This is a genomic window from Acidocella sp. MX-AZ02 (genome assembly GCF_000306035.1).
GTDB lineage: Bacteria > Pseudomonadota > Alphaproteobacteria > Acetobacterales > Acetobacteraceae > Acidocella > Acidocella facilis.
Map to the genome: position 1 here is coordinate 735,787 of NZ_JH976208.1, position 55,098 is coordinate 790,884.

Sequence of the window (55,098 nt, forward strand, 5' to 3'; positions counted from 1 at the left end):
GCTGTCATAGGCGGCGAGGCTGGCATCTGGCCGGTCAAGCACCACCATAGGCAGGTTGGGCCGGGTGGCGATGCGGGTGGAGCCTGGAATCCAGATGATGCCATCCGCCCGCTCCGCCAGCGCCGCCAGCGCCTCGCTCTCCGCCTCATGGTCGATGCCGGCACTGGCCAAAATCAAGGCATGGCCGCGCTGCCAGGCGGCCTGCGTCACCGCCTGCGCCAGCGCCGGGAAGAACGGGTTGATCAGATCCGGCAGCAGCAGCCCCACCGCATGGTGCCGCCCGGTGCGCAGTGCCCGCGCCGAGAGGCTGCGCCGGTAATTCAGCGCGCTGATCGCCTCCTCCACGCGCTGGCGGGTCTCCGCCGCCACCGGCTTGCTGTCATTCAGCACGAAGGACACGGTCGCGGTGGAAACCCCCGCGCGGCGGGCGACATCGTGCAGGGACGGGCCGGGGCGGCGGGCCATCGTGCTTAAGCGGCGCCGCCGGCGATGGCGGCGACCACCTGCGTGCGGTCGACCTCCTTGGTGCGCCACTGCGCGATGGTGCGGCCGCCGCGCATCACCCAGATGCTGTCGGAAATCCGCATCACCTGCTCCAGATCATGGCTGATGATCAGCTGCGCGATGCCCTCATGGCGCAGATTGCCGATCAGCGTTTCCACCGCCCCGCGCTCACGCAGGCCCAGCGCCGCCGTCGGCTCATCCATGATCACCAGCGCCGAGCCCCAGGAGGCGGCGCGGCCGATGGCGATGGATTGGCGCTGCCCGCCGGAGAGCCGGCGCACCTTGGCGCGCACCGGCGGCATGTTCACCAGCAGCCGTCCCAGCCGCGCCTGGGTTTCCTCGATCATCCGGCGCCGCTGCAGCCAGCGTAGCGGGCCGAAGCCGCCGGTCAGTTCCCGGTTCAGGAACATATTCTGCCAGACGGCGAGATCCTCGATCAAAGCGAGATCCTGATAGACCGTCTCGATGCCCCTGGCCCGGGCCTCGGTGGGGGCGCTAAAGCGCACTGCCTCGCCACGAAAGCTGATGCTGCCGCCATCGGGCGGATGCACGCCGGTGATGCAGCGGATCAGCGTGGATTTGCCCGCGCCATTATCGCCGACCAGCGCCGTCACTTCCCCGGCCGGGCAGCACAGCGCGGCGCCGCGCAGTGCCTCCACCGCGCCGAATTGCTTGCGCAGATCCTTCACCTCCAGAACCGGGCTCATCGTTGCAACCTGCTGAGAATGGCGGCGGCGATGACGACGATGCCGACCGCGATGGGTTGATAGAATTCCGAAATCTGCAACAGCGTGAAGCCGTTGAGCAAGGTCGTGAGCACCAGCGCCCCGGCCACGGTGCCCAAAATCGCCGCCCGCCCGCCAAACAGCGAGCTGCCACCCAGCACCACCGCGGCAATCGAGGTGAGCAGCTGCGAGGTTTGCAGCGACGGGTCCGAGCCGCCGGTGCGCGCCACCAGCAGGATGGCGGCCAGCCCGACCAGCGCGCCGTCGATCACATACACGGCGATGCGCATGCGGTTGACCGGAATGCCCATATTGCGCGCCGCCTCCCGGTTGCCGCCGGTGGCCAGCACATGCGTGCCGAAGGCGGTATGGGTGAAGAGCAGATGCGCGCCGGCGGCGATGAGCAGGGCGATTAGATAGAAATACCGCACCGGCCCGATCGAGCCCAGCGCGAGCGCCTGCAGGAACGGGCTGGTGACGCTGAAGGACTGGCCGGAACTGACGATCAGCGCCAGCCCGTTCATCACCCCCAGCATGCCCAACGTGGCGATGAAATCATTCACTTTCAGCTTGGCGATGACCAGGCCATTCACCAGCCCGACCAGCGTGCCCGCGACAATCGCGGCCAGCGCCGAGAGCGCGATGCCGAACCCGCCATTATAGGCGAGCCCGAAGATCACCGCCGCCCAGGGCAGATTGCCGGCGATGGAGAGGTCAATGCCGCCGGTGACGATGGCGAATTGCTGCGCCGTGGCCAGCACCAGCAGGATCGAGGCGGAGACCAGCAGATCGCTGATATTCGCCCAGGTGAGGAAATAAGGGGTGAGCACCGAAAAGGCCGCGCCGATCACGATCAGCCCGATCAGCGCGGCATTATCGCCCCAAAAACCGGGATCGCGCAGCTTCAGCGCGATCCCGCCCGGCCTGGCCACGGCTTCGCTCACGGCGCGCCGAAGGGGTCGGTGAAGCTGAAGAACGGCCGCGGGAAGGATTTCAGCGCGGCGTCGGCATTCTTCGGCGTGATCAGTTTAATCGGCGCGGTGATCTGGGCGGGCACGGCTTTGCCCTGGGAGAGCGCATCGCAAGCCTGCACCGCCATCTCGCCCTCGGCATAAGGATATTGCGAGACGGAGCCTGAAAGTTTGCCGGACTGCACGGCCTGCAGCGCTTCCTTCACCCCATCGATGGAGACGACCTTGATCTGCCCGGACTTGCCGGCATTGGCGATGGCCTGGGCGGCGCCCAGCCCCATCTCGTCATTGGCGGCGAAAATGCCGGCCAGCGTGGGGTGCACGCGCAGCATCGCCTCGGTCTCGGTCATTGCCCGGTCGCGCTCGTAATCCGCCGCCTCGGCCTGGACGATGTTCAGCTTGCCGGCAGTGGTTTTGCGAAACGCGCCCTCGCGCAGAATGCCGTTATGCTCGCCCGGAATGCCCTCCAAAATCGCGACATCGCCATGATCGCCGAGCAGCCCCAGCATATAATTGGCGGCGAGCTCGCCAGCATTGGTGTTGTCCGAGCCGATGAAGCTGGTGATCTTCAGCCCCGCCGCCTTCACCGCGTCAGGATCCAGCCCGGTATCGAGATTGATGATCGGGATGTTCTTCTGTGAAATCGGGATCAGCGGTGTGATGACATTGGTGCCATTCACCGGCACCACCCCGAAACAGCTGAAATTCTCATTCGCCATGGTCGAGATCTTGGCGTTCTCGCCGACCGCGTCGGTCTCGCTGGCGCCGGCCTGCACGCTCACCGGCACGCCCAGCTTCTTGCCCTCGGCTACGGCGCCATCGCGCAGCGCCCGCCAATAGGGATTGTTGAAATCGCGCACCACGATGGCGATCCGCGGCTTCGCGGTCTGGGCGTGGCTGAGTGCTGTGGTGGCGAAGGTGAGCGCGCAAATGGACGCGGCCCCCGCCAGAATATGGCGTATCGAACGGTTCATCATTTCCCCCTGCGGCATTTCGCGCCGCTTGTTTTGACGTATTGCTTCAACGTGGCTTGGCCGCCTGATCTTCGCAGGTTAAACGTTTAATATTGACAAGCCCGGCAGGTGTAAAGAGATTTTTTCAGCTTGTTTTTTGCTGCGCCGCGGAATTTTATCGGAGACCCGGTCATGTATAATGGCATCGAAGCGGAGGATGAGGGCGATGATGAGCAAACCGACACTCTATGGCATCAAAGCCTGCGACACGATGAAAAAGGCCAGGTCCTGGTTGGATTCGTATGGCATCGATTATGTGTTTCACGATTACAAGCAGGCGGGCATTGAGCCGACGCTACTGGCCATCTGGGCGGATAAAATCGGCTGGGAGCTGCTGCTCAACCGCGCCGGCACCACCTTTCGCAAACTCCCTGATGAAACGCGCGCGGATCTGACTCAAGCCAAGGCGCTGGCGCTGATGCAGGCGCAGCCTTCGATGATCAAGCGTCCCGTGCTTGTGCGTGAGAGCGAGATTATCGTCGGGTTCAAGCCGGAGCGTTATGCGGCGTTGTTTTCGGCATGAGATCCTGCGGGGGCGCTTAAGAGCCTGGACATCGCGCCGCCGATTGGCCAAACCGGGGCATGGTGAATCTCGATCCTCCCGCTCTGCCGCTCGTTGCCGCCCTGCCTTATCGCCTTGGCCGGCACGGGCTGGAGATCCTGCTGATCAACAGCCGGGCGACGCGCGGCTGGAGCATTCCCAAGGGGGCGCCCAGCGATGCGCGCCACCCGCACCGCACCGCTGAAATCGAGGCGTTTCAGCAGGCCGGGGTGCGGGGGGCGATGTCGCGCAAAGCGCTCGGCCCCTATGCCTCGGCCTGGCGCCTGCCGGAGGGAGGCGAGCAGAGTGCGGAGGTGGAGATCTTTCCGCTTTTGGTCTCCAACGAGGCCGCCACCTGGCCGGAAAAACCCCATTGCCGGCGGGTCTGGTTTCCCGCCCAGGAGGCCGCCGGTAAGGTGGAGGAGGACGCGCTGGCGCAGATCATCCGCGACTGGCTGGCCGAGCGCGTCGATAACGGGCGCGGCCTGACCAAACAGGCCCGTGGCCGTGGCGGCAGCCGCCACGGCTGAGCCGGGGCATCCACGCCACCGGGGTTTCTGCCGCCATGTTCATGACCCCCGCATTGCCGCGTTGTAGCACGTGGCAGACGCTTTCCTCTTGCGGGGCGGCAGCGGGCTGCCCAAGTGGTGGCGCGGAGCTATCTTTGAAAGGGCGGCGACGTTGCAACAAGCCACACCCCCGAGGCGCGAACTGGGCGACCAGATCGCAATCAATGCGGCGCACGCCAGGCATGAATTGGCATCTTGTCTATCCCGTCAAATTGCCACTCTGCCGCCGAAATATTTCTACGACACCCAGGGCTCGAAACTCTTCGAGGCGATTTGCGAACTCGATGAATATTACCTCACCCGCACCGAAGCGCGGATATTAAGCCAGAACCTCGCCGCCATCGCCCAGCGGGCCGGGGCGGATGTGGCGCTGATCGATCTCGGCGCCGGCAATTGCGCCAAGGCGTTCAAGCTGCTCGCCCGGCTGCGGGTGCGGCATTACGTGCCGGTGGATATTTCCACGGCGTTTTTGAGCGAGGCGGTGAAGACACTGGCGCAGGCCTATCCGGATCTGGAGATCCACCCGGTCGCGTTGGATTTTTCGGAGCGTTTCGCTTTGCCCGCCGCAGTGCAGGCGCTGCCCAACAAGCTGTTCTTCTATCCCGGCTCCTCGCTCGGCAATTTCTCGCCGGTGCAGGCGCGGCTGTTTCTGGAAACGTTGCGCGCCGCCGGCGGTGATCTGCTGATCGGGCTCGATCTGGTGAAGCCCGCCGCAATGCTGGAAGCGGCTTATGACGATGCGCTGGGGGTCACCGCCGCCTTCAACCGCAACGTGCTGCGCCAGACCAATCATCTGCTCGGCAGCGATTTCGATCTGGCTTCATGGCGCCACAAGGCCGTATTCAATGCTGACCATAGCCGCGTGGAAATGCATTTGCAGGCCGCCACCGCCTGCCATGTCAGCTGGCCCGGCGGTGGCCGGGATTTCGCCGCCGGCGAGACCATCCATACCGAAAATTGCTACAAATTCACCTGCACCGGGATCGAGGAGATGCTGCACAGCGCCGGCTTCAGCGACATCGCCTGCTGGAGCGACCCTGATGATGCCTATCTGGTCTGCCATGCGCGCGCGGGCTGAAGCGCCAAGCGCCAGCGCCCTGGCGGCGCGCTTCGCGGCGGTGCGCGCGCATAGCCGCACTTTGGCCGCGCCCTTGTCGGAAGAGGATTGCGCGGCGCAATCCATGCCCGATGCCAGCCCGGTGAAATGGCATCTCGCCCATACCAGCTGGTTCTTCGAAACCTTCATCCTGGAGGCGCATGAGCCGGGCTTCACCGCGTTCGATCCGGCCTTCAGGGTGCTGTTCAATTCTTACTATAACGGCGTCGGTGAGAAATTCGCGCGGGCGCAGCGCGGCCTGCTCACCCGGCCGGGCCTGGCACGGGTTCTGGCCTATCGGGCGAATGTGGAGGAGCGAATGTCCCGGCTGTTCGCGGCCGGGCTGGGGGCGGAAGCTGCCTCTCTGGTGGAGCTTGGCCTGCAGCATGAGCAGCAGCATCAGGAGCTGATCCTGACCGATTGCCTGCATCTGCTGGCGCAGAACCCACTCTACCCGGTCTATGACGACGAGGCGCCGCAGCCCGCTATGGCGCCCGGCGCGATGGAATGGGTGGCGTTCCCGGAAAGTCTGGTGCGGATCGGCCATCAGGAAGGCGGGTTCTGTTTCGATAACGAGCTGCCGCGCCATCGCGTCTTTCTGGAACCCTTCGCCTTGGCCGACCGGCTGGTGACCAATGGCGAATATCTGCGCTTCATCGAGGATGGCGGCTACACCCAGCCGGGGCTCTGGCTTTCCGCCGGTTGGGATTTTGTGCGGGCCAACGGGCTGAGCCATCCTTTCTACTGGCGCCCCGGCGCGGAAGGTTGGCGCGCCTTCGGCCTGCGCGGGTTGGAGGCTTTGCAACCTGATGCGCCCGTGCTGCATCTTTCCTATTTCGAGGCGGCTGCCTATGCGCAATGGGCCGGCGCCCGCTTGCCCACCGAAGCCGAATGGGAGACAGCGGCACGGCATCGGCCGGACCTGCCGCAGCTTTTCGGTGCCGCCTGGCAATGGACCAGCAGCGCCTACGCGCCCTATCCGGGCTTCCAGGCGGCGGCCGGGGCGGTGGGCGAGTATAATGGCAAGTTCATGGTCAACCAATATGTGCTGCGCGGCAGCTCGCTGGCCACGCCGCCGGGCCATGCCCGCGTCAGCTACCGGAATTTCTTCCCCACCGAGGCGCGCTGGCAATTCACCGGGCTGCGTCTGGCCAGATCGCTATAGGGCGGGCGATGCGTGGTCAAACCAGCTGCCGCCGGGCGCCGAGCGCATAGATCGCGGCGCTGGCAAGCGCAATGAGCGCCGCCAGCAGAAAGGCCGGGGTGAATGAGCCGGTGACCTGCACCACCAGCCCGGTCACCAGCGGTGCCAGCGCCCCACCCATCGAGGCGCCGACATTCTGCACCGCCTCCAACGTCGCCACCGCCTTGTTCGGCGCGATGATCGCCGCCAGGGCCCAGCCGCAGCTGGAGGCCAGATTGGCGCCGAACAGCCCCGCCGCGATCAGCGCGATCGCCGCCCCCAGCCCGGAGACCAACGCGGCGGCCAGCGTGCAGGCCCCGGCCAGCGCCATGCCGGCGATCACCGGCGCCAGGCAGGCCCAGGCCGGACTGCAGCCAAGCCGGCCGAGCCCGCGCGCCAGAAACCCCGCCAGCACCGCCCCGGCAAACCCCGCCAGCAACGGCAAGCTCGATAAAAACCCGGCCTGGCGGATGGAGAGATGCCGCGCCGTCTCCAGATAGCCGGGCAGCCAGGTGGCATAGAGCCAGGAGACATAGATGATCCCGAAGAACCCGAAAAACAGCGCCCAGCTGGTCGGCTGGCGCAGCACCCAGCCCAGCCCGGCGGCCTCGCTTGCATCCTCCGGCGCGATCTGCGCGAGATCATCCGGCGCCAGCCCCGCCTGGGCCGGATCGCGGTAATACAGCACCCAGCCCAGCGCCACCGCCAGGCCTGCAAGCCCGGCGACCACGAACATGCCGCGCCAGCCGCAGGCCAGCATCAGCAGCGTGAGCAGCGGCGGTGCCAGCGCCGGGGCAAAGGCGGAGGAGGCGTTGAACAGCGAAATCGGCAAGGCCCGCTCGCTCACCCGGTACCAATCCGCGCAGACCCGGGTGCCGCCAATATACATCGGCGATTCCCCCAGCCCCAACGCGACGCGCGCGGCCAGAAACGACCCCAGCCCGGTAACGAACCCCGCGCTGATCTGTGCCGCCGACCATAGGACGAGCCCGGCGCTGAGCACTTTGCGTGCCCCGAACCGGCCGATCGCCGCCCCGGCCGGCAGTTGCGCCAGCCCATAGGCCCAGGCGAAGACCGCCAGCAACAGCCCCATCTGGGCGTAGGAGAGATGCAGCTCCTGGCGGATCCGCGGATTGCCGATGGAAAGCGCCGAACGGTCCAGATAATTCACGCATCCGGCGAGGATCAGGATGGCGAGGGACAGCCCCCGCCTGTGTCGCGTGCGCGCCTGCATCCGCTCCCCCTCATGCTGCAGGTTTGAATGTGGCGCGGCCGGCGGCGAATGAAAGGGCGCTAGGTTTTGTTTGAGCGAGCAATCTCATGTGTTTATCTTGACGCTGGCGCGTCAAGATAAACACATATTGCTCTAGTCGCCCGGCGCGATCTCCAGCTCGTCATAGCGTTTGAACTTGTAGATCGCGACCGATGCCAGCCATGCCAGCAAAAACACCGCCACGATGCCGTAGCCGAGCAGCCCGAAGACAGCATCACCATTCAGCCAGGACACCTGGTCCCAGAACCGCCCGGTGAGCACGAAGGCGCCCTGGACCATCCCCAGCAGCTCGATCCCGCCGATCCCCACCGCCACCAGCACCGAGACCGCCGTGATGGTCATGTTGTAGAACAGCTTGCGCATCGGCTTCATGAAGGCCCAGCCATAGGCGCCCAGCATCAGGATGGAATCCGCCGTGTCGATCAGCGCCATGCCGGCGGTGAACAGCGCCGGGAAGATCATGATCGTCCAGATCGGCAGTCCCTTGCTGGCGGCGGCGGCGGAAATGCCAAGCAGCCCCACCTCGGTCGCGGTATCAAAGCCCAATCCGAACAGCAGGCCGATCGGATACATCTGCCAGCTCTGCGTGACCATGCCGAACAGGCCCCGGAACAGCCGGGCGAAAACCCCGCGCCGGGCCAGCAGCAGTTCCAGCTCCTCCTCCCGGTAGGCGCCCCCCTTGCGCACCCGCCGGAAGCTTTTGAACAACCCGCGCAGAATGCTGAGATTGAGTGCCGCCATGCCGAGCAGGAACAGGCCGGAGACCAGCGTGCCGAACAGACCGCCCCAGCTGGAGAGCGCGTGAAACCGCCCCTGGAGCGCCGCCGCGCTCAGCGCCACGGCGGCGGAAAGCGCGACGACGACGGTGGAATGGCCGAGCGAAAAGGCCAGCCCCACCCCAACCGGGCGCTGCCCCTGCTGCATCAACTTGCGGGTGACATTGTCGATGGCGGCGATATGGTCAGCGTCCACCGCATGGCGCAGCCCGAAGCCGTAGGCCAGCAGCGCGGTGCCCAGCAGCAACGGATAATGCCGCAACAGGCTGAGTGCCCCGCCCCAGAGCAGCGCATTGGCAAGCGCTAGACCCAGCAGCATCAGCACCCCGCGCCTGCCGGCGCCGCCCGCCATTGCTTGCCTCAACGCGCCCAGCATAAGCTCCGCCTCCATCGCCTGTCTCCTCAAGCGTATGAGGAAAATAAAATTCTGTCATACGCTTTTTGACGCAGATTGCACCGCTCCCGCATTCGCCGCACACTCCGCACATGGAACGGGTCACCATCACCATCGATGACGAGCTTCTCGCCCAGCTGGACGCGCTGGCGACGCTGCGCGGCTATGCCAGCCGCTCGGAGGCGGTGCGGGAGATGCTGCGCGAGGCGGCGCGCCAGGACCATCTGCGCGATGGCGCCACACCCTGCATCGCCACCCTGACCTATGTTTACGACCACACCCAGCGCGACCTGCCGCAACGCCTGGTGGAGGCGCAGCACCATCAGCATGATCTCAGCGTCGCCACCACCCATGTGCATTTCGGCCATGATGAGTGCCTGGAGGTGGCGATTTTGCGTGGCCCGGCGCGGGCGCTGCAGCGCCATGCCGATGCGCTGACCGCCCAGCGCGGGGTGCGCCACGCGCATCTACACCTCATCCCCGCCCCGGCGCATGAGCATGGCGCGCACAGCCACAGCCATACGCCGGGGCGCACTTCAAACTCTTAATCTTCCCGTCATTGGCCGCCGCCTCCCGCCGCCTACATGCAAGCTAGACCAAGGAGGTTTATGTGATGGACGAAAACGAAATCAAAGGTGCGGCGCGCGAGTTTGGTGGCCGGGTGCAGGATGCGCTGGGCGGCCTGACCGGCGATGCCAAGACCCAGGCCGAGGGCAAGTGGAACCAGGCCGCCGGGCAAGCCCAGCGCAGCTTCGGCGCCACGGTCGATGATGTGATCGAGAATGTGAAGGACAAGCCCCTGGCCGCACTGGCGGCTGTCGCCGGCGTCTCCTTCCTCGCCGGCTGGTTGATGCGCAAATAACCAAAAACGGGGCCGCGAGGCCCCGTTTTTTTGCCACCAAGCGGCGACCTGAGGAAACAGAGCATCAAGCTTGATGCACTGTTTTCTACAAACAATTTCAATTCATGATTTAACGCTGTCACGTCCACCGCAACAGATCATGCTTTAGCGCCGTCGATCCGCAGAAGCGAGATCGAGTGCGCCGCGCGATGTCAAACCCGCCGCAGCAGCGCCACCGGCAGCTTGGCCAGCAGTTCGCGCAACAGCAGCGTACCGGGGCTTTCATACGCGGTGCCGGTCAGCTCATCGCGCCAGCGCCCGGACGGCACCGCGAGGCTGGTGGTGCCCCAGACATAAGGCGGCAGCAGCGGAATCTGCACCATGAAGCCCCCCGCCAGCCGGGTGGCGAGGGTGAGCACCTCATGCTGCAAATCCGCCCGGCGGAAGGCGATGAGATGCCCCGCCATATCGCCGTCCGCCTCCAGCGCCTCGTAGCTGCCATGGGCGAACAGACCCTGCATCTCGCGGCGGGCGGCGAGGGCGCGGGCGATCAGGCTCTGCTTCACCCGCCCATCCCGCCAGGCGGTGAGATCCTCTGGCCCTTGCCGCAGTCCGGACATGCGCGCGGTGAAATCAACCGGCCGGCGATTATCCGGATCGACAAAACTTTGGTCCCAGAATTCCGTACCCTGATAGAGATCCGGCACCCCCGGCACGGTCAGGCGCAGCAGCGTCTGCGTCAGCCCGTTGATCGCCCCGGCGGCGGCGATGCGGTTGGCGAAGGCGATCAGCTCGTAGAGCATCGGCCGCCTGGCATCCAGGCAGGCCATCAGGAAGCGCTCGCAGGCCGCTTCATACTCCTCATTCGGCGCCGCCCATTCCGAATGCAGCTTGGCCTCGCGCAGGGATTTCTGCTGCCAGGCCGCCACCCGCGCGCCATAGGCCTCGATCCCGGCCTGATGCTGCGCCTCCAGCCCCAGCGGCCAGCCCGCCACCAGCATCTGGTAGAGCATCAGCTCATCGGCCGCATCCGGCCCCACCGGCTCACGGATCGCCGCGTTCAGCCGCATCCAGCGCGTCGCCGCCAGCTCCCATTCGCCGGGGATTTCGGAGAGCACGGCCAGGCGCGCGCGGGTATCCTCGCCGCGCTTATGGTCATGGGTGGCGGTGGCGAGCATCGCGCCGGGGGTGAAGGCGCCGCGCCAGGCCGCCTGGGCGTGGAAACTGGCCGGGCTGAGGCTGAACTGGCCAGGGCTGGAGCCGACTTCATTGCGTGAGAGCAGCCGCCCAAACCGGTAAAACGCCGTATCCTCCACCGCTTTCGCCGCGGTGGGGGAGGAGAGTTGCTGAAAGGCGATGCGCGTATGCAGCAGCAATGCGCGCGCCGGGCCGGCGGGCAGGGCGCAGGGCCGGGCCTCCAGCAGCCAGTGGCGCAGCAGGTCCAGCACCTGCCGGTCCGCGCGGCGGATGCGCTGCGCGGCCAGCGTCATCGCCGTGTCGAAAGCGCGGCTATCCTCCGCATCCGCCCCGGCCGGGCCGGCATAGATGCGATAGAGCGGAAAGGCGGCCAGCAGCTCCTGCAGCCCTTGCTTGATCACGTAGTAGGAGAAATCCGTGGTGGCGCGGTCCTGCCTTGCCAGCCGGGTGAGCAGCCCCGCCAGACGCGTCAGCTCTCCGGCCAGGCTGTCGCGCAAAATCTGCCGGCGCGCCTGGTCCTCGATTTGCATAAAATCCGCGCCGCGCCCGGTCAGGCTCCAGAGCGCTGTCAGCTCCGCCTCACCGGACGGGTCGTGCAGCACGGCACTGACCTGATCCATGAAGTCATAGCCGGTGGTGCCATCCGCCTGCCAGCGCGCCGGCATCGTCTCGCCCGCGGCCAGGATTTTCTCCACCACGATATAAGGCGCGCCCTGCGCGGCGCTTGCAGGGCGCTGTGCCCCCGCAGCCGCCATCGCCCGGCGCAGCTTGCGCAGATAGGTGCCCGGTGCTGCCAGCCCGTCCACATGGTCCACCCGCACCCCGTCGATCAGCCCGCGCGCATAAAGCTGCAGAATCAGCCCATGGGTGGCGTCAAACACCTCCGGGCGTTCCACCCGCAGCCCGGCCAGGCTGTTAATGTCGAAGAAACGGCGCCAGTTGATCTCGGCGGCGGCGGTGCGCCACCAGGCCAGCCGGTAATGCTGCCGGCGCAAGAGCTGGTGCAGCCGGCCGGGGCTGGAAAACCCCGCCAGATGCGGCGCCAGCGCTTCCTTCTGTGCCGTGGCGAAGTTCCGCAGCGCCTGTTTGGCCGCCGCACCGGCCTGGGCCGGATTTGCGGCCTGCGCCGCCTCGGCGAAATGCTGCGCCAGCGGGGCGGAAAGCCCGCGCAGCAATGGCGCGATGCTGGCCAGAGAGAGCGGCAATTCATGCTCATGATAGCGCAGCACCAGCCCGCCCGATTGGGCCAGAGCCAGCTTGATCTCTCCGGATTGCAGCGCCTCGCCATATTGCAAGCCAAGATACGGCGCCAGCACCCGCCTGTTCAGCAGCGGGTCCGGATTATCCCAGTCGATATCGAAGAAATTCGCGTAGGCGCTGCGTTGCCCATGCTCCAGCACATCCTGCCACCAGCGATTATCCGCCCCGCCCACTGCCATATGGTTGGGCACGATATCCAGCAGCAGCCCCATCTCATGTGCCCGCAGCGCCGCCACCAGCCGCTCCAACGCCTCCATGCCGCCCAGCTCCGGGTTGATCCGGGTCGGGTCGATCACGTCATAGCCATGCATCGAGCCGGCGCGGGCGGTCAGCAGCGGCGAGGCGTAGAGATGCGAAACGCCGAGGGCCGCATAGTACGCCACCAGCGCCACCGCGTCATCGAGGGTGAAATCCTTGTGGAATTGCAGCCGGGCGGTGGCGCGCGGCGTGGTGCGCAGGGTCATTTTGCCTCCTTGCGGGCCTGATCGAGGGCGGAAAGCCGGGCCTTCACATCCTCCCGGGCGAATAAGCTTGGCGCATCCGCGGGCAGGCGGCGGCGCCAGTTGGGGTGCTCATCGGTGGTGCCGGGCAAATTGGGTGCATCCGGGCTGCTCAGCGCATCCTCGATCGGCAGCAGCGCCAGCGCGCAGGCGGATTTGCCGAGATGCCGTGCCGCCGCCAACGTCACCGGCCCGGCCTCCTGCGGGCTAGGCTGCGCCGCGCGGGTGACGCCGGAGCGACGAAACGCCGCCCACAAGGCGGCGCGATATTCCCCCCGCGCCGCCTCATCCTCGCCGGCCCGCCCCAGGCGCTGCCGCCAGGCGATATCCTCGCTCTGCCACCAGCCGGCCACCGTTGGCAGGTCATGGGTGGTGGTCATCGCCACCGCCTCCGGCGACCAGCGGGACGGGGAAATGAAGCTCTTGCCACGCCGCTCGAACCAGAGCACCCGCATCCCGGCAATCCCGGCGCGCGCCAGATCCGCCCGCAGCCCCCGCGGCAGCGTGCCGAGATCCTCGCCCAGCACGATGGCGCGATGGCGGGTCGATTCCAGCACGGTCAGGCGCAGCAGATCTTGAAAGGGCATCGACAGATACGCGCCCTCGCGCGGCGAGCGCCCCAGCGGCACCACCCAGAGCCGCTTCAGCCCCATCACATGGTCGATGCGTACGCCGCCGGCATGGCGCAGCGCGTGGCGCAGCATGGCGAGATAGCCGGAAAACCCGCTGCGCCGCAGCCCCAGCGGCGAGAAACCGGTAATGCCCCAGCCCTGGCCCTCCTGGTTGAACAGGTCCGGCGGCGCGCCGATTTCCAACCCGTTCAGCATCTCGCTCTGCCGTCCCCAGGCCTGGGCGCCATCCGCACTGGTGCCCACCGCCAGATCGCTGATCAGCCCGATCCGCGCCCCGGCACCACGGCAGGCCTGCTGGGCCGCCTCCAGCCCCGCCTCCGCCTGCCATTGCACCCAGGCATGGAAGGCGATCTCCTTGGCATGGGTGGTAGAGAAATCCGCCAGCGCCGGATTGTCCGGATGCCGATACGCCTCCGGCCAACGCCGCCAGTCACAGCTGCCCAGATGCAGGCTGAGCGCCTCATACCGCGCATGCTGCTCCAGATCCGCCCCGGCCTGTGCCCGATAGGCGGCCAGTCCGGCCTCGTCGACGCCATGGTCGAAATCCTGCCGCAGCAAGGCGAGCTTGCGCGCGGCGGCGCGCGGCCAGTCGATCAGCTCATCCGGCGGGGCGATGGCATCGCGGGCGATATGCAGCACATTCAGCGCGATGCGGCTGGACGGCGCATAGGGCGCATAGCGCGTGACATCGCCCGCGAACAACGCATGCACCGGGCTGAGCGCGATCGCATCCGCCCCTTGCGCCGCCGCCTCGCGCCCATGCGCTGCCAGGGCCGCGAAATCGCCGATGCCGCCATCATCCGTCCGGCGCAGCGCATATAGCTGCAAGGCCAGCCCCCAGAGCCGCCCCTGCGTTGGGGCCAAGCCGTACGCGCGGCCCGGTGCGATCGCGATGTCATGCGTCCGCGCGCCGATCTCGATGCGATGATAGCCCGCCCGCTCCAGCCCCGGCAGCACGATACCGCCTGGCGCCTTCAGCGCTGTCAGCGCCTGGGTGCTGCCGTCCTCGTAAATCACCCGCGCTGCGCCTGGCCGCCCTGGCAGGCGGAGCGCCTGGCCAACCCAGGCGGTGTGAAGCGCCTGCGGCTGATCGGCCCGGCTTTCCCCCAGCGCCTCCAGCACCAGGCGCAGCGTCTCGTCGCTGACAATTTGCGTCTCACCCCCAGCATCCAGCCAGCGCCGGGCAATGCCGGCCTGGGCGGCGGCGCGGTGCAGCGCCGTCACGCGCCCCGCCACAGGCAGGTGGTGCAGGCGGGCAAGGCGTCGGTCACTGGCGGGCCGTAAAGCTGGCGGCCGGGCGCGGCTTGCAGGGCAACCGCATCATGCCCGAAATTCGCCGCCAGGGTGAGCAGGCTGCCATCGTCCATCCGCCAGCTTGCACGCACCGCATGCCGGCCCAGCGCCTGCGCCCCCAGGCTGCGGCAGCCTTGCAGACCCGGGGCGATCTCCCGCGCCCGCAGCGCCAGGCAGCTTTGATAGAGGGCGGTCCAGCTGGTCTCGGGAAAATGCGGACGGCTGGCTTCGAAGCTGGCGGGATCGTTCGGGTCAGGGATGGTCTCGCGCACCTCGGGATCGGAAAAGGCCGGGAATTTCGCGAATTCCTTGCGCCTGCCTTCGGTGACCGCCTGGCGCAGTTCATCGTGATGGTCGGTGAAGAACAGAAAGGGCGTGGTCTCGCCGCTCTCCTCGCCAAAGAATAGCATCGGGATCTGCGGGGTGAAGAGCAGCAACGCCACCGCGGCGCGCAGCGCATCCGGATGCGCCAGCGCGTGCAGCCGCTCGCCAAACGCCCGGTTGCCGACCTGGTCATGATTCTGCAGGCAGATCACGAAGGCGCTGGTGGGCAGGCTTGTGCTGTCACTGCCGCGCGGCGCCCCGCCAGCATGGGGCGAGGGCTCGCCCTGGTAGGCGAAGCCTTCCGCCAGGCAGCGCGCCAGCAGCCGCGCGGCATCCTGGAAATCCTCGTAATAGGCATCCTTTTCGCCGGTCAGCAGCACATGCAGGCAATGGTGAAAATCATCATCCCATTGCGCATCGAAGTTCTTCGGCCCGCCGCCGATCAGGCTGGCATCATTCTCCTCATTTTCCAGGATCAGATGCACATGCCGCCCTGGCGTGGCGCTGCGGATGGCGCCGGCTAGCTCATGCAGAAAGTCTTTATCGGCGATGGCGTGCACGGCATCGAAGCGCAGCCCGTCGAACCGGTAATCGCACACCCATTGCAGCGCATTGCCGATGAAGAAATCCCGCACCGCGCGGCGGCGGAAATCGATCGCATCGCCCCAGGGCGTAGAGCGGTCGGCGCGAAAGAAATCGCTGGCGTAGCCGTGCAGATAATTTCCGTCCGGGCCGAAATGATTATAGACGACATCGAGAAACGCCTGCAGCCCGTGCCCATGCGCCGCATCCACCAGCGCTTGCAGCTCAGCCGGGGTGCCGTAGGCCGCATCCGGCGCGTAGGGCAGCACGCCGTCATAGCCCCAGTTCCAGCGTCCGGGAAAATCCGCCACCGGCATCAGTTGAATGGCGGTGACGCCCAACGCGGCCAGACGTGGCAGATGTGCGATGACACCGGCAAACCCGCCCATCGCGCCGACATGCAGCTCATAGATCACAGTCTCGCTGAGCGACCGCCCGTGCCATTCCGGGTGCCGCCAGGCGTAGGTCAGATCCACCACCAGGCTCGGCCCAAGCACATCCTGCTGCTGGGCACGGGAGGCCGGGTCGGGCACCAGCGTCTCGCCATCGATCCGATATTGGTAGGCACTGCCGGCGGGGGCGTCGGCGTCGATGGTCCATAATCCGGTCTCCCCACGCTGCATGGTCTGCGCTGCGCCATCGCGCATCAGCTCGACCATGCGCGCCTGCGGTGCCCAGAGGGTGAAGCGGGTTTGCACTGTGCTGAGCGGGCGCGCGCCGAATTGGATCAGGCTCATGACGCCGCGTCAGCAACCAGCAGCAGCACCGCACGCGGCGCCACATGCACCTTGTCGCCCTCCACGCGCACCGGCTCCAGATCCGGCCGGGCGCTATCCAGCACCAATGTCCAGCCCATGGCCGGGCCGGGCAGGGTGTAGTCGCGTGCCTCGGCGGCGGCATTGAACATCGCCAGCGTGATATCGAGCTGCTCATCGCTTCTCACCGCGCGGCGCAGCGAGAACATCTGCGCCGACGCATCCGCCCAGGCCGCCTCATCCAGCATGTTGCCGGATTCATCGAACCAGCTCGCATCCTGAATACCGGGCAAAATCTCCTTGCGCCCATGCATGAAATGTCCTGGCAGTAGGCTCGGATGCGCCGTCCGCAGGGCGATCACCTTGCTCGCAAACGCGATCAGGCACTCATCCTTTTTTGACCAGTCGAGCCAGGAGATTTCATTATCCTGGCAATAGGCGTTGTTATTGCCCTGCTGGGTGCGGCCCATCTCATCGCCGGCCTGCAGCATCGGCGTGCCGTGGGAGAGAAACAGCGAGCCCAGCAAGGCGCGCTTGAGCGCAGCACGGGTATCATTGACTGCCTGATCCTCGGTCTCGCCCTCATGGCCGTAATTGGCGGAATAATTTTCGCCGTGCCCGTCCTTGTTATCCTCGCTATTCGCCTCGTTATGGCGCTCCGCGTAGGTGACGAGGTCATGCACGGTAAACCCGTCATGTGAGGCGATATAATTGATACTGGCCCAGCTTTTGCGGCGATGATGCTCGAAAATCTCACTCGATCCCATCAGCTTGCCGGCAAGCGCCCCGCGCTGCCCGGCATCGCCGCGCCAATAGCGGCGCAGCGTATCGCGATACTGGTCGTTCCACTCCGCAAAGCCCGGCGGATGATTGCCAAGCTGATAACCGCCAGGGCCGATATCCCAGGGTTCGGAAATCAGCTTCACCCTGGAGAGCACAGGGTCCTGCCGGATGGCGTCAAAGAAGCCGCCATGCGGATCAAAGCCATGGCTCTCGCGCCCCAGCGTCGAGCCGAGATCAAAGCGGAACCCGTCGACATGGTATTCCTCCACCCAATGGCGCAGCGAATCCAGCACCATTTGCAGCACCCGCGGATGCGCCACATTCAGCGTGTTGCCGCAGCCCGTGTCATTCACCAGATAGCGCGGCTTATCCGCCACTGGCTGGTAGTAGGAGAGATTATCCAGCCCGCGCCAGGAGAGGGTTGGCCCCATCTCGCTGCCTTCGCAGGTATGGTTATAAACGACGTCGAGAATGATCTCGATCCCGGCCTCATGCAGCTTGCGCACCGTCTCGCGAATTTCCCGGCTACCGGACTCTGGGTTGGCCACGTAGGCGGGCTCCGGCGCGAAGAAGGCGAGGGTGGAATAGCCCCAATAATTGCGCAGACCCTTCTGCTGCAAGAAATGATCCTGCAGATAGGCGTGCACCGGCAGCAGCTCGATGGCGGTGATGCCAAGTTTGACCAGATGCTCGATAACGCGCGGATTGCCCAACCCGGCGAAACTGCCACGCTCGCTCTCGGCCACGTCAGGATGGGTTTTGGTGAAGCCGCGCAGATGCGCTTCATAGATCACGCTCTCTTCCCAAGCCCGGTGAGGCGGCGCGTCACGACCCCAGGGAAAGGTCTCGTTGACCACCACGGCCTTGGGCATGAAATTCGCGGAATCGCGCCGGTCGAAGGAGAGGTCGCCGCGCGTCGAGCCAACATTATAACCAAACAGCGATTCTGAAAAAGTTAAAGTGCCAGAAAGACGTTTTGCGTAGGGATCGAGAAGAAGCTTGTTCGGGTTGAAGCGATGCCCCGCCTCCGGCTGGTAGGGGCCATGGGCGCGATAGCCATAAAGCAAACCTGGCCCCGCCTGCGGCAGGTAGCCATGAAAAATCTCATCCGTGCAGTCCGGCAGCTCGATCCGCCGAACCTCCCTGCGCCCGGCCGGGTTGAACAAGCATAATTCGATCCGCTGCGCATGCGCGGAAAACACCGCGAAATTTACCCCAAGCCCGTCCCAATGCGCGCCCAGAGGGTATGGTTTTCCAGGCAGCATTTTTTGCATCGTCCAAGGCATGGTCTAGAGCTCCCGCAGATAGAGTACGCCGAGTGGCGGCAGAGACAGGGACAAGGAGGCCGGTTGGCCATGAGAAGGATGCGGCTCGCTCTCGCGCACACCGCAATGGCCGACACCGGAGCCGCCAAATTCCATCGCATCGGAATTCAAAATCTCTTCCCACCGTCCTTCCGGTATACCGACGCGATAATTATGGCGCGGCAAGGGGGTGAAGTTGCTGAGCACCAGAACCCGTTTCCCGTCCGGCGCGCCCTGGCGCAGAAATGCATAGACGCTCTGCCCGGCATCATCCTCGATCACCCAGCGAAACCCGTCCGACGTGAAATCACGCTGATACAACGCCGGATTTTTCGCCAGCGTTGTATTGAGCCGCCGAACCAGCCCCTGCACTCCGGCATGCGGTGCATATTGCAGCAAGTGCCAGGGCAATTCGGCATTATGGTTCCATTCGGTAGGTTGGCCAAACTCGCAACCCATGAACAAAAGCGTCTTGCCTGGATGCGCCCACATGAAGGCAAGGTAGGCGCGCAGATTGGCGAAGCGCTGCCATTCATCGCCCGGCATTTTGCCAAGCAGCGAACCTTTGCCATGCACTACCTCATCATGCGAAATTGGCAGAACAAACCGCTCTGAGAACGCATACACCAAGCCGAAGGTCAGCTGCCCATGATGGTAGGCCCGATGGATCGGATTTTCCTGCACGTAATGCAGGCTGTCATGCATCCACCCCATATTCCATTTATGCGTAAAGCCTAGCCCACCTTCGGCCACCGGACGGCTGACTCCAGGCCAAGCGGTGGACTCCTCTGCAATCAGCAACGCACCGGGCACCCGCGCCGCGATCGTCTCTGATAGCTCCTTTAAAAATGACACAGCTTCGAGGTTTTCCCGGCCGCCATGGATGTTAGGCACCCATTGCCCTTCAGCGCGCGAATAATCACGATACAGCATGGAGGCGACAGCATCCACCCGCAGCCCGTCCACCCCATATTGTTCCAACCAAAATAACGCGCTGGCAATCAAGAATTGCTTCACCTCGGTGCGGCCAAGATTGTAAATCAGCGTATTCCAATCCTGATGGAAACCTTCCCGTGGGTCCTGATGCTCATAGAGGTGGGTGCCATCAAACATCGCCAGCCCGTGCTCGTCGGATGGAAAATGCGCCGGAACCCAGTCCAGGATCACACCCAAACCTGCCTCGTGACAGGCACCGACAAAGCGTGCAAATGCGTCCGGTGTACCCATGTTAGGCATCGGCGCGAATTGACTGAGAGGCTGATACCCCCAGGACCCACCAAACGGGTGGGCCATAACGGGCAAAAGTTCAATATGCGTAAAACCAAGATCTTTCGCGTAGGGTACAAGCCGCTCCGCCAACTCGTCCCAATCGTAACTCGCACCATTGTGATGACGCATCCAAGAGGGCGCGTGTACCTCATAGATGGAGAGTGGCGCATCATCGGGAAGAGGCGCGCGCCGCAGCACGGCCGGCAGTTGTGCCGCCACAACCGACGCCGTCGCCGGTGGCAATTCCGCTTGTCGAGCCACCGGATCGGCTTTTAAGGGCAGCAAGCCATGCGGCCCGAGAATTTCATATTTATACAAACTACCCGCCGGTAGGCACGGTATGAAAATTTCCCACACACCACCATCGCGCCGGCGCATGGCGTGGCGTCGCCCGTCCCAGCCATTGAAGCCGCCAACCACGGAAACGCGTCGCGCATTCGGCGCCCAAACCGAGAATCGCACGCCCGGGACTCCGTCAATTTCCAGTATCCGCGCGCCGAGGCAATCTGCCAGCAGATGCTGCCTCCCTTCGCTAAGCAAGAAAAGATCGAAGTCGGACAACAAAGTTCCAAAGCTGTAGGGATCCTCGAACTCCTCGCTAACCCCCCCCCAATCGACCCGTAGACGGTAGGCGGTTGGCGCATCAACCCGTGCCTCCCACACGCCCTGCTCAAGATGCTGTGCTTCGGCGAACGACACGCCGGTAGGTCCTATCAATTCCACGCGGCTGGCATACGGCAACAACATACGAACAATCGTTCCGTGAGGCCCAAGCAACGCAAACGGATCGCCATGCCGCCCTTCTGCCAAAGCTTGAAGCGCCGGATCAAGCATCATGTTCTTCCCGCACTAAAATCCGTGATGCAATAGCGGCGAGACCACGTATCGGAATTCCGGTCCAACTTGGTCGGTTAGCAGCCTCGTAGCAGATCTCATAAGCTGCCTTCTCGACCAAGAAAAGTTGAAGAAGTTCGTCCTGCCTTTGTTGCCTTGTTTCTGTGTATGCCCCGCTGAACTCAGCGCGCATCGTCTCACAGAAGCGATGTAGCGGAGCTTCGGCCTGGGCCTTTTCCAGGGTCTTCTGTCCTTGTTGAGCGACAGCAATGGCGTAATCGAAACTGCGTAGCAGCCCGGCCACATCGCGAGCCGGTGCGCTCTTCGCGCGCCGCTCTGCTAGAGGTTTTGACGGTTCGCCTTCAAAATCGATGATCCAGGCGTCACCCCTATTGACGAGCACTTGCCCTAAATGAAAATCGCCATGGACGCGCGTTGCCAATGTTCCTTCGCCCGTCAATGCAAGGCTTGGCAGCAATTTTTGTAGATCGCCCGAGCAGTCCCGTAGAAACCTTGCTGACCTCGCCGTCTGCTCATCAGAATATTCTTTCAGCTTCTCGATTGCTGCCAAAGCAGCCTCAAACTGTTTGAACGCAGCCTCGCCCCATTTCTTAGCCTCGTTACGCGACACGGTCACTGGATGGAAGGATTTGTCTGCGCACGGTCGGGCTAAGACCTCGTGTAGCTCTGCTAATCTAGTACCGAGGGCGCGGGCGAAGCTCGCGTAGGCATTCATGAGATCTGCTTCATCCTCGGAATTACGGCCGCCAATGCCTATCTGATCGATAAACCGATCAAGATAATTCAATGTATATTGCCAGGCATCACCTTGATTCTCTTGAAATGACTGTGCCACGACAATTGAATGCACCTCACCATCAGGTTTGGTCATCATAATTTCCCCTAACAGCGAAGGCGTATTGGCAAAGCCTTGTTTGGTCAAATGTCGCATCATTTCGACTTCAGGATTGATGCCAGAGTTCACTCGTCGTATCAATTTAACAACGATTTTCTGTGCGAGGGTCAATGAGCTGTTGGACTGTTCTGCGGAAAGGCGGCGGATTTCCGGCTCTGCGGGTAGCTCGATTGCGGCAAGCGGCGCCTCAGGGCGGGAAACGATAGTAGCTCCATCAGCGACCTGGACAGTCTGTCCAGCGCGGAGTGCGCGCACCATCAAGGCCGGAAAAGAATCTAACGCGAATGCATCCGTAAGATAGCCGAGCCGGCGCCCCTGGCGCACGCGCGCCAATGCCAATTGTGAAGGCAATGGTGCATTTGTCTCCCCGTCCCAAGAAATTCCTAACGGCAGATTGAACCGTTGCAAATGGCCCCGCACTTCCACTTCGACTTCAGTGAGCAAAACGTCTTGCAAATGCTCGGAAATGAGCTGCATTCGTGTTAAGCGTACTTCGGAAATGTCCTGGTCCTTGGCCGGGAACCAACGCCTACGGACTAAGTAGGAGGGAAGAATGTCGGTTTCCAAAATTCGCCTTGCAGGCGCCGTGGCGATTTCATTCACGTCTTTGCGGATGACAAGTGTCGTCAATTCTGGCAGTGGTGTGGAAGGCTTAATATGCCAGGGCGGTAAGGCCTCTTCCGTGGTGAGCGCAAACCAGTAAAATCCAAACGGTGGTAACGTCAGAAGATAAGTTAGTTGGCCAATAGCTGGAAACCCAGAACCGCCAATCAGGTCCACGGGCACAAGTCCTTCGAGTGCAGACAGATCCAGCTCCACCGCTTGCGCCGTGCGTGATAAGTTATAAACGCAGAGGATTTTTTCCTCGTCTCCAGACTCGTTGGTGAAGCGGCGTAGAAATGCAAGAATTCTACGGTTGGCAGGGTAAAGAAATTGCTGTATCCCGCGACCGAAAGATTTGTGTCTTTTGCGTACGGTCAGCATCCTCCGCATCCAATTCAACAGCGAATATTGATCTGCCGATTGGCGTTCGACATTAATAGCATCGAAGCCGCTGATTGCATCCATGACAGCTGGAAGTACGAGATCTGCAGGATTTGCACGCGAAAAGCCTCCATTTCTATCGGGTGACCATTGCATAGGAGTGCGTACCCCATCTCTGTCGCCAAGATGAATATTGTCGCCCATGCCGATTTCATCACCGTAATAGATGACGGGCGTGCCGGGCATCGAGAGCAAGAGCCCGTTCATCAATTCAATGCGTCGACGATCATGATCCATTAATGGCGCCAGGCGTCGACGTATGCCGAGATTGATGCGGGCGCGCTTGTCGGCAGCGTAAGTGTTCCAGAGATAATCACGCTCCGAGTCCGTTACCATTTCTAGCGTCAGTTCGTCGTGATTGCGAAGGAAAATCGCCCACTGGCAAGATGCCGGAATTTCTGGTGTTTGCCTCATAATATCTGTTATTGGAAAACGATCTTCTTGTGCGATCGCCATGTACATTCGAGGCATCAAGGGAAAATGGAAAGACATGTGGCATTCGTCGCCATCTCCAAAATATTGCTGGGCATCTTCTGGCCATTGATTGGCTTCTGCGAGCAACATGCGGCCCGGTGCGTGAGCGTCCAACGCTGCGCGGATCTGACGTAAAACTGCATGGGTTTCGGGCAAATTTTCATTGTTCGTGCCGTCGCGTTCAATCAGATAAGGTACTGCATCCAGGCGCAAGCCATCTACTCCAAGGTCAAGCCAGAAGCGCATGACCTTTAAAACTTCTTTTACAACCTGTGGATTGTCGAAATTTAAATCAGGCTGATGATGATAAAAGCGGTGCCAATAGAATGCATTAGCGGTTTCGTCCCATGTCCAGTTACTCTTTTCTGAATCGATGAAAATAATACGTGTTTGCTCATATTTTTTGTCGCTATCAGACCAGACATAAAAATTTCTATGGGCAGATCCCGGCCTAGCCAAACGTGCGCGCTGAAACCACGGATGCTGGTCAGACGTATGATTGATCACGAGCTCGGTTACGACACGCATCTCGCGCTTATGCGCTTCTTGGATGAATGCTTTGACGTCGGCAATTGATCCATATTCGGGGTGTACATCACGATAATCGGCGATGTCATAACCGTCGTCACGGCGCGGCGAGGGGTAAAATGGAAGCAGCCAAATTGTGTTAACACCCAGACTAGCGATATAATCCAGCTTCAGAATAAGTCCACGAAAATCTCCAACACCATCGTTGTTGGCGTCAAAAAATGATTTCACGTGTAACTGGTATATAATGGCATCCTTATACCATTGTGGATCAGCGGCTGTAGAGCGAAGCGGATTCATGTTTCGGTCCTCTATGGCTGTAGGCGCCAGATGCTGTATGGCAACTCGTGCGGATCTAAACGGATATTCTGATGTTTTCCATGCCAGAAAAAGCTGCTGGATCGAGTCAAGTCCTCAACGACGACGACGCCATCATCCGGAAGTCCAACTCGCCAAAGCGGAATTTCAATCAATGTCTCCTGTACCTGGTGCGGATCCAAGCTAATCACAACAAGAATAAAACTAACATCCTCTGAATACCGTCTCATATAAAGAATGTTTTCATTTTCGCAGTGCAGAAACTCGATCCCGAGATGAGATTGCAATGCCGTTGTCTCCCGGCGGATCATATTCAAAGTCGTGATTTCAGAAATGATATTGCCAGCCTTGGCGTAATCCCAAGCTTTTATTTCATATTTTTCAGAATTGAGGTATTCTTCTTTTCCAGGAACTGGTGCAGCTTCGCATAATTCAAAGCCATTATAGACACCGAATAGGCCCGACAAAGTAGCTGCCAACGCAGCGCGGATAAGAAACCCTCCGCGTCCACTGCGCTGCAGGAAGATCGGATTGATATCCGGCGTATTCACAAAAAAAAGTGGCCGGAAAAAATTTTTGGCCGGCCCATGGGCTAATTCTCCCATGTAGGAAATCAACTCTTGTTTTTCGTTGCGCCATGTAAAGTAGGTATATGACTGGGAAAAACCGAGCTTGGCGAGACGATACATCAATTTTGGGCGAGTAAATGCTTCAGCTAGAAATATTGTGTCCGGATGTCTGCTGCGGATGTCGGCAATCATCCACTCCCAAAAAGGTAGAGGTTTGGTATGAGGATTATCGACACGGAAATAGCGTATACCCTGATCGACCCAGAACTGCACAATATCGCGCAGAGCTAGCCAAAGGTCTGGAATAGAACCAGGAGCGTAGAAATCGACATTGACTATGTCTTCGTATTTTTTTGGCGGATTTTCTGCATAACGTAGTGAGCCATCTGGCCGCCAGTCGAACCACTCCTTGCGCGTTTTTAACCAGGGATGGTCTGGGGAACATTGGATCGCGAAATCCAATGCGATTGATAACCCGTGCTTATCCGCCACAGCGATTAAGTTTTTAAATTCAGCTAACGTACCCAGTTCTGGATGCAACGCGTCATGCCCGCCAGTTTCATCACCAATAGCGTAAGGGCTTCCGGGGTCACTAGCTTGCGCCTGAAGACTATTATTTGGCCCTTTTCGGTTTGTTTTTCCTATTGGATGAATGGGCGGGAAATAAACCACATCGAAGCCCATCGCGGCTATACGTGGAAGTTGCGAGATTACATCTGTAAAGGTGCCGTGGCGTGTTACGTCTCCACTCTGGCTGCGAGGAAATATTTCATACCAACTGGCAAAACGCGCCCCGGCCTGTTCGCAGTCGAGTTTCATAATTGAAGAGACTGAAAGGAATCTGCGAGGTAATGCGACTTGGATTGTACTCTCGAACTCCGGATTCAAAAGGCATTCTTGTAAATTTAATTGATCAAGCCCTTTGCACCGAGCTGCGATTGAATTGAGCCTGGTATCCGCGGCAGCGGCTTCGTCAACCAACGCAAGTCCTTCACGCAGTTCAAGCGTCACGTTTTGTCGAGCGGCAATTTTTTTCCTCAATCCGTCGGTTAATGTTGCAAAACGATCAAACCAAGCCTGTACGAAATATTCATATTGCCCGAGCCTTTCTAACGGAAAGGAAGCTTGCCAAGAGTCATTGCCGCTATGGTTCATTGCTAAGCTATGCCAAGCTTCGTTAGGCCCCGCACGATAAACCAGTTCCGCGGCGATCTTATCATGGCCATCAGTGATCAAATCAGCGCTGACCTTGACCAATTCTCCAATAATTCGCCGCGTCGGAAAGCGGCCTTGATCAACGCTAGGTGCGAGTGATTCAATAGCGATGCGCGGTGCGTTGGTGTTCAATATGGGTGCGCGGACATGCGAAAAGCTAAGCGCTTGACGGATAAAGTGCGCTACTTCACCCGGTGCTAAAGTGATGTTACCCGAGGCGGTTACGCCAACTCCAGTGCTATCCTGAAGCAGGGCGCAGTCTAGGTATGGAAGAATGTGGGCCGCGGGCATTGCCGCCGCACGATCCAGAGATTGATTGACTCCAATCACGAGATCACCGCGCCGCAAAAGCGCTGGCGTTCCTCCGGGGGCAGAAATAAGCCGTGCCGCACGCCGCGTTGACATCGGATCAAGTTTACAACGGAGTTCCAAGAGGTCTTTAGTTTCATTAAGAAAATCTGGATCGCCTTGAAACAAGAATGTGCGATCCACTGCCCAGCCTGGGGCAAATAATGCTGAAAACCGCAATGCACGCCGGGCTGCCGCGCCGTTCCAATCACGGGATCCAGGGGGTGAAGCGTGGGCAAGAGCCGAGGCGATCGATTCTATTCTGTTTGTATCCTGATTTAACCAGCCCGAGGAGAAATCCCAATAGCATGAGGAGGAGTTCGCGAAGGCAAACTCGCCTGCTTCATAAGATTTCAGCTCCTGCGGCGAGGCGCCGAAGCAATCCGCGATGAAAATCACATTTTTATTATATGTCTTGATGTCTTTCAAGCACATATTGACGGTCGCAGCTGATAACCGTGACAGCGCCTCTACGTAAAATCCTCCAACGCCCTCTTCTAGCCAACCCAGCATCCTGGCGGCTTCGGTATCCTGCGCTCGCATAATTGGAACGAGGCCTGTTTTGAGCACGCTATTGATCAGCGCACCGTTGTCAATAAGGGCGTGCGTGAATCCTAGGTCATATGCAATCTCGAAATCGCCTTGTTGACCAGAACAGAAGAGAGAAAACGGCCTGGAGCTTGCGGTGCTCACTTCCGAAAGATCTAAGGAAGATAATATAGGCTTTACGTCATGGCTATCCATCGCACCACTCCTTGCCGGCATTGTTCTCGCCTTTCTTGGAAAAGGCAGTGTGCGATCCGAACAGATCGCTCAGAAAGCCTGATTAAAAGCCAGTGGAGTCAGAAATTGGAGGTGTGGGATAAGGTTCAATACTGGTTACCGACTTTCAATGCAGATAGAAGAAAGCTTGTATTTGGCTTCTATCGTTCCTTCGGGAGGAGGGGTGCAAGCCTGTGCATTCGATGTCATATCAATTTCGCCTGCGTTAACGCTGGAATGGCGAGTGAGGCGATCAACCTGGTTTCTGAGGTTTAACTTTGGTCGTTCGGCGATTTAGTGTCTTGCCTCCCTCGTGGTCTGCAGACTCGACGAGCATAGCATGTCTAGGTCGCCAGGATCTTTTTTGCTTCGCGAACAACGCCATGCCCTGTATTTCTTGTCGACGGCGCCGTTATGGTGATTCGCGGCGCTGCGGGGGCTCGTCACTGGCAGGGCAGGAAGGGGGCGGAGGCGTTGCTATCTGCTCCCGCCCGGCATTCGTCATCCTTTGTCTTTGGCTGTCACATAAAGCGCGCCGCCAGCCTCGGTGAAGGCGGCGCGCATTGCTTCCATCCCCTCCTGGCGTTGCGCCTCGGCGCGGATATCCTGGCTGATCTTCATGGAGCAGAATTTCGGCCCGCACATTGAGCAGAAATGCGCACTCTTATGCGCCTCCTTCGGCAGCGTCTCATCGTGAAAGGCTCGTGCTGTATCCGGATCCAGACCGAGATTGAACTGATCCTCCCAGCGGAATTCGAAACGCGCCCGCGAAATCGCGTCATCACGCAGCCGCGCCGCCGGATGGCCCTTCGCCAGGTCCGCCGCATGGGCCGCCAGCTTGTAGGTAATCACCCCAGTTTTCACATCTTCCCGGTTCGGCAGGCCGAGATGCTCCTTGGGCGTGACATAGCAGAGCATGGCGGTGCCGAACCAGCCGATCATCGCGGCGCCGATCGCCGAGGTGATATGATCATAGCCGGGCGCGATGTCCGTGGTCAGCGGACCCAGCGTATAGAATGGCGCCTCGCCGCAGGTGGCAAGCTGCTTCTCCATATTGGCTTTGATCTTATGCATCGGCACATGGCCGGGGCCTTCCACCATCACCTGGCAGCCTTTCGCCCAGGCCCTGCGCGTCAGCTCGCCCAGCGTCTCCAGCTCGGCAAACTGTGCCGCGTCATTCGCATCCGCGTTCGAGCCAGGGCGCAGCCCGTCACCCAGCGAGAACGACACGTCGTAGCGGCGCATGATGTCGCAAATTTCGTCGAAATGCTCGTAAAGGAAACTTTCCCGGTGATGTGCCAGGCACCATTGCGCCATGATCGAACCGCCACGTGAGACGATGCCGGTGACGCGCCGTGCCGTCAGCGGCACATGCGCCAGCCGCACCCCGGCATGGATGGTGAAATAATCCACCCCTTGCTCAGCCTGTTCGATCAGCGTATCGCGATACAGCACCCAATCCAGCTTCGCCGCATCGCCGCCTACTTTTTCCAGCGCCTGATAAAGCGGCACCGTGCCGATCGGCACGGGTGAATTCCGTAGAATCCAGCTTCGGATATTGTGAATATTCCGGCCGGTGGAGAGATCCATCACCGTATCCGCGCCCCAGCGGATCGCCCAGACCAGCTTCTCCACCTCCGCCGCCGCATCGGAGGTCACCGCCGAATTGCCGATATTCGCGTTGATCTTCACCAGGAAATTGCGGCCGATGACCATCGGCTCCAGCTCCGGATGGTTGATATTGGCCGGCAGAATGGCCCGCCCGGCGGCGATTTCCGCGCACACGAATTCAGGTGTGACGAATTCCGGCAAGGCGGCGCCGAAGCTCTCGCCATCCGCCACCCTCGCCTGCGCCTGCTCATGCGCGGCTGCCCGGCCGAGATTTTCCCGGTGCGCGGCATAGATCATCTCCTCGGTGACGATGCCGGCGCGGGCGAATTCATATTGCGTCACCAGCGCCGTCTCATCGCCTATCCGCACGTCATGCGCCGCGGGGCAGGGGGCCACGAGCGTCTCCGCGCTGGCATGGCCATTATCCTCAGGCTTCACCGGCCGGCCTGCATAGGCGCGTAAACCGCGTTTGCTCAGCCAAGCATTACGCAATTTCGGCAATCCATCCTCAAGCGAGAGGGGCTCAGCCGGGTCGGTGTAGGCGCCGGACGTGTCATAAAGCTGCAGCGGCGGTTCCTGCGCGCTGGCGTGCAGTGCCACCTCTCGGAACGGAACCGCGATGTCAGGATGTCCCGGTGCTGGGGAATAGATCTTGCGCGATCCTGCAATCGGCCCAGTGGTTACGCTGAGGGTCTTGGTCTCGATATCCACGGCACGTCTCCCTTTGTAGCGGAGCACGGGTGCATGGATTCACGAATTCATCCCCCGTCCCTCCGCCGATGTTAATCGGATCAGGTTCAAAGGGTCCGCGGCGGTGGGCAAAAGCCCCTGGCCACATCTCAGCTCTCTCGCAGAGCCCCCCTCGGTGCGGGCAAGGGAGCACCCGCACGGCAAGGTTGTCAAGCCTGCCTGGCTCAGCGTTCCTTCACGGTTTCCATCGCCACGTAGGTGGAGCTGGAGGCGACGAAGGGCAGCGCCGAGATCGCTTCGCCCAGCACCGCGCGGTAGCGCTGAATATCGGCGGTCCGCACTTTCAGCAGATAATCGAAGGGTCCGGCGATCATATGGCATTCCTCCACCTCGGGGATGCGCCGCACCGCCGCGTTGAACTGGCTTAGCGCCGCCTCGCGCGTGTCGGAGAGCTTGATCTCGGTGAAGGCGATATGGGTGAGGCCGAGCCGGGCACTGTCCAGCACCGCGCGGAATCCGGTGATCACGCCGCTTTCTTGCAGCTTTTTCAGCCGCGCCTGACAGGGGGTTTTGGAGAGGCCGACCTGCTCCGCCAGGGCGGTGACGCTCATCCGCCCGTCGCGGGAGAGCAAAGCGAGGAGCTTGTGGTCGAACTCATCTAAATTGGCTATAGAAACGGGATTTTGCATAAATATTGCCTAAAAATATAAAGAAAATAAGTCATAAAAGCATTTCTAACTGTCATTATAAGGCAAATCGCCTTGGCTGCGAATGCTAAGCCGTGAAACATGATCCACGCCCCGCTTTTCGCCGCTTTCGCCCCGCCCATCGGCCCGCAAACCGCCTTGCGCCAGGCCATCACCGCCTTCTATCGCCGCGCCGAGCCGGACTGTATGGCGCCACTGCTCGCCGCCGCCACGCTGGCGCCGGAGGACCGCGCCGCCATCGCGCAAACCGCCAGCGCCCTGGTCACCCGCCTGCGGGCGCAAAAACCCGCCAGCCCGATGGCGGCCTTGATGCAGGATTACGCCCTCTCCAGCGAGGAAGGCATTGCGCTGATGTGCCTGGCCGAGGCGCTGCTGCGCATCCCCGACGCCCCCACCCGTGACGCGCTGATCCGCGACAAGCTCGCCGGCGGCGATTGGGGCGCGCATCTGGGGGCTGAGAAAAGCCTGTTCGTCAACGCGGCCTCCTGGGGGCTGGCGCTCACCGGCCGGCTGGTGGCGCCGCACCCCGAGGCCAGCCTGGGTGCAGCCCTCACCCGCCTGGTGGGGCGCGCCGGCGAACCGCTGATCCGCGCCGCGATGGACCGCGCCATGCGCCATCTGGGGGCCGCTTTCGTCAGCGGCCAGACCATCCAGGAGGCGCTCGCCCATGGCCGCCCGTTTGCGGCGAAGGGCTTTCGCTACAGCTATGACATGCTGGGCGAGGCGGCGCTGACAGCGCAGGACGCCACCCGCTATTTCGCCGATTATGAGGCCGCGATCCACGCCATCGGCCAGGCGGCTTCGGGCAAGGGCGTTATTGCCGGGCCGGGCATCTCGATCAAACTCTCGGCCCTGCATCCGCGCTATGGCCGCGCCCAGGCCGGGCGGGGTGATGGCGGAGCTGCTGCCGCGCCTGCGCGCTCTGGCGCTGCTTTCGAAGCGCTACGATATCGGGCTGAACATCGATGCCGAGGAAGCCGACCGGCTGGAGCTTTCGCTCGACCTGCTGGAGGCGCTGGCGCTGGACCCGGCGCTGGCGGGCTGGCAGGGGCTGGGCTTCGTCATCCAGGCCTATGGCAAGCGCTGCCCCTCCGTGATCGCCTGGCTGGTCGATCTGGCACGCCGCGCCAGGCGCCGGCTGATGGTGCGGCTGGTCAAGGGCGCTTACTGGGATGCCGAGATCAAGCGTGCCCAGCAGGACGGTCTGGCGGATTTCCCGGTCTATACCCGCAAGCTGCATACCGATGTCGCCTATATCGCCTGCGCGCGCGCTTTGCTCGCCGCGCCGGATGCGATCTTCCCGCAATTCGCCACGCATAATGCGCAGACTCTGGCGACCATCCATCATCTCGCCGGGCCGGATTTTCATGAGGGGCAGTACGAGTTCCAGTGCCTGCACGGCATGGGCGAGCCGCTTTATGAGCAAATGGTGGGGAGCCGCCCGTGCCGGATCTATGCGCCTGTTGGCACCCATGAAACGCTGCTGGCCTATCTGGTGCGCCGGCTGCTGGAAAACGGCGCGAACTCCTCCTTCGTCAACCGCATCGCCGATCCGGCGGTGCCGGTTGCGGCCCTGGTGGCCGACCCGGCGGAGATTCTGGCCGCATCGCCCATTCCCGGTGCGCCGCACGAGAAAATCGCAGCCCCCGCCGCGCTCTATCCTGATCGTCGGAATTCCGCGGGGATCGATCTCAGCGACGAAACCACCCTCGCCAGCCTCTCCGCCGCTTTGCAGGCAAGTGTCGCCACGCGCTGGCAGGCCGCCCCGGCGCAAGGCGGCAGCGCGCCCCGCCTGGTGCTGAACCCGGCCGATCTCAACGACATCGTCGGTGAGGTCCGCGACGCCACGCCCGCGCAAATCCCCGACGCCATGCGCGTCGCCGCCGCCGCAAGCTGGCACGCTGAACCCGTCGCCACCCGCGCCGCCGCGCTGGAGCGTGCGGCTGATCTGCTGGAGGCGCGCTCCGCGCCGCTGCTTGGCCTGATCATCCGCGAGGCCGGCAAAACCATGCCCAACGCCATCGCCGAAATCCGCGAGGCGGTGGATTTTCTGCGCTATTACGCCGTGCGGGCCCGCGCCACGCTGCAGGACGGCCAGGCCCCGCTCGGCCCGGTGGTCTGCATCAGCCCGTGGAATTTCCCGCTGGCCATCTTTACCGGCCAGATCGCGGCAGCTTTGGCGGCAGGCAATGTTGTGCTGGCCAAGCCGGCCGAGGAAACCCCGTTGATCGCCGCCCAGGCGGTGGCGATTCTGCACGAGGCCGGCATTCCCCCCGAGGCCTTGCAGCTCCTGCCCGGCGACGGCGCCATCGGGGCTGCCCTGGTCGCCGCCCCCGAAACGCAAGCGGTGATGTTCACCGGCTCCACCGAAGTGGCGCGGCTGATCCAGGCGCAGCTCGCCGGGCGCCTCACCGCAACCGGCCAGACCATCCCACTGATCGCCGAAACCGGTGGCCAGAACGCGATGATCGTCGATTCCACCGCTTTGCCCGAGCAGGTGGTGGCGGATGTGCTGCTCTCTGGCTTTGACAGCGCCGGCCAGCGCTGCTCGGCGCTGCGTGTGCTGTGCCTGCAAGAGGAAGCAGCGGATCGCATCCTCACCATGCTGAAAGGCGCGATGGCGGAGCTGCGCCTGGGCCGGCCGGACGCGCTGGCGGTGGATATCGGCCCGGTGATCTCGGCTGAGGCGAAGGCCGGTATCGAAGCCCATATCGCAGCGCTACGAAAATCCGGCGCGCCGGTCACCCGGCTTGCCGCACCGGCAGGGCAGGGGCATTTCGTCGCGCCTACTTTGATCGAGGTCGACCATATCGCCCAGCTTGAGCGCGAAGTGTTCGGCCCAGTGCTGCATGTGCTGCGCTATCGCCGTGCCGCGCTTCCGGACCTGATCAGCGCCATCAACGCCACCGGCTACGGCCTCACCTTCGGGCTGCATACCCGTCTCGCCGCGACCGAGGCGGCGGTGACGTCGCGGATCAAGGCCGGCAATCTCTACGTCAATCGCAACATGGTCGGCGCCGTGGTGGGCGTGCAGCCTTTCGGAGGGCGCGGGCTTTCGGGCACCGGGCCGAAAGCCGGCGGGCCGCTTTATCTCAGTCGCCTGGTGCGCGCGCCCGCTTTGCCGCCCTTCCACGCGCCTGCCCCCGCGCCGTTGCTGGACTTCATCGCCTGGGCGGATGCGGCGGGCGAGGATGAGGCCGCCGCCTTGGCCCGGCTCTACGCCGCATCCCCACTCCCCGGCGTAATGCTGGACCTGCCCGGCCCGGTGGGGGAGCGTAACCGCTACGCGCTGCATCCGCGCGGCGCGCTGCTGCTGCGGCCAGCCACGCTGAACGGGCTCTACGCGCAGATCATCGCCTGCCTCGCCACCGGCAATCGCGGCTGTGTGGAGGGCATGGCGCTGCCGGCTCTGCCGCCCGCGCTGGCGCAGCATTTCACCGCGCGCGCGGATGAGGTGGCTGCGGTGCTGGCCGAGGCGGGAAATGTGCAGGCTGTGGCAAAGGAGATCGCAAACCGGCCGGGGGCTGTGCTGCCGGTGCATGCGCTGCGCGGTGATCAGGCGTTGCCGTATCGGCCAGAGTTTCTGGTGGAGGAGGTTTCGCTGTCCATCAATCTGGCAGCGGCCGGGGGGAATGCGAGTTTGATGATGCTCTGACAAAAAACGGAGCGCTCCGATTGGGGCGCCCCGCTATTGCGAGGGGATTAACAACCCCCCCAGAACTTTTGCGACCTTATTTCGGCAAAGTGACTTCCGCGATCAGGCTCGCGAAGATGAAGGTGCCGGCATTGGCCACCAGCGAGACCAGCACGATCCGCCAGCCCAGCGCCTTGAACAGCTTGATATCCTTGGCCAGCGACATGCCGGCATAGGTCAGCACCACCGTCGCCAGCGCCAGGAAATGCATCTTCCCGGTCAGCAGCGTGATCGCATGCGCCCCCGGCCAGAACGGCGCGGTCAGCGCCATGCCGATCAAGGTGGCCCAGAACACCGCCGGGATCTTCACCGGCAGGAAGCGCGCCAGCGTCGCGCCCAAAGCCGCCACCGCGACGATGATGACCGTGCCGAGCAGCGCCGCCTGCGGCGCGGTCTTGTAGGTGATCCAGTTGCCGGCCACCAGCGCGATGAAGGCGACGATGGCCAGCAGCCCGACCATGGTGCCCCAGCCGAACGCGATCTCCTTGGCGTCATTCACCGAGAGGCTCGCATCCGGCTGGCCGACAGCCTTGCGGCCGATCATCGGCTCCAGCGTGCGATAGATGAAATTCGCCAAAGGCAGCGAGATGAACAATGTGAAATAGGTGCCAACCGTCGTGGTGATCAGGTTCGAGGCCGCGGCGAAGGCCGCGATGTCATGCGCCATGCCGGCCGGGGACTGCGCGACGATGCCGCCGGTCGCTGCCGCCATCATCGAGCCGGAGCCGACGCCAGCGCCCATTGCCAGCGCCAGCGGGTTGAACAGCCCGGTGCTGGCGATCAGGCTGGCGAGCACGGAGATGAACACCGCGCCGACCACCGTGCCGGTGACATATTCAGCCAGCACGCCGCGCCCTTCCGGCGAGCTCATGCCGTATTTTTCACCGATGATGGCGAGGTTCGGCTCACGCCCGACGGAGTAGGTGGCCCCCACCGCCTCGCGCTTGATGCCCAGCAGCAATGCCAGCGGCAGCGCGATGATGATGGTGCCGAGGAAATGGCCCAGCTCCTGGAACACCAGCGCCCAGCCGGACTGGATCAGCTTCGGCAGCGCCGCCCCCACCAGCAGCGCCAGATCGGCGACGAAGATCAGCACCGCAACCTGAATGATGGCGGAGGCCTTCTGCTGCTCGGCCCGGCGCACGCCCAGGCCCTGCGGCAGCTTGGTGGCGATGATGCCGGCGAAAATGCCGAGCAGCATGCCCCAGACCAGCGGCAGCAACGTGACTTTCATGCTGCCCAGCGGCACGTTGATCGGCCCGATCAGCTCGGCGATCACCGTCATCGCCAGCGCCCAGCCATGCACCGTCCAGCTGGTGAACAGATTGCCCTGCGCCGGCGGCGCTGTGCCCTCATAGATCGTGGTGTTTTCCATCTCTCACTCCTCGTGCCGCCTCGGCACCGCAAAAAACATGGGAACCGTGTGGTCCTGTTGATCGTCCTTGTTGCATCACCGCCCTCTTCGTGGCGGCGCACCCTCTGCGGTCTCGGGGGTGCCGAGGTCCCACCACAACCCGGCGAAGGCGAGCACGGCCTCCCGCGCCGCCGCCACCAGCAGATGTTCGTCAGGCCCGTGTTGCTGGCAGCCATTATGGCCGTGGGGAATCCAGATCAGCGTCGTGTTCAGATGGTCCTGGAACACATTCCCCGGCATGCCGCCGGAGGTCGCTGGAATGTGCTGTATCTTGTGGCCGAGCGAACGCGCCATGCTGGCGACGGCCCAGCCCACCCAAGGGTCGTTCGCATCCGAGGCGCTGCCCGCCATGCCGATGCGCGGATTTTCGATCTTCACCTCGGCAAAGCCCGCCGCATCCAGATGCGCGCGCAAGGCCGGCATCAGCGTCTCAGGGTCGGTCTGCGGCACGTAGCGGATCTGGCAATGCGCATGGGCGCGCGGGGCGAGCGCATTGGCCGGGGCCTCCGGCGCGCCGCACAGCATCGCCAGCACGATGAAGCTGTTCCAGGCATAGAGTTTTTCGGCCGGAGAGAGACCCGGCTCGCCCCAGCCCGGCTCCAGCGTCGCCGCCGCGCCGCCCATATCCACCGGGCAGCCGGCGAGCATGGATTTGATCTCGGGAGAGAGCGGCGCCGGGCGCCAGCCTTCCACGAGTATGCGGCCATTGCGATCAGCGATGCAGGCCAGCGCATGTGAGAGCACGATCACCGGGTCCGTGGTCAGCCCGCCCCAATGGCCGGAATGCACGCCCCCTTGGCGCGGCGCCACCACCAGGTCGAAATGATAATTGCCGCGTGTGCCAGTGGCCAGGGTGGGCGTGGTCGGGGTCACGCGCGGGCCGTCGCTGGCGATGAAGACGTCGGCGGCCAAACGCGCAGCATGGGCGGCGACGAAGTCGCGCAGGCCCGGCGAGCCCACCTCCTCGCCGGTTTCCAGCACCAGCTTCACATTCGCCCCAAGCCTCCCGCCGCGCGCCTGCAGCACCTGTTCGAGCGCGAACAGATTAATGGCGTGCTGGCCCTTATTGTCGGCACTGCCGCGCCCATACCAGCGCGCGCCGTCTGGGTGCTGCTCGCGGCGCAATTCCCAGGGCGTGCGCCCGGCACTCCATTGCGCCTCCATGCCGCGCACCGTGTCGCCATGGCCGTAGGTGATCACGATGGGCAGATCCTCGCCCTCCAGCCGCTCGGCCAGCAGGATCGGCCCGACCCCCGGCTTCGGGTTCGGGTGGAGTTCCCAGTGAAAGCCCAGCGCATCCAGCCAGGGGCCGATGCCCTGCTGCAGATAGCGCCCCAGATCGGCCGCGCGCGCGGGGTCCTGCGAGGAGCTGGGGATGGCGACGAGCCCGGCCAGGTGGGTTTCGAAGTCCCCCGCATCGAAGGCGGCGGCAGCGTTTTCGAGCGCTTCGATGCGGGAGGTCATGGGCTCAGCCTTTCACGAAGCGGATGACGACATTGCCGCAAGCGGCGACATCGCGCACGGCGGGGCCGGAGGCGGTCTCGCAGACATCGTGCCCGGCCCGCGCCAGCAGCGCGCGCACCGCCGCCAGATCCTGCACCGCGATGTCGATCGCCGCCCCCGCCGGGACGTTCGGCGCCAGCACCGGGCGCGGCGTGTCGCCATAGACCGAGGCCCAATCCGCCGGGTGCAGCACTCGGAACACGCCCTGGCCGGTCGGCACCTCCCAGCCGGCGGGGCCGGGATTTGCGGGGCCGAACATGGCGGTGAGGCGCGAGAGCGCTTTCTCCTGCGCCTGCGCCAGATAGGTGACGGCGGCGATGTGATGCGCGCCATTGGCGTGCTGCATCCATTCCGGGCGCCAGAGCAGATGCGGCTTATGTTGCTGCGCCAGGAAATGCGAGGCGCGCGGCAGAGCAGGATCGAGGAAGATATCCAGCGAGACCACAGCCTCGTCCCAGTCCATGCCCGGCGGGCGAACCTTGCGGCGGAAATCCACCGGGCCCTGGCTGATCAGCCCGCGCGCTTTCAGCGTCGCCGCGTCGGCGCGGCTATCCGTACTGTGCAGGGCCACCAGCGCCATGCCCTCGCGCTCGGCCAGCGCCTCTTGCATGTGCCGGCCAAAGGCGAAGCCGCCGATTTCGAGATTGTCGATCAAGGTTTCGTCATAGATGCCCATCAGCTCCAGCGCGCAGCGTTCCATCACCGCCAGGCTGGTGCTGGTGCCCCAGGGATGCTGGCCGACCGGGGTGAGGGTGAAGCCGAGCGAATTATAGAAGGCTCGGGCCGCCTCGATGTCGCGGACCAGGATGAGCGGATGGTCGATGCCGGGCAGCGTGGTCACAGCGTATGGTCCTGTTTCGTATAGCCGTAAGGGTGGGCGTAGGCGCTGCGGGGCCGGGCCGGATTGCCGGCGGCGGTGGTGAAGGGCGCGACCGAGGCCAGCACCATGCTGCCGGCGGCAACGACCGCGCCTTCGCCGATTTCGATATTGCCCAGGATGGTGGCGCCGGCGCCGAGAATGGCGCCACGGCGGATTTTCGGATGGCGGTCGCCCTCCTGCATCAGCGTGCTGCCGAGGGTGACACCATGCCAGAGGCAGACTTCAGGTTCGATCACCGCCGTCTCGCCGATCACCACGCCGATGCCGTGATCAAGAAAAATCCCGGGGCCGATCCGTGCTGAGGGGTGGATATCCGCGCCCAGCACGCCCGCCCCGGTCTTCCAGGCCAAAGCCAGAGCGCGCTGGCCGTTCATCCACAGCGCATGGGCAACACGCCAAGCGGCGAGGATGTGAAAGCCGCGCCCGCCGAGCCAGATGCCCAGCCGCCCGCCCGGCTCGAAATTCAGCCGGTGGATGGTCTCCAGATCGGCGAAGCTCGCCGCCACCGCGTCCGGATCGGCGGCATAGGCGGCCAGGGCGATGGCGCGCAGCCGCTCGGTGGGCAGCCAATTGGCCGGGGGGAGCCGGCTGAGCATGCAGGCCAGCCCCTCAGCCGGGCTGCGCGCCGCCAGCAGTGGCGCCAGAATGGGGCCGAGATCCGGCGCGTCGCCAAGGCCGGCCTTGGCGTCCGCCCGCAACTCGGCCCAGCCGGGGAGCTCAGCCGACATAGCCGAAGGGCGCGGCGGGGTTGGCGGCGGTCTCGACCCAGACGCTCTTGATCTGGGTGTAGGCGCTCAGCGCCTCGCGCCCGGAGGAGCGGCCAAAGCCGGAGCGCCCGAACCCGCCGAAGGGCGAGGCGACATTGATGGTCTTGTAGCCATTGATCCAGAAGGTGCCGGCGCGCACCGCCCCGGCCACGCGATGGGCGCGGCCCGGATCCTGCGTCCACACCGCCCCGGCCAGGCCGTAAGGTGTGTCGTTGGCCAGCGCCACCGCATCTGCCTCGTCCTCGAAGGTCAGCACGGCGAGCACCGGGCCGAACACCTCCTCGCGGGCGATCAGCGCATCGCGCGCGACATCGGCCAGGATGGTGGGGGCATAGAAATAGCCGCCGCTATTTTGCAGCGCGGCCGGGCAGAAGCCGCCGGTGGCAAGCAAGGCGCCGCTCTGCGTGGCAGCCTCCACCATCGCGCCGATCTTTTCGAACTGGCGGCGATTATTGATCGGGCCGATCTGGGTGGCGGGATCGCTCGGCAGGCCGAACGGGATTTTCGCCGCTGCCGCGGCCAGACGCTCGACGAACTGGGCGTGGATGCGGCGATCCACCAGCAGGCGCGAGCCCGCCACGCAGCTCTGCCCGGCACCGCCGAAGATGGCGGCCTGGGCGCCGATCAAGGCGCGTTCAATGTCAGCATCCGCGAAGACAATATTGGCGGATTTGCCGCCCAGCTCCAGCACGCTCGGGACAATGTTACGCGCGGCGGCGGCGGCGATCTGCGCGCCCGCCTCGGCGGAGCCGACAAACACGACCAGCCGCGTATCAGCATGCGCCACGGCGGCGGCACCTGTGGTGGGGCCGGCACCGGCGAGGATGGAGACCAAGCCGTTCGGCACGCCCTCGGCCATCTCGCACAATTTGCCCAGCACCAGAGAGGTGAGCGGGGTGAGCTCGGAGGGTTTCAGCACCACGGCATTGCCCGCACAGATGGCCGGGGCGATCTGCCAGCCGGCGGTGAAGATCGGCGCGTTCCAGGGCGTGATCTGCACCACAATGCCCAGCGGCTCCGGGCGGGTATAGTTCAGATGCGAGCTGGGAACCGGGATGACCTCGCCATGCAGCTTATCGGCCCAGCCGGCATAATATTCGAACATCTCCGCTACCTTGGCGACCTCGCCGCTTGTATCGCGGATCGGCTTGCCGGCGGAGAGCATTTCCAGCTCGGCCAGCGCCTCGGCATGGGCACGGACCAGACGGGCGATCTCGTTCATCGCCCGGCCGCGCGCGGCGGCGGTCTGTGCCATCCAGGCGCGCTGGGCGCCACGGGCGGCCTGCATCGCCTGTTCCACCACGGAAGCCCCGGCATCGGCGAAGCTGAGCAGGGCCTTGCCGTCGGCCGGGTTGGTCAGGGTCAGGGCGGCGCCGGTGCCGGGGATGATCTCCCCTGCAATATAGCTGCCCATCTTGCCGCCCAGCAGCTGGCCGATCAGCGCCTCAACACGCGCGGCGGCGTGGCTCATGGTCATCGTATCGGGCATCACGCCATCTCCTTGCGGTCGCGGTAATCCGCCATGCGGGTGAAATCATCCTGGTCGGCGAGCCAGCCAGCCTCCTGCCAGAGCTGCTTCACATGCTGGCTGAGCGGCAGCGCCACGCCGCTTTCCTCGGCCAGCTCGATCGCCAGGCGTACATCCTTGCGCATCAGCCCGGCGGAGAAGCCGCTATCGAAGCTGGCGGGTAACACCCAGCGCGGCACCATCACCTCGCTGATGGCGGAGCGGCCGGTGGCGGCGTTCACCACTTTCAGCGCCGCTTCCGGGGCGAGCCCGGCGGCGGCGGAAAGGCGCAGCGCCTCGCCGGTGGTCACCAGATGCGCCGCCACCAGCAGATTATTCACCAGCTTGGCGATATTGCCCGCCCCGCTGGGGCCGACATGGGTGGCCTTGGCGGACATCGCGGCCAGCACCTTCTCGGCCCGGGCGACATCAGCCTCGGTGCCGCCGATCATCATTGTCAGGCTGCCGGAAGCCGCCCCCGAGGGGCCGCCGCTGACCGGCGCATCCAGCAAGCCATGCCCGGCCGCGGCCAGCGCGGCGGCGAGGCGGCGGGTTGTGCCGGGGTCCGAGGTGGAGGTGTCGATCACCAGCACCGAGGCATCCTTGCGGCTCAGCAAGCCCCCTTCGGCGGTGACCACGGCTTCGACATCCTTGGCGTAGGGCAGGGAGAACACCGCCGCGTCCACCTGCCGCAGCAAAGCCAGCTGGTCCTCGATGAAGATGATGCCCTCGGCTTCGATCATCGCCCGGCGGGCCGGACTGATATCGAAGCCCAGCACCTCAAAGCCGGCGCGCTTGAGCGAGGCGGCCATGCCGAACCCCATATTGCCCAGCCCGATAACGCCGATCCTGCGTAGTTCCATATGCGATACACCCCTTGGTCTCGGCAGGAGCTTCGCGGCCAGGAGCGTTCAGGAAAAGAACTTAATTTCGAAGGATCTGTTGCTTTTACGGCAACGATGATGCCGGATGCAGCGCGAGCAGCCGCTCCCCTAGCCAATGCAGCAGCGTTTCCGTCGCCGCCGGCAGCCGCCGCGCGACGCGCACCTGCAAATGCGCCATGGCCTCGGCGAGCAGCGGATCGGAGAGCGGCAGCGCTGTCACCCTCTTGTCCCGCAACTCCGGAAACACCACGAATTCCGGCAGAAACGCCACCCCCATGCCGGCGGTCACGAATTGCCGGTGCGCTTCGAAGGAGGCGCTCTCCAGCCTGGCGATCAGGCGGAAGCCGCCATTCGCCTCGGCCCGGCCGATCAGCTGGCGGATGCCATGATCGGGCGGCAGCAGCGCCGTCGCCTCATAGGCGAAGCTGCGCAGACTGACGGGCTTGCGGTGCCCTGCCATCTCATGCCCCGGCGGCAGAATGGCGCGGATGGGCTGGTGCGCCTTCACCACCGTGCGCACATCCGCATGGGCGGTGGGGTTGTAGGCGAGGCCGATATCGGTCTCGCCAGCCGCGACGGCGGCGGTGATCGCATCCGTGGTGCCGAGCACGATGCGGTAGCTGATGCCGGGAAATTCGCGGGCGAACCCGGCCAGGGCGTTTTCCATCAGATCGGGCAGAAATCCGGCGCCGCAGCAAATCTGCACAATGCCTTGCTGCAGCCCGCGCAGCTGGCGCAGACGGTCGGTGAGGGCGGTGGCTTCATCCTGCTGGCGCTGGGCGTGTTCGGCGACCAGCCGCCCGGCCTCGGTCGCCACCACGCCGCGGGGCAGGCGCTCCAGCAGCAGCGCGCCGCAACTGGCCTCCAGCTCGGCGATCTGGCGGCTGATCGCCGAGGGCGCGACATGCAGCGCCTCGGCCGCCGCGCGGATCGAGCCCAGCCGCACCACCGCCAGAAAATAGCGCAAAGCGCGGTCATTCAGCGGGCGGGCGGCATCGGGCGCGGGCGGCATGGGGGCTCCCGGCTCAGCCCAAGGCGAACAGCTCGGGCCCGGCGACGCGAATCATCGGCCCATCCAGCAGATCGCGGGCGAAAAACAGGAAGCGGTTCATCGGGTCGGAATTATGATAGGCGGAGAGTGCGGCTTCGTCGCGGCAGCGGGCGGTGAGGGCGAACAGCCCGGCATCGTGCGGGTCCTGAACCAGGCTCAGCTGCAGCGTGCCCGGCTCCTGCAGCCCGGTCAGCTCCGCCAGATCCAGCAGCGCCTCGCGGATCGCATTCTCCCGCCCGGGCTTCGCCCGCAGGATGATCAAGGTGCTGAGCAAGGGGGGAGCGGAGGCTGCGGTCATGCGCAAGCCATAGGTGCATGGGCCGGTCCGCGCAAACAGAAAAACCCGGCCTGCGGCAGCGGCGCGGGCGCGCCGCTGCCAGGGGCGTGTTATTTCACGTAGCTGATGAATTGTTCCGCCGGACGACGGACTTTTTGCAAATTCACCAGCCAGTCGCGCTCAGCCGCGCGGTAGCCCAGCGGCAGCAGCAGCACGCTGCGCAGATGCCGCGCCTTCAGCCCGAGAATCTCATCCACCGCTTCGGGGTCGAAGCCTTCCATCGGGGTGGCGTCCACCCTCTCGAAGGCGGCGGCAATCAGCGCCGCGCCGAGCCCGATATAGGCCTGGCGCGCGGCGGCCTGGTAATTCGCCTCGGTGCCGCGTTCGGCGACGATGCCGAGCAGTTTCTGCCGGTAGGCTTCCCAGCCTTCGTTCTTGAAGCCGCGCACCTCGTTGGTGAGGTCAAACATCATGTTCACGCGCTCGGGGGTGATATCGTCCCAGGCGGCGAAGACCAGCAGATGCGAGCAATCCGTCACCTGCGCCTGGTCCCAGGCGACGGCGCGGATTTTGGCGCGGATCTCGGGGTTGGTGACCACCAGCAGCTCGAAGGGCTGCAGCCCGCTGGAGGTCGGCGCCAGGCGCACCGCTTCCAGGATGGCGTTCAGTTTTTCCGCCGGCACCTGCCGGGACGGGTCAAAGGCCTTTGTCGCATAGCGCCAGGAAAGCCGTTCGTTCAAGCTCGTCATCGAATATCCTTCATCATGCAGGGCCGTTCTCTGGTCCCTGCGGCCGATGGTTCGGAGATTTGGAACGATCAAGGCCGGCCACAACCCCCTGCGCGGAATTTTGGCGAGGGTAGCGTTTCATCACCCATGGACGCAGTGCCGATGGACGCAGCGGCCAGGTCTATGCGGGGCAAGAGGTGGGCGGGGCCGAAGCGCTGTCGGGCAGGGGGGAATGTCCCCGGCGGGATTCGAACCCACGGCCCCAGGATTAGGAATCCTGTGCTCTATCCTGCTGAGCTACGGAGACATAAGAAAAAACCGCCTCGGCTGGTTTCCGGCGCTGCCGGACCTGGCCAAGGCGGTTCTCTTTAGCCCGACTTCGACGGATTTCAAACCCGGCTTGCCGCCTGGGCGTTCACCCGCCGGCGGGCCGGGGTTGGCAGGCGGTTGAGGCTGGGCGGGGCGGAGGCGTTGCTGCCCAGGCGGAACGCCGCCAGCGACGCGTTCAGCCCGTCGATCTCCACCCGCAGCGAATGCACGGCGGCGGTGGTTTCCTCCACCATCGCGGTGCTTTGCTGCACGGCATTGCTCATCTGCCCCAGCGCTTCGTTCACCTCGCTCAGGCCACCGGACTGGTTGGCGGCGGTATTGGCGATGTCGGAGATCACCCCGTCGATCTGCCCGACCCCGCTCATGATGCCATCCAGCGTATCGCTGGTCTTGCGCACGAGATCGACACCTTGATTGACCTGCGAGGAGCTGGTGGAGATCAGCTCCTTGATCGCTTTCGCGGCTTCGGCCGAGCGCTGCGCCAGGGCGCGGACCTCGGAGGCGACGACGGCGAAACCCCGCCCGGCATCGCCGGCGCGCGCCGCCTCCACCCCGGCATTCAGCGCCAGCAAATTTGTCTGGAAGGCGATATCGTCGATCAGCCCGATGATCTGGCCGATCTCGCGCGAGGAGTTTTCGATCTGCCCCATCGCCTTGGCCGCCTCGGCGACGACATTGCGCGAATTCGCCGCCCCGGCATTCACGTGGCTGACCATCTTGTTGGCTTCCGCGGCGCCGCCGGCCATCTTGCGCAGGCCTTCGGTCAGCACGTTCAGCGCGGTGGTGGATTCCAGCAGGCTGGCGGATTGCTGCTCGGTGCGCTGGGCCATGTTGTCCGCCGCCTGGGACAGTTCCTCGATATTGCCGTTGATGGTGCGCGAGGAGTTCGGGATGCTGGAGAGGGTGGAGGCGAGCTTGTCCAGCGCGGCGTTGAAATCATCGCGTAGCCGGTCATACTCCCCTGGCATGGTGTTGCCGATGCGGTGGGTGAGATCGCCCGCCGCCATCGCCTCCATCGCCTGGCTCATCGTCCGCACCACCGCGGCGGCATTTTCCCGCGCCTTGGTTTCGGCGGCCAGGCGGGCGCGGTCGGAAACCTCCAGATACACGGTGATCGCCATTTCCATATCGAGCAGCGTCGTCTTGGTGACGGCGACGGCTTCCTCGATCGCCTGCTGGCGCATCTGGTTTTGCGCCGCGCCGAAGCGCGCCTTGGGCCAGCGCGCTTCCAGCAGCGCGGTGAGCAGATGCTCCAGCACGATGTTATAGCCGCCGATATACCAGCGCGGCTCCAGCCCGATCCTGGCATGCACCTCGCCGATGAAGGTGACGGCGCGGCCATAGGCTTCGTCCAGCCGGCCATCGGTAATGCCGTCCCAATGGGCGCGCTGCTTCTCCTTGGCGTGGCGCATCATCTCCTCGGAGGCGAAGAATTTCGCGGCCTCGGGGGTTTTGCGGATTTGCGTGTAGGAGGCGTCCAGCGCCTCCGGCAGGGCGGCCATGACGATGGGTTTCGCGCCGCGCAGCCGGGCGCGCAGAGGCTCGGATAGTTTGATGAAACTCAGCCGGTCGTTCAACGCCTTGATCATGGACATGCGGCTTGCTCGTGCTTGTGGAAGGTACGGGCAATACAGCAGGCCGCTTTTAAGATTGGATTAAAGCCGAACGGCCTCGATCGAAACGAGATGATTGACCGGCCCATGCCCGGCCCCCAGCCCCGGCGCGGTGGCGATGGCCGCCTGCAGATAGTCCCGCGCCCGCCGTACGGACGCCTCCAGCGCCAGCCCTTGCGCCAGAGAGGTGGCGATGGCCGAGGACATGGTGCAGCCGGTGCCGTGGGTGCTGCGGCTCTCGATGCGTGGCAGGGTGATCTCGACGACGCTGTCCCTGGTCACCAGCAGATCGGTCAGCGCCGCCCCCGTGCCATGCCCGCCTTTGATCAGCGCTGCCTTTGCCCCCATCTCCAGCAAACGCTGCCCGGCGGCCAGGCGCTCGGCTTGCGTGCCCACCGGCAGCCCGGTGATCTTCGCCGCTTCCGGCAGATTCGGGGTGATCAGCGCCGCACGTGGGATCAGCGTTTCGATCAGCGCCGCAATCGCCTCATCGGGTAACAGCACGGCGCCTGAGGTGGCGACCATCACCGGGTCCAGCACCATCGGTACGCTGTCGGGCAGCGTCGCGGCGACGGCGCGGATGATGGCCGCATTGGTCAGCATGCCGAGCTTGATCGCATCGACGCCGATATCCTCGATCACGCAGCGCATCGCCAGCGCCACGAAGTCCGGCGGCACCGGATGCACATCCTTCACCCCCAGCGTGTTCTGCGCGGTGAGGCCGGTGATGGCGGTGCAGCCATAGCCGCCGAGCGCGGTGATGGTTTTCAGATCCGCCTCGATCCCGGCGCCGCCGCCGGAATCCGAGCCGGCAACTGTAAGGACACGCGCGATCATTCCGCCGCCTGCGCGGTGGCGGCGGCGATCTCGCCGCACAGCCCCTCGACGATCTCCTCGATCAGCCCCTGGTCTTCGCCTTCCGCCATCACCCGGATCAAGGGCTCGGTGCCCGACGGGCGGATCAGCACCCGGCCGGTGCCCTGCAGGCGCTTCGCCGCAGCCTCGATGGCGGCCTTGATGTGCGGCAAGGCCAGCGGCGAGGCGCCGCGATAGCGGACATTGCGCAGAAGCTGCGGCAGCGGCGCGAACACCCGGCAGGCCTCGGAGGCGCGCTGGCCCGAGCGCACCAGCACCGAGAGCACCTGCAAGGCCGCCACCAGCCCATCGCCGGTGGTGGCGAAATCCGAGAGGATGACATGGCCGGATTGCTCGCCGCCCAGATTTTTCTGCTCCGTGCGCATCGCTTCGGCCACATACCGGTCGCCGACCTTGGTGCGGGTGAGGCTGACGCCCAGATCCGCCAGAAACCGCTCCAGCCCGAGATTGGACATCACAGTGGCGACGATGCCGCCGCCGCGCAGATTGCCCGCCTGCGCCATGTCGCGCGCGATGAGGCCCAGGATCTGGTCGCCATCGATGATCTCGCCCCGCTCATCGGCCAGGATGACGCGGTCCGCATCGCCATCCAGCGCGATGCCGATATCGGCATGATGTTCCAGCACCGCCTCGCACAGCGCCCTCGGCGCGGTGCTGCCAGCCTCGCGGTTGATGTTGAAGCCGTCGGGCGAGACGCCGAGCGGGATCACCTCGGCACCGAGTTCAAACAACGCCGCCGGCGCGACCTTGTAGGCGGCGCCATGCGCGCAATCGAGCACGATGCGCAGGCCGTCCAGCCGCAGGCCGCGCGGGAGCGAGAATTTCGCCGCCTCGATATAGCGCCCGGCCGCATCCACCAGCCGCGCCGCGCGGCCCAGCTTCTCGGGCGGCGCCATGCGCTCCGAAAGGTCTTCGGCCATCAGCGCCTCGATCTCGGCTTCCGTCTCGTCCGAGAGCTTGGCCCCGTCCGGGCCGAAGAGCTTGATGCCGTTATCCTCGAACGGGTTATGCGAGGCGGAGATGACCACGCCGAGATCCAGCCGCAGCGAGCGGGTGAGCATGGCGATCGCAGGTGTCGGCAGCGGCCCGGCCAGGGTCACGTTCATGCCCGCCGAGATGAAGCCGGCGGTCAGCGCCGGCTCCAGCATATAGCCGGAGAGGCGGGTATCCTTGCCGATGATGACACGGTGCCGGTGATTGCCCCTGGTGAAGAGCAGCCCGGCCGCCTGGCCGAGCCGGAGCGCCATTTCCGCCGTCATTGGCGCTTTATTGGCGGTGCCGCGAATCCCGTCGGTTCCGAACAGGCGGCGTTGGGGCTGTTTATCCATCGTCTCTCTCTAAACTCCGCCAGACCCGTAAGGCTTTCACGGTCCCGGCCACGTCATGCACGCGCAATATATGCGCCCCTTGGCTCACGGCATAGGCCGCGGCGGCGAGGCTCTCCGGGTCGCGCAACCCGGCCTCGGTTTCCCCTGAGATTTCCCCCAGAAACCGCTTGCGCGAGAGGGCGATGAGCAGTGGGTGGCCAAGGGCGGCCAGCCGCGCGGTGGCCTTCAGCACCACGATGTTCTGCGCCCCGATCTTGGCGAAGCCCAAACCAGGGTCCAGGCAGATCGCCTCCAGCTTGATCCCCGCCGTCAGAGCGGCGTCGCGCGCCGCCAGCAGCTCGGCTTCCACCGCGCCCACCACATCGTCATAGACCGCCAGGCTGTTCATCGTCGCCGGGGTGCCGCGCATATGCATCAGCACCACCGGGCAGCCGGTTTGCGCCACCAGCCTTGCCGCATCGGGATCGTGGCGCAGGGCGGAGACGTCATTGACGATCCGCGCCCCGGCCTCCAGCCCGGCCGCCATGGTCGCGGCGTTGCGTGTATCCAGCGAAATCACCGCGCCTTGCGCCGCCAGCGCCCGCACCACCGGCAGGATTCGGCTGATTTCCTCCTCCGGCGTCACCAAGGCCGCGCCGGGCCGGGTGCTCTCGCCGCCAATATCGAGAATATCAGCCCCCTGCGCCAGCATCCTTGCCCCGGCGGCGATGGCGGCATCGAGGCTGGCATGGGCGCCGCCATCGGAGAAGGAATCCGGTGTGACATTGAGGATTCCCATCACCAGCGGCCGCGTCAGCGCCAGCCCGGCCCAGATTTTCGGTGCGTCTGCCATGCCGGCCCGTATCATGCCGGGCCGCGCCGGGGCCAGCCTTGCCACGCGCCGGGGGATATGGCCTTTGCTGGGAGCAAGTTCAAAGGAGGTGCTGAATGACGGCGAAGCTTTATCTGGGCACGGCGCGCTATTCCTCCTGGTCGTTGCGCGGCTTTCTGCTGGTGCGGCTGGCCGGGCTGCGGGCGCAGGAGATTTTCGTGCCGCTGGCCGGCGGCAACTCCCCGGAGGTGAAGAAAATCTCGCCCAGCGGCATGGTGCCCTGCCTGGAGCATGAGGGCGCCACGGTGTGGGAGAGCCTCGCCATCGCCGAATATTGCGCCGAGATCACCCCCAGCCTGTGGCCGGCGGAGCGCCTGGCCAGGGCGCAGGCCCGCGCCATCGCCGCTGAGATGCATGCGGGCTTCCGCGCCTTGCGCATTGCCATGCCGATGGTGCTGGGCCGCCCGGATTATGCCGGGCTCGGCCGAAATGAAGAGAGCCTGGCCGATATCGCCCGCATCGAGGCGATTTGGGCTGAAACCCGGGCGAAATTCGGCGCCGGCGGGCCGTTCCTGTTCGGGGCGGACTTCACCGCCGCCGACGCGATGTACGCCCCGGTGGTGGCGCGCTTCCTCACCTTCCAGCCGACGCTCTCGCACACTTCCAAGGCCTATTGCGTCGCGGTGCGCGCACATCCTTTGGTTGCGGAATGGTATGAGATCGCGGCAAAAGAACCGGACTCCTGGAAACTCGAGAAATATGAGAGCCTCGCATGATGCTGCGTAAAACTCTGCTGGCCTTGCCGGTTCTGGCCGTTCCCTTGCTCGCTGCCCCCCTGCTTGCGGGGCAGGGCGCCCTGGCCGCCACCACCACCCCGGCGATCAATATCCGGGTGGATCACGGCTCGGTCTATATGACCAAGGATAAGCAGACCAGCACGCAAGGCTTTCTGCAGATCCATAATGACGGCTCGACCGACGATGTGCTGACCGGCTGGGATTGCAGCAATGCCGACAAGACCGCGCTGCTGGACAAGGACGGCAAGCCTCTGACTGAGCTGCGCATCCCCGCCCGGCAGAGCGTCACGCTGGCGCCGGGCAGGGATTATTTCGCCCTCAGCGGGCTGCGCTATCCGGTGCAGCGCGGGAGCATCATGCCCTGCGCGCTGACCTTTCAGCAGGCGGGGCAGGTGGGGGCGTTCCTCAACGAGGTGAAGCCGCCGAAGCAAAAATGAGGCTGTGATGCGTCTGGGCGGAGAGTGGCATGAGTGAGGGGGGCAAAAAGCCGGCGAAGGGCCAGGCCTTGGCGCCGGTGCCGCCGGATTTCGATGAGCAGACCTATCTGCGCCTGAACCCGGACGTGCTGGTGGCGGTGGCGGAAGGCAAGTTCCGCTCCGGGCGCGAGCATTATGAGCATTATGGCCGCGCCGAGGGCCGGCTTGCCTTCACCCCTGGCGGGCTGCCGCGGGACCGCGTCATCATCACCGCCCGTCCCGGCCAGGCGGATGCCGCGCCGCGCGTGCCCGCCGGGGCGATCGACGCGGTGCAGCTCTCTGCCTCCGGCGGGCTCTATGTCATTGGCTGGGTCAATGACGCGCTGGACCGGCTGGATGCGATCGAGCTTTACGTCGCCGGCTGGTCGATGGCGTTTTCCGCCGCCGGGCTGGCCCGCACCCGCCGGCCGGATGCGGAAAAGGCGTTGGGGCTGCAGCAGCCGCACGCCATCGGCTTCTGGGGCTTTCTCTATGCCGGGCAGCGGCTGATGCCGGGCAAATGCAATCTGGTGATGCGGCTGAAATCCGGCGCCGAGCTGGCGGTGATCGTCAGCATCGAGCCGATGGAGGATCTGGCGCTGCGCGGCATCGTGCTGCAGCAATTGGCCAGCGGGCATTATCCGGGGCCGAGCTATTTCAACGCCGTCGCCGCGATCGAGGCGGGGATCGGCGAGCAGCTGGTGGATTTCAGCCGGATGCTGACCCGCCGCGCGGTGAGCGCGCCTTATATCGAGCGGTTTCACCAGCCCGGACGGGCGCTTTCCGGCTCCGTCATCGTCTGCCTGTTCGGCAAGCCGGATTATCTGATCCTGCAGCAGGCGCTGCTGGCCCGGCAGGCGGGGGCCGGGGATTATGAATATATCTATGTCTGCAACAGTCCGGAGCTGGCGGAGCGGCTGCAGAAGGATGCGCGCATCGCCCATCTCACCCATGGGCTGGATATCACGCTGATTCTGCTGCCGGAGAATGCCGGCTTCGCCGCCGCCAACAACCTCGCCGCCAGCCATGCCCGCACCGACCGGCTGCTGCTGCTGAACCCGGACGTGTTCCCGAAAGCCGCTGGCGAGATGGCGCGGCATCTTGAACTCGTCGCTAGCGCGCCGCCGGCGCAGACCCGGCTGCTTGGCGCGGCACTTTATTACGATGACGGCGCGCTGATGCATGCCGGCATGTATTTCGAGGCGGATCGCTGCCCCGGCTTTGCCATGGCGCGGCGGGAGGATCTGACCCTGTTGCGGGTGGAGCATTACGGCAAGGGCGCGCCGGCCGAGGATGCGGCGCTGCTGCGCCCGCGCTTCGTGCCGGCGATCACCGGGGCCTTCATGTCGATCGCGCGGGACTGGTTCGAGACGCTGGACGGCTTCTCCGAGGATTACATCTTCGGCCATTACGAGGATGCGGATTTGTGCCTGCGCAGCCTGGAAGCCGGGCAGCCGGCCTTCCAGAGCGATCTGCGGTTCTATCATCTGGAAGGCAAAGGCGGGGCGCGGCAGAGCCAGCATGAGGGCGGGGCGGCGGTGAATCGCTGGCTGTTCAATCTTCGCTGGGGGGCGCTGGCGGCGCGCGCGCTGATGGGGCCAAGCCCTTCGCATGAGGCTTTGCAGGGAGATCCGGCATGAAGGTGCTGATCATCGCCATGTATCATCCTGAGCTGGTGCGCGGCGGCTCCCAGCAGGTGGCCCATGAGCTGTTCCAGGCGCTGCGGGATACACCCGGCGTCGCGCCGACGCTGCTCTGCTCGGCCGACCATAACAGCCCGGCGATGTTCAAGAGCGGGGCGCGGATCACCGGCTTTGACGGACGGCCGGATGAGTTCCTGTTTCTCAGCCATGATTATGACTATGTCTGGCAGAAATTGCCGCTGCCGCTGCAGGCTGAAGCCTTTTTCGACTTCCTGCGGCGCCTCCAGCCGGATGTGGTGCATTTCCACCATTTCATGACCTACGGCATCGATTATCTCTCGCTGGCGCGCAGCGCGCTGCCGGCGGCGAAAATCGTGTTTACCGCGCATGAGTTCCTCACCATCTGCGCGCTGGATGGCCATATGGTGCGCAAGACCGATGGCGCGCTCTGCGACAAAGCCAGCCAGGTGCGCTGCCATCAATGCCTGCCCCAGCGCAGCCCGGAAGAGTTTTTTCTGCGCGAGCACTGGATGAAGGCCCATTTGGCGGTGGTCGACCTGTTCACCGTACCCAGCCGCTTCATGATCCAAAAATTCGCCGATTGGGGGCTGCAGGCAGCGAAATTCCGGCATGTGCCGAACGGGCTGGAGCTGCCGGCCCCGGTGCGCGAAACCGCCCCCGCCCGGCGCAACCGGTTCGGGTTTTTCGGCCAGCTGATCGATGTCAAGGGCATCCATGTGCTGCTGGAGGCGGTGACCATTCTGCGCGCCGAGGGGTTCAGTGATTTTTCCCTGGAAATCAACGGCGAGAACATGCATTTCGCCAGCCCGCAGCGCCGCCAGGAGATGGAGGCGTTCTTCGCCAAGGAGGCCGCCAAGCCCCTGGAGGCGCAGCACGTGCGTTTCAATGGAGGCTATCATCACAGCCAGCTTGCCGCGCGCATGGCGCGGGTGGATTGGGTGGTGGTGCCCTCGACCTGGTGGGAGATTTTCTGCCTGGTGATCTCGGAGGCCTGGGCCTGTGGCCGGCCGGTGATCGCCTCCAACAAAGGCGGCCCGGCGGAGCGCATCGCCGATGGCGAGACCGGGCTGCTGTTTGAGCTGGGCGACGCCCGCGCCCTGGCCGAGACCATGCGCAGGGCGGCGACCGAGCCGAAATTATGGGACAAGATGCACCGCGCCATCACCCCGCCGCCGGGCCGGGCGGAGATGGCGGCGCAGTATCTGGACATCTATAAGGATCTGCTTGGCGCGCCTTCGTTGGCGGCGCGGTGATCTAGAGCAATATGTGTTTAGGTTGACGCGACAGCGTCCACCTAAACACATGAAATTGCTCGCCGAAACAAAACTTAGAGCATCAAGCTAAAAGCTTGATGCTCTAGATTTCTTGCTGAACATTGTGCGGGGTGAAGAGCCGCCCGCGTTCGGCGATGGCCACCACCGCGAATCCGGCCAGGCTGCAGAGGCAGAAGCCCAGCGCCAGCGGCCGCAGCGTGCCGTCGAACTGCAGCCCGATGACGATGCCGATCAGCGCCGAGCCCAGCATATTGATGAAGCCCTGCACCGCGGCGGCGGTGCCGGCGATATGGCCGAGCGGCTCCATCGAAATGGCGGAGAAATTCCCGGCCAGCAGGCCGAAGGAGAACATCATCGCGGTCTGGATGATGGCGAAATGCCAGAGCGTGTCGGTGCCGGCGAAGGCGGCGCCGGCCTGGGCGGCGGCGGTGAGGATGAAGCCGAGCATCGCCCCATGGGCAAGCCGGCGCATGCCGAAACGCTCGACCAGCCGGGCATTCAGCAGCGCCGCCAGCGCCATGCTGATCGAGCAGATGGCAAAGATGGGGGGAAACAGAGCCGGGCGGTGAAAAATCTCGGCGAAGACCTGCTGGGCGGAATAGATGAAGCCGAGCCAGGCGCCGAGCAGCAGCATCGCCGCCAGTGTGTAGCCGAGCGCGGTGCGGTTACGTAGCGTCGCAATCGCAGCGCTACGAAAGGGCCGCCAGGCGACGGGGCGGCGATCCGCCAGGGCCTGCGTCTCCGGCAGCCGCCAGGCGACCCAGAGGGCGGTGAGCCCGGCATAGAGGCCGAGCGCCACGAAAATCGCCCGCCAGGGGGCGACCAGCAGCAAGGCCTGGCCAAGAGAAGGGGCGATGATCGGGGCGCCGAGAAACACCATGAAGGAGAGCGAATTCACCTTCGCCATCTGCCGGCCGGCATAGCAGTCGCGGATCAAGGCGGTGACCATCACCTGCGAGCCGGCGGCGGCGATGCCCATCGCGGCACGAGCGGCGAGCAGGGCATTGAAGCTGCCAGCCAGAGCGGCGGCGAAGGCGCAGAGCGTGTAGAGCCCGAGGCAGCCCAGCAGCAGCTTTCGCCGCCCGAAGCGGTCCGCCACCAGCCCGTAGCCGAGCTGGCTGGCGCCGAAGGCGATGACGAAAATGGCGATGACCCATTGCCGCTGATTGCCATCGCCCAAATGAAAGCTGGTGGCGATGGCGCCCAAGGCGGGCACCATCATGTCGATGGCCAGGGCCACAATGGTCTGGATGATGGCGATGGTGGCGACGAAGGCGCCGAAGGAGAGGCCGGGATGTGGGGAGGGGGCGCCTTGCATGGCCGCCTATATGGCGGGACGGCTCCGGCGCCACAACACCACGCCCAGCAGGGCGGAGATGAGGAAGGTGGTGGCCCCCAGCATCAGGATATAAGCATGGTCCGGCGCGCTGCCGCGCCCCAGCAGCGCGAAAACCACGGTTTGCGGGATGAAGCCGATGGCGGAGGCGGCCAGGAACGGCAGCAACCGCACGGAGGTGAGGCCGGCGGCGAGGTTGAGCAGCAGATTATTGCCCACCGGCATCAGCCGTAGCATCAGTGTGGCGGTGAAAGGGTGGCGGACCAAGGTGCGATCCAGCCAGGCCAGGCGCTTGCCGAATTTGCGCCGGCAGAAATCCTGCGCCACGGCGCGGGCCCAGATGAAATCCAGGCTGCAGGCGAGCACCTGCGCCACCAGGGCGATGGCGGTGCCATAGAGCGGGCCAAAGGCATAGCCGGCGGCGAAGGCGGGGATCTGCCGGGGCAGGCCGATGGCGATGAGCAAAGTGGAGAGCACCAGGAACAGCCCCTGGCCGCGCGCCCCGCCCTGGGCCAGCAGGCTGGCAAGCGTGCTCTGCGCGGCGCCATGGCCGAGCAGCGGCAGCGCGGCGGCAATGGCGATCAGCCCCCCCGCCATCAAGGCCGGTTTCAGCGCCTTGGAGGTGACGGCGGCGAGCCCCATGGCGCGGGAGGGCTGCTCTTTATTCATTCGACGATCTCGACCTGGGGTACCTTCCAGCGGCGCTGCAGCCAGGCGACCCCGGCGAGATCGACGATGCCGACCTTCAGACGTTGCCAGTTATTGTAATGCGAGGCGCCATGGGCGCGGGCATGGTGGCGCACCGGCACCGAGACCACCTGGCCGCCGGCGCGGATGAACAGAGCCGGCAGGAAGCGGTGGATATGGTCGAAATGCGGCAGCTCCAGGAAGGCCTGGCGGCGGAACAGCTTGGCGCCGCAGCCGGTATCGGGCGTGGCATCCTTCAGCGCCCAGGCGCGCACGCGGTTGGCCAGACGTGAGCCATAGCGCTTGGCGTTGGTATCCTGCCGGTTGACGCGGTGGCCGGCGATCAGCACGGGCAACGGCCCCTTGGCCTCGGCGGTGCGGATGGCCTCCAGCATGGCGGGAATATCCGCCGGGTCGTTCTGGCCATCGCCATCCAGCGTGGCGATATAGGTGCCCTTGGCGTGCTTGACGCCGGTGATGACGGCGCCGCTCTGGCCGCAGCTCTTGGCGTGGCGCAGCCGTACCAGGGTGGGCAGGGTCTGGGCGATTTCGGCCAGGATCCGCGGCGTGGCATCTGAACTGCCGTCATCGACATACAGAATCTCGTGGGCGAGCCCGGCCAGGGCCGTGCTGATCGCCTCGATCAGCGGCTTCAGGTTGGGGGCCTCGTTATGCACCGGCACCACGACCGAAATCAGCGGTGCGCCAAGGGCAAAATCGGCTTCGGAGATCGGGCGCGGATCGATGTTCATGATGGCATTAACAATCAGCATTGGGGCGTATCTATGGCGTTTCACCCCGTTTGCATTGCGAATTGTGACATGGCCCGCGCTGGCGCGGGCCGCAAGAGCCGGCGCGCCGCTTGGCTTGTTCCCTGTGCATCGCTATAAGCCCGCTCGACCATAAGGGGGCGGGTAACAGGACTCGCCTATAAGATTTAAGGATCTGACGGAATGTTGATTTCGTTACCGCCGGATTATCGGCCATCGGACGACGAAGAGTTCATGAATCCGATGCAGACCGAGTATTTCCGCCAGAAATTGCTGCGCTGGCGGGCTGATCTGGTAAAGGAAGCTAATGGGACGCTGGCCTCGCTGGGCGAGGGTGGGATTCTCGAAGCCGACATCACCGACCGTGCCAGCGTTGAGACCGACCGGGCGCTGGAACTGCGCACCCGGGACCGGGCCCGCAAGCTGATCGGCAAGATCGACCAGGCGCTGCTGCGGATCGAGAATGGCTCTTACGGGTTCTGTGAGGAAACCGGCGAGCCGATCGGGCTGAAGCGGCTGGAGGCGCGGCCGATCGCGACCATGTCGATCGAGGCGCAGGAGCGCCATGAGCGGATGGAAAAAGTTCACCGCGACGACTAGGCACAAAAAACCGGGGCAAATCGCCCCGGTTTTTTGTGCCCGATAAATAAG

The 55,098-nt window shown here is 64.2% G+C and carries 42 protein-coding genes, 1 tRNA gene, 1 pseudogene and 1 riboswitch; of the genes and pseudogenes, 12 read left to right on the forward strand and 32 right to left on the reverse strand.

From position 1 onward, the window contains the following. From MXAZACID_RS11825 to MXAZACID_RS11840, 4 genes are all read right to left on the reverse strand, one after another. Positions 1 to 465 (reverse strand): LacI family DNA-binding transcriptional regulator (locus MXAZACID_RS11825; RefSeq protein WP_008494603.1); only part of this gene is annotated, 465 nt, incomplete at its 3' end. Between the two features lie 5 nt (positions 466 to 470). Then, positions 471 to 1,211 (reverse strand): ATP-binding cassette domain-containing protein, encoded by a 741-nt coding sequence (locus tag MXAZACID_RS11830; RefSeq protein ID WP_008494604.1) that lies wholly within the window; start codon positions 1,209 to 1,211, stop codon positions 471 to 473. Continuing rightward, positions 1,208 to 2,173 (reverse strand): ABC transporter permease, encoded by a 966-nt coding sequence (locus tag MXAZACID_RS11835; protein ID WP_008494605.1) that lies wholly within the window; start codon positions 2,171 to 2,173, stop codon positions 1,208 to 1,210. Before MXAZACID_RS11835 ends, MXAZACID_RS11830 begins: the two co-directional genes overlap by 4 nt. Continuing rightward, the gene (locus tag MXAZACID_RS11840; RefSeq protein ID WP_144052756.1) at positions 2,170 to 3,174 is read right to left on the reverse strand and encodes a substrate-binding domain-containing protein; all 1,005 of its coding nucleotides are present in this window, start codon (positions 3,172 to 3,174) and stop codon (positions 2,170 to 2,172) included. Before MXAZACID_RS11840 ends, MXAZACID_RS11835 begins: the two co-directional genes overlap by 4 nt. Positions 3,175 to 3,379: 205 nt before the next feature. On the opposite strand from MXAZACID_RS11840, the gene MXAZACID_RS11845 reads away from it, so the two are divergent. The 4 genes from MXAZACID_RS11845 (at position 3,380) to egtB (ending at position 6,584) form a co-directional block, all read left to right on the forward strand. Beyond that, a complete protein-coding gene (locus MXAZACID_RS11845; RefSeq protein WP_008494608.1) occupies positions 3,380 to 3,736 on the forward strand; it encodes an ArsC family reductase in 357 nt (118 codons plus the stop codon). Positions 3,737 to 3,795: 59 nt separating this feature from the next. Beyond that, a complete protein-coding gene (locus MXAZACID_RS11850) occupies positions 3,796 to 4,284 on the forward strand; it encodes an NUDIX hydrolase (RefSeq protein ID WP_008494609.1) in 489 nt (162 codons plus the stop codon). 226 nt (positions 4,285 to 4,510) lie between these two features. After that, a complete protein-coding gene (gene egtD, locus MXAZACID_RS11855; RefSeq protein WP_205619796.1) occupies positions 4,511 to 5,401 on the forward strand; it encodes an L-histidine N(alpha)-methyltransferase in 891 nt (296 codons plus the stop codon). Then, on the forward strand, positions 5,385 to 6,584 hold the full coding sequence (egtB, locus tag MXAZACID_RS11860) for an ergothioneine biosynthesis protein EgtB (RefSeq protein ID WP_008494611.1): 1,200 nt from the start codon (positions 5,385 to 5,387) through the stop codon (positions 6,582 to 6,584). Before egtD ends, egtB begins: the two co-directional genes overlap by 17 nt. A 16-nt stretch (positions 6,585 to 6,600) precedes the next feature. Here egtB and MXAZACID_RS11865 read toward each other — a convergent pair whose 3' ends face one another. Next, positions 6,601 to 7,836 carry an MFS transporter gene (locus MXAZACID_RS11865; protein ID WP_008494612.1) on the reverse strand — a complete coding sequence of 412 codons (1,236 nt, stop codon included), beginning with the start codon at positions 7,834 to 7,836 and terminating at the stop codon, positions 6,601 to 6,603. A gap of 132 nt (positions 7,837 to 7,968) precedes the next feature. Further along, positions 7,969 to 9,042, reverse strand: coding sequence for a HoxN/HupN/NixA family nickel/cobalt transporter (locus MXAZACID_RS11870; protein ID WP_008494613.1), 1,074 nt, complete (start codon positions 9,040 to 9,042; stop codon positions 7,969 to 7,971). A gap of 95 nt (positions 9,043 to 9,137) precedes the next feature. Between MXAZACID_RS11870 and nikR the strand changes: the two genes are divergently transcribed. Next, the gene (gene nikR / locus MXAZACID_RS11875) at positions 9,138 to 9,593 is read left to right on the forward strand and encodes a nickel-responsive transcriptional regulator NikR (protein ID WP_008494614.1); all 456 of its coding nucleotides are present in this window, start codon (positions 9,138 to 9,140) and stop codon (positions 9,591 to 9,593) included. A 65-nt stretch (positions 9,594 to 9,658) separates the two neighbouring features. Then, complete coding sequence (locus tag MXAZACID_RS11880; protein ID WP_008494615.1) at positions 9,659 to 9,907, forward strand: CsbD family protein; 249 nt, start codon at positions 9,659 to 9,661, stop codon at positions 9,905 to 9,907. 191 nt (positions 9,908 to 10,098) lie between these two features. On the opposite strand, the gene treY is transcribed toward MXAZACID_RS11880, so the two are convergent. The 9 genes from treY to MXAZACID_RS11925 form a co-directional block, all read right to left on the reverse strand. Continuing rightward, entirely contained in the window at positions 10,099 to 12,807 is a 2,709-nt protein-coding gene (gene treY, locus MXAZACID_RS11885) for a malto-oligosyltrehalose synthase (protein WP_008494616.1), read from the reverse strand. Further along, on the reverse strand, positions 12,804 to 14,699 hold the full coding sequence (gene malQ, locus MXAZACID_RS11890; RefSeq protein WP_240376627.1) for a 4-alpha-glucanotransferase: 1,896 nt from the start codon (positions 14,697 to 14,699) through the stop codon (positions 12,804 to 12,806). Before malQ ends, treY begins: the two co-directional genes overlap by 4 nt. Next, positions 14,696 to 16,411: a malto-oligosyltrehalose trehalohydrolase gene (treZ, locus tag MXAZACID_RS11895; RefSeq protein ID WP_008494619.1), complete on the reverse strand. Its 1,716-nt coding sequence runs from the start codon at positions 16,409 to 16,411 to the stop codon at positions 14,696 to 14,698. The genes malQ and treZ overlap by 4 nt, the downstream gene beginning before the upstream one ends. Continuing rightward, entirely contained in the window at positions 16,408 to 18,477 is a 2,070-nt protein-coding gene (glgX, locus tag MXAZACID_RS11900; protein WP_008494620.1) for a glycogen debranching protein GlgX, read from the reverse strand. Before glgX ends, treZ begins: the two co-directional genes overlap by 4 nt. A gap of 24 nt (positions 18,478 to 18,501) precedes the next feature. After that, positions 18,502 to 20,619 (reverse strand): 1,4-alpha-glucan branching protein GlgB, encoded by a 2,118-nt coding sequence (glgB, locus tag MXAZACID_RS11905; RefSeq protein WP_371137077.1) that lies wholly within the window; start codon positions 20,617 to 20,619, stop codon positions 18,502 to 18,504. Then, complete coding sequence (treS, locus tag MXAZACID_RS11910; protein ID WP_039885214.1) at positions 20,612 to 23,881, reverse strand: maltose alpha-D-glucosyltransferase; 3,270 nt, start codon at positions 23,879 to 23,881, stop codon at positions 20,612 to 20,614. Before treS ends, glgB begins: the two co-directional genes overlap by 8 nt. A gap of 11 nt (positions 23,882 to 23,892) precedes the next feature. Beyond that, the gene (locus MXAZACID_RS11915) at positions 23,893 to 26,775 is read right to left on the reverse strand and encodes an alpha-1,4-glucan--maltose-1-phosphate maltosyltransferase (protein ID WP_240376629.1); all 2,883 of its coding nucleotides are present in this window, start codon (positions 26,773 to 26,775) and stop codon (positions 23,893 to 23,895) included. 519 nt (positions 26,776 to 27,294) lie between these two features. After that, positions 27,295 to 29,115 carry a phosphomethylpyrimidine synthase ThiC gene (gene thiC, locus MXAZACID_RS11920; RefSeq protein ID WP_039885215.1) on the reverse strand — a complete coding sequence of 607 codons (1,821 nt, stop codon included), beginning with the start codon at positions 29,113 to 29,115 and terminating at the stop codon, positions 27,295 to 27,297. A gap of 40 nt (positions 29,116 to 29,155) precedes the next feature. Further along, a riboswitch (TPP riboswitch) is annotated at positions 29,156 to 29,277 on the reverse strand. Positions 29,278 to 29,318: 41 nt separating this feature from the next. Beyond that, on the reverse strand, positions 29,319 to 29,783 hold the full coding sequence (locus MXAZACID_RS11925) for an Lrp/AsnC family transcriptional regulator (protein WP_008494625.1): 465 nt from the start codon (positions 29,781 to 29,783) through the stop codon (positions 29,319 to 29,321). A 99-nt stretch (positions 29,784 to 29,882) separates the two neighbouring features. Between MXAZACID_RS11925 and putA the strand changes: the two are divergent. After that, positions 29,883 to 33,456: pseudogene (gene putA / locus MXAZACID_RS11930) on the forward strand (bifunctional proline dehydrogenase/L-glutamate gamma-semialdehyde dehydrogenase PutA). Between the two features lie 76 nt (positions 33,457 to 33,532). Here putA and MXAZACID_RS11935 read toward each other — a convergent pair. The 14 genes from MXAZACID_RS11935 to folP form a co-directional block, all read right to left on the reverse strand. Further along, positions 33,533 to 34,870: a DUF3100 domain-containing protein gene (locus tag MXAZACID_RS11935; protein ID WP_008494626.1), complete on the reverse strand. Its 1,338-nt coding sequence runs from the start codon at positions 34,868 to 34,870 to the stop codon at positions 33,533 to 33,535. Between the two features lie 75 nt (positions 34,871 to 34,945). After that, entirely contained in the window at positions 34,946 to 36,373 is a 1,428-nt protein-coding gene (locus tag MXAZACID_RS11940) for a M20/M25/M40 family metallo-hydrolase (RefSeq protein ID WP_008494627.1), read from the reverse strand. A 4-nt stretch (positions 36,374 to 36,377) separates the two neighbouring features. Continuing rightward, positions 36,378 to 37,253, reverse strand: coding sequence for a VOC family protein (locus MXAZACID_RS11945; protein ID WP_008494628.1), 876 nt, complete (start codon positions 37,251 to 37,253; stop codon positions 36,378 to 36,380). Further along, positions 37,250 to 38,020, reverse strand: coding sequence for a serine O-acetyltransferase (locus MXAZACID_RS11950; RefSeq protein WP_008494629.1), 771 nt, complete (start codon positions 38,018 to 38,020; stop codon positions 37,250 to 37,252). The genes MXAZACID_RS11945 and MXAZACID_RS11950 overlap by 4 nt, the downstream gene beginning before the upstream one ends. Continuing rightward, a complete protein-coding gene (locus MXAZACID_RS11955; protein WP_008494630.1) occupies positions 38,010 to 39,548 on the reverse strand; it encodes an aldehyde dehydrogenase family protein in 1,539 nt (512 codons plus the stop codon). The genes MXAZACID_RS11950 and MXAZACID_RS11955 overlap by 11 nt, the downstream gene beginning before the upstream one ends. Further along, positions 39,548 to 40,429, reverse strand: a complete 882-nt coding sequence (locus MXAZACID_RS11960; RefSeq protein ID WP_008494632.1) for an NAD(P)-dependent oxidoreductase — start codon at positions 40,427 to 40,429, stop codon at positions 39,548 to 39,550. The genes MXAZACID_RS11955 and MXAZACID_RS11960 overlap by 1 nt, the downstream gene beginning before the upstream one ends. 85 nt (positions 40,430 to 40,514) lie before the next feature. Then, complete coding sequence (locus MXAZACID_RS11965; RefSeq protein WP_008494633.1) at positions 40,515 to 41,462, reverse strand: LysR family transcriptional regulator; 948 nt, start codon at positions 41,460 to 41,462, stop codon at positions 40,515 to 40,517. A 13-nt stretch (positions 41,463 to 41,475) separates the two neighbouring features. Further along, positions 41,476 to 41,799 carry a putative quinol monooxygenase gene (locus MXAZACID_RS11970; protein ID WP_035180396.1) on the reverse strand — a complete coding sequence of 108 codons (324 nt, stop codon included), beginning with the start codon at positions 41,797 to 41,799 and terminating at the stop codon, positions 41,476 to 41,478. 89 nt (positions 41,800 to 41,888) lie between these two features. After that, the gene (locus MXAZACID_RS11975; RefSeq protein ID WP_008494635.1) at positions 41,889 to 42,527 is read right to left on the reverse strand and encodes a nitroreductase family protein; all 639 of its coding nucleotides are present in this window, start codon (positions 42,525 to 42,527) and stop codon (positions 41,889 to 41,891) included. A 212-nt stretch (positions 42,528 to 42,739) separates the two neighbouring features. Further along, a tRNA-Arg gene (locus MXAZACID_RS11980) sits at positions 42,740 to 42,813 on the reverse strand. Positions 42,814 to 42,895: 82 nt separating this feature from the next. Further along, complete coding sequence (locus MXAZACID_RS11985) at positions 42,896 to 44,431, reverse strand: methyl-accepting chemotaxis protein (protein ID WP_008494636.1); 1,536 nt, start codon at positions 44,429 to 44,431, stop codon at positions 42,896 to 42,898. A 60-nt stretch (positions 44,432 to 44,491) separates the two neighbouring features. Beyond that, a complete protein-coding gene (thiD, locus tag MXAZACID_RS11990; protein ID WP_008494637.1) occupies positions 44,492 to 45,286 on the reverse strand; it encodes a bifunctional hydroxymethylpyrimidine kinase/phosphomethylpyrimidine kinase in 795 nt (264 codons plus the stop codon). Beyond that, entirely contained in the window at positions 45,283 to 46,653 is a 1,371-nt protein-coding gene (gene glmM / locus MXAZACID_RS11995; RefSeq protein WP_008494638.1) for a phosphoglucosamine mutase, read from the reverse strand. The genes thiD and glmM overlap by 4 nt, the downstream gene beginning before the upstream one ends. After that, positions 46,646 to 47,485: a dihydropteroate synthase gene (folP, locus tag MXAZACID_RS12000; RefSeq protein WP_039885216.1), complete on the reverse strand. Its 840-nt coding sequence runs from the start codon at positions 47,483 to 47,485 to the stop codon at positions 46,646 to 46,648. Before folP ends, glmM begins: the two co-directional genes overlap by 8 nt. Before the next feature lie 95 nt (positions 47,486 to 47,580). Here folP and MXAZACID_RS12005 point away from each other — a divergent pair, with 95 nt between their 5' ends. The 4 genes from MXAZACID_RS12005 to MXAZACID_RS12020 are packed head-to-tail and all read left to right on the forward strand — an operon-like array spanning position 47,581 to position 51,633. After that, positions 47,581 to 48,240, forward strand: a complete 660-nt coding sequence (locus tag MXAZACID_RS12005) for a glutathione S-transferase (RefSeq protein ID WP_008494640.1) — start codon at positions 47,581 to 47,583, stop codon at positions 48,238 to 48,240. Further along, positions 48,237 to 48,698, forward strand: a complete 462-nt coding sequence (locus MXAZACID_RS17880; RefSeq protein ID WP_008494641.1) for a copper chaperone PCu(A)C — start codon at positions 48,237 to 48,239, stop codon at positions 48,696 to 48,698. Before MXAZACID_RS12005 ends, MXAZACID_RS17880 begins: the two co-directional genes overlap by 4 nt. A gap of 29 nt (positions 48,699 to 48,727) precedes the next feature. Continuing rightward, on the forward strand, positions 48,728 to 50,356 hold the full coding sequence (locus tag MXAZACID_RS12015) for a glycosyltransferase (protein ID WP_008494642.1): 1,629 nt from the start codon (positions 48,728 to 48,730) through the stop codon (positions 50,354 to 50,356). Then, on the forward strand, positions 50,353 to 51,633 hold the full coding sequence (locus MXAZACID_RS12020) for a glycosyltransferase family 4 protein (RefSeq protein WP_008494643.1): 1,281 nt from the start codon (positions 50,353 to 50,355) through the stop codon (positions 51,631 to 51,633). Before MXAZACID_RS12015 ends, MXAZACID_RS12020 begins: the two co-directional genes overlap by 4 nt. 103 nt (positions 51,634 to 51,736) lie before the next feature. Here MXAZACID_RS12020 and MXAZACID_RS12025 read toward each other — a convergent pair whose 3' ends face one another. Genes MXAZACID_RS12025 through MXAZACID_RS12035 form a run of 3 tightly spaced genes read right to left on the reverse strand, consistent with a single transcriptional unit; the run spans position 51,737 to position 54,450 of the window. Next, positions 51,737 to 52,972, reverse strand: coding sequence for an MFS transporter (locus tag MXAZACID_RS12025; RefSeq protein WP_008494645.1), 1,236 nt, complete (start codon positions 52,970 to 52,972; stop codon positions 51,737 to 51,739). Between the two features lie 6 nt (positions 52,973 to 52,978). Continuing rightward, entirely contained in the window at positions 52,979 to 53,659 is a 681-nt protein-coding gene (locus MXAZACID_RS12030; RefSeq protein ID WP_008494647.1) for a TVP38/TMEM64 family protein, read from the reverse strand. Beyond that, positions 53,656 to 54,450 (reverse strand): glycosyltransferase family 2 protein, encoded by a 795-nt coding sequence (locus MXAZACID_RS12035; RefSeq protein WP_008494648.1) that lies wholly within the window; start codon positions 54,448 to 54,450, stop codon positions 53,656 to 53,658. Before MXAZACID_RS12035 ends, MXAZACID_RS12030 begins: the two co-directional genes overlap by 4 nt. A 183-nt stretch (positions 54,451 to 54,633) precedes the next feature. Between MXAZACID_RS12035 and dksA the strand changes: the two genes are divergently transcribed. Beyond that, a complete protein-coding gene (gene dksA, locus MXAZACID_RS12040; protein WP_026440636.1) occupies positions 54,634 to 55,047 on the forward strand; it encodes an RNA polymerase-binding protein DksA in 414 nt (137 codons plus the stop codon). Positions 55,048 to 55,098: the final 51 nt, after the last annotated feature.

Coding starts and splice junctions, on each gene's coding strand:
- MXAZACID_RS12035 (WP_008494648.1), bottom strand. CDS start 54,450: ATGCTGATTGTTAATGCCATCATGAACATCGATCCGCGCCCGATCTCC.
- MXAZACID_RS11870 (WP_008494613.1), bottom strand. CDS start 9,042: ATGGAGGCGGAGCTTATGCTGGGCGCGTTGAGGCAAGCAATGGCGGGC.
- MXAZACID_RS11915 (WP_240376629.1), bottom strand. CDS start 26,775: ATGGATAGCCATGACGTAAAGCCTATATTATCTTCCTTAGATCTTTCG.
- MXAZACID_RS11845 (WP_008494608.1), top strand. CDS start 3,380: ATGATGAGCAAACCGACACTCTATGGCATCAAAGCCTGCGACACGATG.
- MXAZACID_RS11955 (WP_008494630.1), bottom strand. CDS start 39,548: ATGCCCGATACGATGACCATGAGCCACGCCGCCGCGCGTGTTGAGGCG.
- MXAZACID_RS12005 (WP_008494640.1), top strand. CDS start 47,581: ATGACGGCGAAGCTTTATCTGGGCACGGCGCGCTATTCCTCCTGGTCG.
- MXAZACID_RS17880 (WP_008494641.1), top strand. CDS start 48,237: ATGATGCTGCGTAAAACTCTGCTGGCCTTGCCGGTTCTGGCCGTTCCC.
- MXAZACID_RS11935 (WP_008494626.1), bottom strand. CDS start 34,870: ATGGAAAACACCACGATCTATGAGGGCACAGCGCCGCCGGCGCAGGGC.
- MXAZACID_RS11950 (WP_008494629.1), bottom strand. CDS start 38,020: ATGTCGGCTGAGCTCCCCGGCTGGGCCGAGTTGCGGGCGGACGCCAAG.
- MXAZACID_RS12025 (WP_008494645.1), bottom strand. CDS start 52,972: ATGCAAGGCGCCCCCTCCCCACATCCCGGCCTCTCCTTCGGCGCCTTC.
- folP (WP_039885216.1), bottom strand. CDS start 47,485: ATGGCAGACGCACCGAAAATCTGGGCCGGGCTGGCGCTGACGCGGCCG.
- MXAZACID_RS11865 (WP_008494612.1), bottom strand. CDS start 7,836: ATGCAGGCGCGCACGCGACACAGGCGGGGGCTGTCCCTCGCCATCCTG.
- MXAZACID_RS11970 (WP_035180396.1), bottom strand. CDS start 41,799: ATGACCGCAGCCTCCGCTCCCCCCTTGCTCAGCACCTTGATCATCCTG.
- treZ (WP_008494619.1), bottom strand. CDS start 16,411: ATGAGCCTGATCCAATTCGGCGCGCGCCCGCTCAGCACAGTGCAAACC.
- MXAZACID_RS12020 (WP_008494643.1), top strand. CDS start 50,353: ATGAAGGTGCTGATCATCGCCATGTATCATCCTGAGCTGGTGCGCGGC.
- egtB (WP_008494611.1), top strand. CDS start 5,385: ATGCGCGCGCGGGCTGAAGCGCCAAGCGCCAGCGCCCTGGCGGCGCGC.
- MXAZACID_RS11880 (WP_008494615.1), top strand. CDS start 9,659: ATGGACGAAAACGAAATCAAAGGTGCGGCGCGCGAGTTTGGTGGCCGG.
- thiD (WP_008494637.1), bottom strand. CDS start 45,286: ATGATCGCGCGTGTCCTTACAGTTGCCGGCTCGGATTCCGGCGGCGGC.
- MXAZACID_RS11830 (WP_008494604.1), bottom strand. CDS start 1,211: ATGAGCCCGGTTCTGGAGGTGAAGGATCTGCGCAAGCAATTCGGCGCG.
- MXAZACID_RS11840 (WP_144052756.1), bottom strand. CDS start 3,174: ATGAACCGTTCGATACGCCATATTCTGGCGGGGGCCGCGTCCATTTGC.
- nikR (WP_008494614.1), top strand. CDS start 9,138: ATGGAACGGGTCACCATCACCATCGATGACGAGCTTCTCGCCCAGCTG.
- MXAZACID_RS11965 (WP_008494633.1), bottom strand. CDS start 41,462: ATGCCGCCCGCGCCCGATGCCGCCCGCCCGCTGAATGACCGCGCTTTG.
- MXAZACID_RS11850 (WP_008494609.1), top strand. CDS start 3,796: ATGGTGAATCTCGATCCTCCCGCTCTGCCGCTCGTTGCCGCCCTGCCT.
- glgB (WP_371137077.1), bottom strand. CDS start 20,619: ATGCTTGATCCGGCGCTTCAAGCTTTGGCAGAAGGGCGGCATGGCGAT.
- MXAZACID_RS11985 (WP_008494636.1), bottom strand. CDS start 44,431: ATGTCCATGATCAAGGCGTTGAACGACCGGCTGAGTTTCATCAAACTA.
- MXAZACID_RS12015 (WP_008494642.1), top strand. CDS start 48,728: ATGAGTGAGGGGGGCAAAAAGCCGGCGAAGGGCCAGGCCTTGGCGCCG.
- glgX (WP_008494620.1), bottom strand. CDS start 18,477: ATGCTGCCTGGAAAACCATACCCTCTGGGCGCGCATTGGGACGGGCTT.
- glmM (WP_008494638.1), bottom strand. CDS start 46,653: ATGGATAAACAGCCCCAACGCCGCCTGTTCGGAACCGACGGGATTCGC.
- treY (WP_008494616.1), bottom strand. CDS start 12,807: ATGACCCTGCGCACCACGCCGCGCGCCACCGCCCGGCTGCAATTCCAC.
- MXAZACID_RS11925 (WP_008494625.1), bottom strand. CDS start 29,783: ATGCAAAATCCCGTTTCTATAGCCAATTTAGATGAGTTCGACCACAAG.
- MXAZACID_RS11975 (WP_008494635.1), bottom strand. CDS start 42,527: ATGACGAGCTTGAACGAACGGCTTTCCTGGCGCTATGCGACAAAGGCC.
- MXAZACID_RS12030 (WP_008494647.1), bottom strand. CDS start 53,659: ATGAATAAAGAGCAGCCCTCCCGCGCCATGGGGCTCGCCGCCGTCACC.
- treS (WP_039885214.1), bottom strand. CDS start 23,881: ATGAATCCGCTTCGCTCTACAGCCGCTGATCCACAATGGTATAAGGAT.
- MXAZACID_RS11940 (WP_008494627.1), bottom strand. CDS start 36,373: ATGACCTCCCGCATCGAAGCGCTCGAAAACGCTGCCGCCGCCTTCGAT.
- MXAZACID_RS11960 (WP_008494632.1), bottom strand. CDS start 40,429: ATGGAACTACGCAGGATCGGCGTTATCGGGCTGGGCAATATGGGGTTC.